The sequence below is a fragment of the Rufibacter sp. JT20002 genome (assembly GCF_056491185.1).
The window spans coordinates 403700-461370 of record NZ_JBSZJY010000004.1 but is presented as its reverse complement, the minus strand read 5'-3'; the positions used below and the strand labels follow the sequence as shown (position 1 = coordinate 461370).

56 protein-coding genes and 2 tRNA genes (2 of these 58 running past the window's edge) are annotated in these 57671 nt (G+C 46.7%); 29 read left to right on the top strand and 29 right to left on the bottom strand.

Annotated elements, in window-relative coordinates:
• The 5 genes in view from ACW9SV_RS18735 to ACW9SV_RS18715 are tightly spaced (at most 25 nt apart) and all read left to right on the top strand, a layout consistent with a single transcriptional unit that may run on beyond the window.
• On the top strand, positions 1-2531 hold the end of the coding sequence (locus tag ACW9SV_RS18735; RefSeq protein ID WP_479558295.1) for a PAS domain S-box protein. 2734 nt of this gene lie to the left of the window's left edge; only the last 2531 of its 5265 coding nucleotides appear in the window; its start codon lies beyond the left edge, outside the window; its stop codon occupies positions 2529-2531.
• Between the two features lie 2 nt (positions 2532-2533).
• Positions 2534-2911, top strand: coding sequence for a response regulator (locus tag ACW9SV_RS18730; protein ID WP_479558294.1), 378 nt, complete (start codon positions 2534-2536; stop codon positions 2909-2911).
• A gap of 25 nt (positions 2912-2936) precedes the next feature.
• A complete protein-coding gene (locus ACW9SV_RS18725) occupies positions 2937-3215 on the top strand; it encodes a hypothetical protein (RefSeq protein WP_479558293.1) in 279 nt (92 codons plus the stop codon).
• Positions 3212-3973 (top strand): MBL fold metallo-hydrolase, encoded by a 762-nt coding sequence (locus ACW9SV_RS18720; RefSeq protein WP_479558292.1) that lies wholly within the window; start codon positions 3212-3214, stop codon positions 3971-3973. Before ACW9SV_RS18725 ends, ACW9SV_RS18720 begins: the two co-directional genes overlap by 4 nt.
• Before the next feature lie 2 nt (positions 3974-3975).
• Complete coding sequence (locus ACW9SV_RS18715; protein WP_479558291.1) at positions 3976-5535, top strand: NFACT RNA binding domain-containing protein; 1560 nt, start codon at positions 3976-3978, stop codon at positions 5533-5535.
• 85 nt (positions 5536-5620) lie between these two features.
• Here the strand turns inward: ACW9SV_RS18715 and ACW9SV_RS18710 are convergent.
• Positions 5621-5703, bottom strand: a tRNA-Leu gene (locus ACW9SV_RS18710).
• Positions 5704-7250: 1547 nt separating this feature from the next.
• Here ACW9SV_RS18710 and ACW9SV_RS18705 point away from each other — a divergent pair.
• From ACW9SV_RS18705 to ACW9SV_RS18695, 3 genes are all read left to right on the top strand, one after another.
• Complete coding sequence (locus tag ACW9SV_RS18705) at positions 7251-8051, top strand: DUF1206 domain-containing protein (protein WP_479558290.1); 801 nt, start codon at positions 7251-7253, stop codon at positions 8049-8051.
• A 170-nt stretch (positions 8052-8221) separates the two neighbouring features.
• Positions 8222-9148 (top strand): PhzF family phenazine biosynthesis protein, encoded by a 927-nt coding sequence (locus tag ACW9SV_RS18700; RefSeq protein WP_479558289.1) that lies wholly within the window; start codon positions 8222-8224, stop codon positions 9146-9148.
• Entirely contained in the window at positions 9141-10448 is a 1308-nt protein-coding gene (locus tag ACW9SV_RS18695; protein WP_479558288.1) for a metal-dependent hydrolase family protein, read from the top strand. Before ACW9SV_RS18700 ends, ACW9SV_RS18695 begins: the two co-directional genes overlap by 8 nt.
• Positions 10449-10541: 93 nt before the next feature.
• On the opposite strand, the gene ACW9SV_RS18690 is transcribed toward ACW9SV_RS18695, so the two are convergent.
• The 5 genes from ACW9SV_RS18690 to ACW9SV_RS18670 all read right to left on the bottom strand — a co-directional run bounded on the left by ACW9SV_RS18690 (position 10542) and on the right by ACW9SV_RS18670 (position 14539).
• Entirely contained in the window at positions 10542-11429 is an 888-nt protein-coding gene (locus tag ACW9SV_RS18690) for a TolB family protein (RefSeq protein WP_479558287.1), read from the bottom strand.
• Positions 11430-11480: 51 nt separating this feature from the next.
• A complete protein-coding gene (locus ACW9SV_RS18685) occupies positions 11481-11930 on the bottom strand; it encodes a peroxiredoxin (protein ID WP_479558286.1) in 450 nt (149 codons plus the stop codon).
• Positions 11931-12172: 242 nt separating this feature from the next.
• Positions 12173-12871 carry a DUF2461 domain-containing protein gene (locus ACW9SV_RS18680; protein ID WP_479558285.1) on the bottom strand — a complete coding sequence of 233 codons (699 nt, stop codon included), beginning with the start codon at positions 12869-12871 and terminating at the stop codon, positions 12173-12175.
• A 280-nt stretch (positions 12872-13151) separates the two neighbouring features.
• Positions 13152-13991, bottom strand: coding sequence for an anti-sigma factor (locus tag ACW9SV_RS18675; protein ID WP_479558284.1), 840 nt, complete (start codon positions 13989-13991; stop codon positions 13152-13154).
• Positions 13992-13993: 2 nt separating this feature from the next.
• A complete protein-coding gene (locus tag ACW9SV_RS18670; protein WP_479558283.1) occupies positions 13994-14539 on the bottom strand; it encodes an RNA polymerase sigma factor in 546 nt (181 codons plus the stop codon).
• Positions 14540-14749: 210 nt separating this feature from the next.
• Here ACW9SV_RS18670 and ACW9SV_RS18665 point away from each other — a divergent pair, with 210 nt between their 5' ends.
• Positions 14750-16129, top strand: coding sequence for an NAD-dependent succinate-semialdehyde dehydrogenase (locus ACW9SV_RS18665; protein ID WP_479558282.1), 1380 nt, complete (start codon positions 14750-14752; stop codon positions 16127-16129).
• On the opposite strand, the gene ACW9SV_RS18660 is transcribed toward ACW9SV_RS18665, so the two are convergent.
• Together ACW9SV_RS18660 and ACW9SV_RS18655 are read right to left on the bottom strand one after the other, a co-directional pair.
• Positions 16120-16884, bottom strand: a complete 765-nt coding sequence (locus ACW9SV_RS18660; RefSeq protein WP_479558281.1) for a YdcF family protein — start codon at positions 16882-16884, stop codon at positions 16120-16122. The genes ACW9SV_RS18665 and ACW9SV_RS18660 overlap by 10 nt on opposite strands.
• A gap of 79 nt (positions 16885-16963) precedes the next feature.
• Positions 16964-17188, bottom strand: a complete 225-nt coding sequence (locus ACW9SV_RS18655; RefSeq protein WP_479558280.1) for a DUF2905 domain-containing protein — start codon at positions 17186-17188, stop codon at positions 16964-16966.
• A 111-nt stretch (positions 17189-17299) separates the two neighbouring features.
• Between ACW9SV_RS18655 and ACW9SV_RS18650 the strand changes: the two genes are divergently transcribed.
• Together ACW9SV_RS18650 and kdsB are read left to right on the top strand one after the other, a co-directional pair.
• The gene (locus ACW9SV_RS18650) at positions 17300-19159 is read left to right on the top strand and encodes a T9SS type A sorting domain-containing protein (protein WP_479558279.1); all 1860 of its coding nucleotides are present in this window, start codon (positions 17300-17302) and stop codon (positions 19157-19159) included.
• A 218-nt stretch (positions 19160-19377) separates the two neighbouring features.
• Complete coding sequence (kdsB, locus tag ACW9SV_RS18645) at positions 19378-20124, top strand: 3-deoxy-manno-octulosonate cytidylyltransferase (RefSeq protein WP_479558278.1); 747 nt, start codon at positions 19378-19380, stop codon at positions 20122-20124.
• Between the two features lie 63 nt (positions 20125-20187).
• Here kdsB and ACW9SV_RS18640 read toward each other — a convergent pair whose 3' ends face one another.
• The 3 genes from ACW9SV_RS18640 to gap all read right to left on the bottom strand — a co-directional run bounded on the left by ACW9SV_RS18640 (position 20188) and on the right by gap (position 22613).
• Positions 20188-20532 carry a translation initiation factor gene (locus ACW9SV_RS18640; protein WP_479558277.1) on the bottom strand — a complete coding sequence of 115 codons (345 nt, stop codon included), beginning with the start codon at positions 20530-20532 and terminating at the stop codon, positions 20188-20190.
• A gap of 4 nt (positions 20533-20536) precedes the next feature.
• Positions 20537-21442, bottom strand: coding sequence for a diacylglycerol/lipid kinase family protein (locus ACW9SV_RS18635; RefSeq protein ID WP_479558276.1), 906 nt, complete (start codon positions 21440-21442; stop codon positions 20537-20539).
• A 175-nt stretch (positions 21443-21617) separates the two neighbouring features.
• Positions 21618-22613, bottom strand: coding sequence for a type I glyceraldehyde-3-phosphate dehydrogenase (gene gap, locus ACW9SV_RS18630; RefSeq protein ID WP_479558275.1), 996 nt, complete (start codon positions 22611-22613; stop codon positions 21618-21620).
• Positions 22614-22792: 179 nt separating this feature from the next.
• Between gap and ACW9SV_RS18625 the strand changes: the two genes are divergently transcribed.
• A tRNA-Glu gene (locus ACW9SV_RS18625) sits at positions 22793-22864 on the top strand.
• Between the two features lie 894 nt (positions 22865-23758).
• Here the strand turns inward: ACW9SV_RS18625 and ACW9SV_RS18620 are convergent.
• Complete coding sequence (locus ACW9SV_RS18620; RefSeq protein WP_479558274.1) at positions 23759-24337, bottom strand: Crp/Fnr family transcriptional regulator; 579 nt, start codon at positions 24335-24337, stop codon at positions 23759-23761.
• Between the two features lie 248 nt (positions 24338-24585).
• Here ACW9SV_RS18620 and ACW9SV_RS18615 point away from each other — a divergent pair, with 248 nt between their 5' ends.
• From ACW9SV_RS18615 to ACW9SV_RS18560, 12 genes are all read left to right on the top strand, one after another.
• Positions 24586-25014, top strand: coding sequence for a DoxX family protein (locus ACW9SV_RS18615; RefSeq protein ID WP_479558273.1), 429 nt, complete (start codon positions 24586-24588; stop codon positions 25012-25014).
• A gap of 52 nt (positions 25015-25066) precedes the next feature.
• Positions 25067-25786: a siderophore-interacting protein gene (locus tag ACW9SV_RS18610; protein WP_479558272.1), complete on the top strand. Its 720-nt coding sequence runs from the start codon at positions 25067-25069 to the stop codon at positions 25784-25786.
• Between the two features lie 49 nt (positions 25787-25835).
• Positions 25836-26087: an acyl carrier protein gene (locus ACW9SV_RS18605; protein ID WP_479558271.1), complete on the top strand. Its 252-nt coding sequence runs from the start codon at positions 25836-25838 to the stop codon at positions 26085-26087.
• A 212-nt stretch (positions 26088-26299) separates the two neighbouring features.
• Positions 26300-27235 (top strand): NADP-dependent oxidoreductase, encoded by a 936-nt coding sequence (locus tag ACW9SV_RS18600; protein WP_479558270.1) that lies wholly within the window; start codon positions 26300-26302, stop codon positions 27233-27235.
• Positions 27236-27473: 238 nt separating this feature from the next.
• Positions 27474-27902, top strand: a complete 429-nt coding sequence (locus ACW9SV_RS18595) for a DoxX family protein (protein ID WP_479558269.1) — start codon at positions 27474-27476, stop codon at positions 27900-27902.
• 24 nt (positions 27903-27926) lie between these two features.
• Entirely contained in the window at positions 27927-29294 is a 1368-nt protein-coding gene (locus ACW9SV_RS18590) for a DUF5686 family protein (protein WP_479558268.1), read from the top strand.
• A gap of 375 nt (positions 29295-29669) precedes the next feature.
• The gene (locus ACW9SV_RS18585) at positions 29670-30491 is read left to right on the top strand and encodes a dioxygenase family protein (protein WP_479558267.1); all 822 of its coding nucleotides are present in this window, start codon (positions 29670-29672) and stop codon (positions 30489-30491) included.
• A 465-nt stretch (positions 30492-30956) separates the two neighbouring features.
• Positions 30957-31340, top strand: a complete 384-nt coding sequence (locus ACW9SV_RS18580; protein ID WP_479558266.1) for a DoxX family protein — start codon at positions 30957-30959, stop codon at positions 31338-31340.
• Positions 31341-31482: 142 nt separating this feature from the next.
• Positions 31483-32337 carry an SDR family oxidoreductase gene (locus tag ACW9SV_RS18575; RefSeq protein WP_479558265.1) on the top strand — a complete coding sequence of 285 codons (855 nt, stop codon included), beginning with the start codon at positions 31483-31485 and terminating at the stop codon, positions 32335-32337.
• 245 nt (positions 32338-32582) lie between these two features.
• Complete coding sequence (locus ACW9SV_RS18570) at positions 32583-32999, top strand: VOC family protein (RefSeq protein ID WP_479558264.1); 417 nt, start codon at positions 32583-32585, stop codon at positions 32997-32999.
• A 41-nt stretch (positions 33000-33040) separates the two neighbouring features.
• Positions 33041-33553: a VOC family protein gene (locus ACW9SV_RS18565; RefSeq protein ID WP_479558263.1), complete on the top strand. Its 513-nt coding sequence runs from the start codon at positions 33041-33043 to the stop codon at positions 33551-33553.
• A gap of 156 nt (positions 33554-33709) precedes the next feature.
• Positions 33710-34540: an alpha/beta hydrolase gene (locus tag ACW9SV_RS18560; RefSeq protein WP_479558262.1), complete on the top strand. Its 831-nt coding sequence runs from the start codon at positions 33710-33712 to the stop codon at positions 34538-34540.
• A gap of 68 nt (positions 34541-34608) precedes the next feature.
• Here the strand turns inward: ACW9SV_RS18560 and ACW9SV_RS18555 are convergent, their stop codons facing one another.
• Complete coding sequence (locus tag ACW9SV_RS18555; protein ID WP_479558261.1) at positions 34609-35469, bottom strand: VOC family protein; 861 nt, start codon at positions 35467-35469, stop codon at positions 34609-34611.
• A 505-nt stretch (positions 35470-35974) separates the two neighbouring features.
• Between ACW9SV_RS18555 and ACW9SV_RS18550 the strand changes: the two genes are divergently transcribed.
• A complete protein-coding gene (locus ACW9SV_RS18550; RefSeq protein WP_479558260.1) occupies positions 35975-36883 on the top strand; it encodes a bestrophin family protein in 909 nt (302 codons plus the stop codon).
• Between the two features lie 96 nt (positions 36884-36979).
• Entirely contained in the window at positions 36980-38041 is a 1062-nt protein-coding gene (locus tag ACW9SV_RS18545; protein WP_479558459.1) for an AI-2E family transporter, read from the top strand.
• A gap of 97 nt (positions 38042-38138) precedes the next feature.
• Here the strand turns inward: ACW9SV_RS18545 and ACW9SV_RS18540 are convergent, their stop codons facing one another.
• From ACW9SV_RS18540 to ACW9SV_RS18480, 13 genes are all read right to left on the bottom strand, one after another.
• Positions 38139-38744, bottom strand: a complete 606-nt coding sequence (locus ACW9SV_RS18540; protein WP_479558259.1) for a hypothetical protein — start codon at positions 38742-38744, stop codon at positions 38139-38141.
• A 1-nt stretch (position 38745) separates the two neighbouring features.
• Positions 38746-39555, bottom strand: coding sequence for a metallophosphoesterase family protein (locus tag ACW9SV_RS18535; protein ID WP_479558258.1), 810 nt, complete (start codon positions 39553-39555; stop codon positions 38746-38748).
• A 150-nt stretch (positions 39556-39705) separates the two neighbouring features.
• Positions 39706-40608 carry a phosphatase PAP2 family protein gene (locus tag ACW9SV_RS18530; protein WP_479558257.1) on the bottom strand — a complete coding sequence of 301 codons (903 nt, stop codon included), beginning with the start codon at positions 40606-40608 and terminating at the stop codon, positions 39706-39708.
• 208 nt (positions 40609-40816) lie between these two features.
• Positions 40817-41383 (bottom strand): DUF4833 domain-containing protein, encoded by a 567-nt coding sequence (locus tag ACW9SV_RS18525; RefSeq protein ID WP_479558256.1) that lies wholly within the window; start codon positions 41381-41383, stop codon positions 40817-40819.
• An 11-nt stretch (positions 41384-41394) separates the two neighbouring features.
• Positions 41395-42129 (bottom strand): CDP-alcohol phosphatidyltransferase family protein, encoded by a 735-nt coding sequence (locus ACW9SV_RS18520; RefSeq protein WP_479558255.1) that lies wholly within the window; start codon positions 42127-42129, stop codon positions 41395-41397.
• Positions 42130-42140: 11 nt separating this feature from the next.
• Positions 42141-44708, bottom strand: coding sequence for a DUF5686 and carboxypeptidase-like regulatory domain-containing protein (locus ACW9SV_RS18515; RefSeq protein ID WP_479558254.1), 2568 nt, complete (start codon positions 44706-44708; stop codon positions 42141-42143).
• A 19-nt stretch (positions 44709-44727) separates the two neighbouring features.
• Positions 44728-45099, bottom strand: a complete 372-nt coding sequence (locus ACW9SV_RS18510) for a GtrA family protein (RefSeq protein ID WP_479558253.1) — start codon at positions 45097-45099, stop codon at positions 44728-44730.
• A complete protein-coding gene (locus ACW9SV_RS18505) occupies positions 45100-45558 on the bottom strand; it encodes a phosphatidylglycerophosphatase A family protein (protein WP_479558252.1) in 459 nt (152 codons plus the stop codon).
• A 7-nt stretch (positions 45559-45565) separates the two neighbouring features.
• Positions 45566-46891: an inositol-3-phosphate synthase gene (locus ACW9SV_RS18500; RefSeq protein ID WP_479558251.1), complete on the bottom strand. Its 1326-nt coding sequence runs from the start codon at positions 46889-46891 to the stop codon at positions 45566-45568.
• A gap of 27 nt (positions 46892-46918) precedes the next feature.
• Complete coding sequence (locus ACW9SV_RS18495; RefSeq protein WP_479558250.1) at positions 46919-47905, bottom strand: NAD-dependent epimerase/dehydratase family protein; 987 nt, start codon at positions 47903-47905, stop codon at positions 46919-46921.
• Positions 47902-49020 (bottom strand): GNAT family N-acetyltransferase, encoded by a 1119-nt coding sequence (locus ACW9SV_RS18490; RefSeq protein WP_479558249.1) that lies wholly within the window; start codon positions 49018-49020, stop codon positions 47902-47904. The genes ACW9SV_RS18495 and ACW9SV_RS18490 overlap by 4 nt, the downstream gene beginning before the upstream one ends.
• The gene (gene spt, locus ACW9SV_RS18485) at positions 48998-50239 is read right to left on the bottom strand and encodes a serine palmitoyltransferase (protein ID WP_479558248.1); all 1242 of its coding nucleotides are present in this window, start codon (positions 50237-50239) and stop codon (positions 48998-49000) included. Before spt ends, ACW9SV_RS18490 begins: the two co-directional genes overlap by 23 nt.
• A 171-nt stretch (positions 50240-50410) precedes the next feature.
• Positions 50411-50833 carry a MarR family winged helix-turn-helix transcriptional regulator gene (locus tag ACW9SV_RS18480; RefSeq protein WP_479558247.1) on the bottom strand — a complete coding sequence of 141 codons (423 nt, stop codon included), beginning with the start codon at positions 50831-50833 and terminating at the stop codon, positions 50411-50413.
• Between the two features lie 547 nt (positions 50834-51380).
• Between ACW9SV_RS18480 and ACW9SV_RS18475 the strand changes: the two genes are divergently transcribed.
• The 3 genes from ACW9SV_RS18475 (at position 51381) to ACW9SV_RS18465 (ending at position 54574) form a co-directional block, all read left to right on the top strand.
• Complete coding sequence (locus ACW9SV_RS18475) at positions 51381-52283, top strand: sensor histidine kinase (protein ID WP_479558246.1); 903 nt, start codon at positions 51381-51383, stop codon at positions 52281-52283.
• Positions 52258-53028 (top strand): LytR/AlgR family response regulator transcription factor, encoded by a 771-nt coding sequence (locus ACW9SV_RS18470; RefSeq protein ID WP_479558245.1) that lies wholly within the window; start codon positions 52258-52260, stop codon positions 53026-53028. The genes ACW9SV_RS18475 and ACW9SV_RS18470 overlap by 26 nt, the downstream gene beginning before the upstream one ends.
• A gap of 544 nt (positions 53029-53572) precedes the next feature.
• Positions 53573-54574, top strand: coding sequence for a hypothetical protein (locus ACW9SV_RS18465; RefSeq protein WP_479558244.1), 1002 nt, complete (start codon positions 53573-53575; stop codon positions 54572-54574).
• Positions 54575-55092: 518 nt separating this feature from the next.
• Here ACW9SV_RS18465 and ACW9SV_RS18460 read toward each other — a convergent pair.
• The 3 genes from ACW9SV_RS18460 to ACW9SV_RS18450 all read right to left on the bottom strand — a co-directional run.
• A complete protein-coding gene (locus ACW9SV_RS18460; protein ID WP_479558243.1) occupies positions 55093-55914 on the bottom strand; it encodes a CE1 family esterase in 822 nt (273 codons plus the stop codon).
• A 138-nt stretch (positions 55915-56052) separates the two neighbouring features.
• The gene (locus ACW9SV_RS18455; protein ID WP_479558242.1) at positions 56053-56952 is read right to left on the bottom strand and encodes an alpha/beta hydrolase; all 900 of its coding nucleotides are present in this window, start codon (positions 56950-56952) and stop codon (positions 56053-56055) included.
• 184 nt (positions 56953-57136) lie between these two features.
• Positions 57137-57671, bottom strand: partial view of an SDR family NAD(P)-dependent oxidoreductase gene (locus ACW9SV_RS18450; RefSeq protein WP_479558241.1) — the 3' portion only. It continues 272 nt past the right edge of the window; the window shows 535 of its 807 coding nt (coding positions 273-807); its start codon lies beyond the right edge, outside the window; its stop codon occupies positions 57137-57139.

Below are 57671 nucleotides of genomic sequence, written 5' to 3'. Positions count from 1 at the left end.
TGGAGGTAAACGGGGTAGTGCCGGAGGTAATGCTCTCCTCCCCCCTCTCCATTGGCGAGCGCATCATTGGGGTGATTGCCGTACGGGACTACAAAAACCCAGAGGCCTACGTACAAACCGACATAGAGATCCTACACTTTATCTCAAACCAGGTAGCCTTGGCGATTGAGCGGAAAAGGAACGAGGAGCAGATCAATATCCAGAATGCCCGCCTCAAAGCCATCTTTGAAAGCGGAAACCACTTAATGTGGTCTATTAACCGGCAGTACCAACTCACTTCTTTCAACCAGAATTTCCAAAACGAAATCCAGTCCTGGACTGAAATCTCGCCGGCGTTAGGATTGAAACTGAGCCATTTGGTAGGTGCCTTGGTGTCTGAAGACTACTTCCAAGTGATTAAGGAAAAATATGAGTCAGCCTTTGCGGGTCAACTCCAACAGTTTGAGGTAGAACTGCGCCATCCTAATGGCACCAGCGCCTGGCGTGAGGTTCTGCTCAACCCTATTTACCTGGAAGATGGCAGCTTTGAAGATGTATCAGCTATTGCCTTAGATATAACTGAGAAGAAGATTTCCCAGCTTTCCTTGGCTGTCAACGAAGAAAAATTCCGTCAGATCTTTGAGTCTTTCCAGGACCTGTACTACAAAACAGACATGGAAGGAGACTTCCAACTAATTAGTCCTTCGGTGCAGGAAGTGTTAGGGTATACCCCGGATGAAGCCATGAGCTTAAAGGTGAACGACCTATATGCGCAGCCAAAAGACAGAGATGAATTGCTGAGAATGCTTTTTGAACAGAAAAGCGTGCGCAACTTTGAAACATCTCTGCTCACCCGGCAGAAACAGGAAATTGAGGTACTCATCAACTCCCGCCTTATTCTGAACGAGGAGCAGCAGCCTGTTGCCATAGAAGGTGTTTGCCGCGACATCACCGAACTCAAAGACACCCAACGCGAGCTGATCCGGGCGAAAGAACTGGCTGAAAACTCCCTTCAGGTGAAAAACCAGTTCCTCGCCAACATGAGCCATGAGCTCAGGACCCCAATGAACGGGATCATAGGGATGATTGACGTACTGCACCATTCCGCCGAGAACGAGGAACAGGTAGACTATATCAATACCCTGCGTACCTCTTCAGACGCCCTGCTAGATATCCTCAATGATATACTAGACCTTTCCAAAATTCAGGCAGGAAAACTGCAATTGAACGAGTCTGGCATAGACCTTTTCAATTCATTAGAGAAGATACATGCGCTTTTTGCGAACCGTGCGGTGCAGAAAGACCTTACCTTCACTTACACTATTTCTGAGGATACGCCACGGTATATTGTAATAGATGAGACCCGCCTATTACAGATTCTTTCCAACTTAACTTCCAATGCCATCAAGTTCACGAATGAGGGCAGTGTGAGCGTGGAGGTAAGCAGAGTGGGCGGAGAAGCAGATGAGCACCTGTTGATGTTCCGGGTAAAAGATTCAGGAATAGGCATAAATGAAGAGGATATCAGCCTGCTGTTTACCAACTTCACCCAATTAGATAATTCTTCCTCCAAAACCTTTGGCGGAACCGGATTGGGCTTGGCTATCTCCAAACAGCTAAGCGAGTTGCTGGGTGGTGAGATTGGGGTAGAGTCTGAGGCCGGAAAAGGAAGTACTTTCTGGTTCACCATTCGGTGCCACGAGGCAGAAAACATTTCCCAGATCCATGAACAGCTACAGCTATTTAAGGAACTGGAAGAGGTGGGCACCTTTGATCCTGAACCTGTTTTGTTGTTGGTGGATGACAACCAGATAAACCAAAAGGTGGCCATAAAGCTGCTGGAGCGGATGGGGTGCCACGCTGATGTGGCCTCCAACGGATATGAAGCCATTGACCGTGCCCTGCAAAAACGGTATGACCTTATCTTTATGGACATCCAAATGCCCGAGATGGATGGCGTGACCGCTACCCATGAGCTTAAAAAGCTGATGGGACCAGCCTGTCCGCCTATTGTGGCTATGACGGCTTACTCCATGAAAGATGACGCAGAGAAATTCATCAATGAAGGATTGGATGATTATATCTCAAAGCCGGTGAAAATCTCTGACCTTCATGACCGGATTCTCAAATGGTACGGGAACGGAGTGCAGCCTGAAGCCCCTGTTGGCGAAAAAATTTCAGAACAAACTCCAGTCCAGTCTGAGGGAGACTTAGCCTTGGATATGAGTGTGGTTGAGCAGCTTAGGAGCATTGGGGGTGATGATTTTGCCCTTCAATTGTACGTTGACTTTGAGGAAGAAACCTCAGAATTATTAGAAGAAGCCAAAAAAGAAGTGGACGCACAACATTATGAGGGTATTTTAAGTACACTGCATCAAATCAAAGGTACAGCTTCCACCTTAGGTCTTGATTCCGTTTCTTCCCTGGCGCAGGAACTGGAGCACGACATCAAAAAAGGGAAATTCACATTTGTTACAACAACCTTCTCTGATTTAGAGTCAAGTTTTACTAATTTTAGAGCGAACTATCGAAATAAAATCTTATCAAACTAACCATGGCCGAGTCTAAAACTATTTTGATTGCAGAGGATAGCTCTGTAATTCTGAATCTTACCAAGAAAATCTTAGAACTACAGAACTACACAGTAGTGTCGGCCAAAAACGGCGGGGAAGTTCTGAAGAAGGTGCAAGACCAGAAAATTGACGCTATCCTGATGGATTTAAACATTCCGGTAAAAAACGGGATGGAATGCACTAAGGAGATTCGCGCCAACGAAGATCCACAGATCTCTAAAATTCCGATTATTGCCGTAACCGGAAACGCGAACAACTATACATTAGAACAATTCAAAGAAGCGGGTATTAATGCGTACTTGCCAAAGCCTTTGGATTTTGACATGTTAGTGCAAACAGTGAAAGAATACGTGCACTAAAACGCGTTCACCTTTAGTTTAACGTATGCAGCTGAAGTATACCCGGCCTTTTTTAAACCGGTTAGAAGATATATTTGCAGAGTCTGAGTACATGCTGCGGTATGAGAAGGGTACTTTCAAATCTGGCTTTTGCATTTTGAAGGATACCAAAGTAGCGGTAGTTAATAAATATTTCCCTTTGGAAGGGAAAATCAATTGCCTTGTGGAGATTCTCCGGGCTGTGGACCTAAGCCCGGAGAGCCTTCGCCCTGAAAGCCAGGAATTGTACCTGGCCATCAAACAACAAACCATAACCTCTGCGTGAAAATAACCTTCTTAGGATCTGGTACCTCACAAGGCGTTCCCGTCATCGGGTGCGAATGCGAGGTTTGCCGTTCCTTAGATTACAGAGACAAGCGCCTGCGTGTCTCTATTCTGGTAGAGGTACAAGGGAAATCCTTGATCATTGACGCCGGCCCCGATTTTAGGCAACAGATGCTGCGTGAGCGGGTGAAACGGTTGGATGCCGTGCTTTTCACCCACGAACACAAAGACCACACCGCCGGGCTGGACGACATCAGGGCCTTCAACTTCATGCAGCACATAGACATGCCGCTGTATGCAGACCAACGGGTACTAAACCAACTGCAGCAGGAGTTTAGCTACATCTTCACAAACAAAACCTATCCCGGGGTGCCCAGGGTTGAATTAAACCCCATCCATAATGAGCCTTTCCACGTTCATGGCATCACTATCACCCCTATTAATGTGCTGCACCACCGCTTGCCGGTGTTTGGCTTCAGGATAGGTGATTTCACGTACATCACAGACGCTAACTACATCTCTGATGCCGAAAAAGAGAAAATCAGGGGTTCTAAGATTGTGGTGTTGAACGCGCTCCGGAAAGAGCCACACATTTCCCACTACTCCCTTTCAGAAGCCTTGGCGGTATTGGAGGAACTGGAACCAGAGCAAGCGTATCTTACTCATATCAGCCATTTGTTGGGCTTACACCGAGTGGTGGAAAAGGAATTACCTCCTTTTGCAAAGCTGGCCTATGACGGACTGGCCCTTACCTTATAACCGTGCACCAGAATTACTTCTTTTTACGGAAACTAGCTCAAAAGCTGGACGCTGAGCTGTGTGGCTATACTTTGCAAGCCGCCTTCAGCCAGGAGAAAGATGAGCTTATGCTAGCCTTGTACAAGGGGGAGCAGGAGTTTTACATCAAAGCAATCCAAACCTCCACCTTCTCCAGCCTTCAATTTCCCCAGACCTTCAACCGGGCCCGGCAGAACTCGGTTGATCTTTTTCCTGACCTGCTTGGCGAAGAAGTTCTGGAGGTACGGGCACACCAACAGGAACGAAGCTTTTACATCAGGTTCACCAACCAACGGGTATTACTGTTTAAGTTGTTCGGGAACCGATCTAACGTGGTGCTTTTTGTGGAGGATCAGGCGTTGGAGCTTTTCCATAAAAAGCTTTCCAAGGACTTTGAATTAGATTACCGTCAGATGGACCAACAGTGGAGGTTAGAGAAAGAAACGTTTCTACAAGCCCCTCAGAACCTGAAAAAGATGCTGCCCACCTTGGGCGATGTTCCCTGGCTTTACCTTCAGGAAAAAGGCTTTTTGGATAAAGGCCCTGAGGAGCAATGGAAGTTAGTACAGGAAATGCTTGCACTTCTGGAGAACCCCTCCGCATACTACCTGCTTACCCACAAGAAGCTTTTCCGGTTATCGCTGTTGCCCATTGGAGATGTTCAGGAGACCTTTTCTGATCCAATTGCGGCTCTAAACGCCTTTGTTCCTCAATATCGGTCCCAGGAGTACTTCCAGAAGAACTATGCCGCTACCCACAAACAAATTAGCAAGCAATTAGACGGCGCACAGAAAATATGGTGGCAGATACAGGAGCAGCTTGAAAAGTGGCACCACGGGACTCCCTATGCCCAAACCGCCGATGTAATTATGGCGAACCTGACTAACATACCTGCGGGTAGCAAGGAAGTAGAATTATACGACTTTTATCATGACACCCACAGGGCAGTAAAGCTCCATGCCACAGAAACCCCTCAGAAAACCGCCGAACGCCTTTACAAAAAAGCAAAGAACCAGAAAATTGAATTAAGGTTACTAGAAGAGCGGGCAGCCCGCAAAGAAGAGGAAGTAGAGCGCCTTACTCGCCAATTGCAGGAGCTGGAAAGCCTAGGGGATGCCCAGCAATTGCGCCAATTTCTAAAACAATATACCCCAGCACAAACAGTTTCACAGGTAGACCTTCCCTATTATTCGTTTGAGATAATGGGCTTCAAGATATGGGTGGGTAGAAACGCAAAAGCGAACGACAAACTCACTTTAAAGCACACCCACAAGGATGACCTCTGGCTCCATGCCAAAGATGTGCCGGGCTCCCATGTGGTGGTTAAGTTCCAATCAGGAAAAACCTTTCCTATGCCCGTTATAGAAACAGCTGCCCAATTGGCTGCTTATTACTCCAAAAGAAAAAACGACAGCCTGTGCCCGGTTCTCTACACCCCAAAAAAGTACGTACGGAAGCCAAAAGGTGCCACTCCCGGGTCAGTAGTGGTAGAGCGGGAAAAGGTGCTCCTTGTAAAGCCGGAGAACCCTTTCAAGCAGAATTAAGGTTTCGTCCTTCTGCCCTTATTTTCAAAAACCAGGTTAAAAAAGAAGAGCCCATTGGTTTTCCAATGGGCTCTTCTTTTTTCAGTGCGCGCGGGGAGATTCGAACTCCCACACCCGTAGGGCACCACCCCCTCAAGATGGCGTGTCTACCAGTTTCACCACGTGCGCAAAGCACAAACAAGGTCGTTTCCTTATTTGGTGGTACAAATGTATTGTTTCCTTCTTTTTCCTGCAAGTGGTTTTCAAAAACTTTTAACCACCTCTAGTTAGGTAAGGCTTCCTAAATTTTCTATGTGTCACCGGTAATGACAAAGAATCTCTCATTAGCTTACAAATTGTTCAAAGTAGATTTTAAACCATTAATTAAACTTTTTATTAGTAAACTCAAACCAAAAAAATACCTAACAAACAAACTATGTATTTGTAATAAATATTAATTAAGCCAAATACAAAGTCTTATTTAGATATAAAATAAACCATTAATTAACATAAAGTATACACAATCAATGAATACATTACTACTCACCATTATATAACTAATAAAAAAACATTTGCTTGAATTTTATAAGCACAACAACTCAATACCATTACTCAACCAATTGAGAATAAATTGTTATTTAAATCTCAATAAATTAAACTAATAATTAAAGATTATAAACTTCATCTATCAACAAAATTAAACTTACTATCATATTAATAAAATAGAAAATAAAACACTACTCAAAACTTGTAAATTAATTAGTTAATTACCACAAAACAAAGCACCATTCTAATTATTTAATTTAAATATAATAACTAAACTACAAACTAAAATATATTTAAACTTTAATCAACATAAGACACAAATTTTTCAATTAGCAACTTTATACCATTATGGCTATTCCTTCAAATATATTAAAATCAACTTTTATCTAAAAACCTTAGACCATAGATCCAACGATTAACCATATTTATAACAGTTAGATGTTCAAGGCTTGAAACCACAAAACCAAAAAATCTTAATCTTGATTAGTAAATCAATCTTTTAAGACTATATAGTTATTTATTAAACTTAAACACCTTAATTATATAAAAAAAGCAATTCTACATGAATGCTATTTAATACATTCAAAATAGAAACTGGCTTATCAAAAAATTTACTAAGCAAAGCGCTTACTAAGCAATAACTAACTAGATTACCAGAAGTATCTAACCCAGAACAAACAATCGGGTTTCCCTTACGTAAAATAAATATCTGGAAGATTCAGAGGTTCCCCTACTCTGAGTTTATGGTTTTCTATCCTAAACTGTTTTAAGGTGATCATCTTAGAACAGTAGTTTAGCTGATCAGGCACAACTTAAACCATAATAAAAGCTAACTCATCTTACCTTTATCATAGCCAGACACTTATAGCGTATCACTTCAAAACATAGTTCATCTTAAACTAAGCAAGTCAAACTTCAGTTCAAGTACCTTAACCAGGAAAACCAACAGTTTGAAACAACTTTTGCTAAAATCTTTATCAAAACGTAAAAGAAGAAAATTAACGAATGACTCTTCTGATTCAATTTATTTTTAATTTAAAATAAATAGCTCAAATAGATACTTAAATTTAATACTTAAACATTCTTAATAGAAGTGAAGTAAAACGAATTCTAACAACAAAACCATACATAGTCAAAACAATTATCAACCGATATCAACTAACAGAACGATATACTAAACGTCTAAACTTATGAACCAACAAAGGAAACACTGGATTAAGTCATTGGCAAAAGCCGGCTATGTTGCCAAAGGCATGGTGTACATCCTGGTGGGTGCTTTAACAGCCATGACTGCCTTTGGAATTGGAGGCAAAAAAGCTTCTAATACAGATGCATTGCTTCAAGTTAAGAACTTTCCGGGAGGCGGTTTCCTACTGGGCCTATTAGCCATTGGTTTATTAGGCTATTGTGTCTGGAGGATCGTTCAGGCCTACAATGACACGGAGCACAAGGGTTCTGATGCAAAAGGAATGGTTACTCGTATAGGATACGCAATAAGCGGTTTATTATATGGTTCTTTAGCTTTTATCGCCTTCAAAATGATGACTGGTGGATCAGGAAATACAGGTGGTGGAAACCGAGAGCAAAACTTAGTATCTGGCTTATTGGACAAACCTTTTGGCAAATACCTGGCGATAGCGATTGGGTTAATTGTTATTATAAAAGGGATCAGCCAATTATATAAAGGGGCAACCGCCTCCTTTTTAAAGGATGTAACCGGTATGCCTAGGGACAGATATAATGTCTTGAAAAAAGCAGGTCAAGCTGGTTTTTCAGCGAGAGGAGTTGTCTTCAGTATTATTGGCTTTTTGTTTGCGAGGGCGGCCTGGCATCAACAACCTTCAGAGGCTGGGGGTACCACCAATGCCTTCTCTTTTCTTCAGACCTCCCCTTTCGGAAATATGCTTTTGGCTATCGTTGCTTTAGGTTTAATTGGCTACGGAATTTTCATGTTTGTGCAAGCCAAATACAGCAACTTTTCTATTAGGTAAACAAAAAATTTCTCAAACTTCCAGAACCGGTGCCTTCAATTCCTGAAAGGGAGTAGCAGGCACCGGTTCTGTTTGGAGGCTGTTTTCAGAAAAGACTGTTCAAACTTGGCTTCCCGAGAGTCAAAATACAGATTCTATTTCTTCTGCCAGATACTTGCTAACTTCCGGCCATGCAAAAAATACCTTACTACATTGTAGATGTATTCGCCAATGCTCGGTATAAGGGCAACCAATTGGCAGTATTTCTGCAAGCCCAGGATCTGACTACCCAACAAATGCAACAGATAGCCCAGGAAATTGGCTTCGCAGAATCTTCCTTTATCTTATCAGAGACAGCGGGTGAATCCGGGTTTCCTACCAGGATTTTCACTGTTGAATACGAAGTTCCTTTCGCTGGTCATCCCACCTTGGGCACCACTTATGTCATTCAGCAGTTCTTGCTTCAGGAACAGGTTCCAGAACTAAGCCTGCACGTCAAGGTGGGACAGATTCCCGTCTCAATCTCTTACCAAGACACCATGCCTGACTTCCTGATGATGCGGCAAATTAACCCTAGCTTTGGCAGCCCTTTGCCCAAGGAGGATATTTCAGATCTACTTGGGGTTTCTTTAGATGTGCTTCATCCGACTTTTCCGGTGCAGGAAGTTTCAACGGGCTTGCCCTTCTTAATAATACCCTTGCAGCGGTTAGCCGATATGCAGAAACTAAAGGTTCAGCCCGATAAGCTTCTCTCCTTTTTGCAGAAAAACAACCTTTATAAGTCTCAGCGCCTTGACGGGCTTTCGGTGGCCCTTTACTTCTTCTGCCCCGAGACCTACTCCCCAGACCATCAGCTAAACGCCCGCATGCTGGCTTTAGAGAATGGCCAAGTCATAGAAGATGCCGCTACTGGTAGCGCCAATGGTTGCCTTTTAGGCTATCTTCTAAAACACAGGTATTACTCTACCACACAACTGGACCTACTGGTGGAGCAAGGCTACGAGATAAAACGGAATGCCACCATCAAATTGCAGGGCATACAAACAGGTGAAGACCAGTACGACCTACGGGTAGGTGGCCAGGTGCAACTTGTCGCGAAAGGAGAATGGTATGTGTAACAAAGCAAAGCAGAAGTTTATCTCAGGGGCTTTCGCAGCTTTACTAGTACTGGTGACGTTTTCTACCAGCTTTGCCCAAAACAAGCCCAAAGCTGATTCTGTATTCGTGCTGAAACCTGCCCAGGTGTTTGATGGCCGTGACGTACAGAAAGATTGGGTGGTAGTAGTCCAGGGCGAGCGAATTCAATCTGCCGGTCCGGCAAAATCAGTTACCGTGCCCCAGAACGCTCGGGTTATAAAGTTGCCGGGGCAGACTTTGCTGCCGGGATTTATTGAGGGGCATTCCCACTTGCTTTTGCATCCTTACAATGAAACCTCTTGGAACGATCAGGTGCTGAAAGAGGCCGATGCTCTGAGAGTTGCCCGGGCCACGGTGCACGCCCGCAACACCCTTTTTGCTGGCTTTACCACGGTTAGGGACTTGGGCTCGGAAGGCGCAGAGTACGCCGATGTAGGGCTGAAACAAGCCATTGACCAAGGCATCATCCCGGGACCACGTATGTTGGTGGCCGGAAAAGCCATGATCGCAACGGGCAGCTACGGTCCTAAAGGTTTTGATCCGGCGTTTGAGGTGCCTCAAGGTGCCGAGGCAGCAGATGGCATTGACAACATCACCCGGGTGGTGCGGGACCAGATTGGCAAAGGCGCCGACCTGGTGAAAGTGTACGCCGATTACCGCTGGGGACCAAACGGGGAAGCCATGCCTACTTTTACCTTAGCCGAACTGAAGCTGATTGTTGAAATTGCCGCAAGCAGCGGGCGCCCAGTCGTGGCCCATGCCAGCACGCCAGAAGGAATGCGCCGTGCCGCCGAAGCTGGAGTAGAAACCATTGAACACGGCGACGGAGCCACTTCTGATGTGTTTAGGTTGATGGCCAAAAAAGACGTGGCCCTCTGCCCTACCCTGGCCGCCGGAGATGCCATTCTCCAGTACAATGGCTGGCGCAAAGGACAAGACCCTGAGCCAGCCCGCATCATGCAGAAGCGAGCCAACTTCAAAGCTGCCTTAGCCGCTAAGGTACCTATGGTCATGGGTGGAGACGTAGGCGTTTTCCCGCACGGTGATAATGCCCGCGAGATGGAGATGATGGTTGAATACGGCATGCCCCTCCTGGAGGTGCTCCGGGCTTCCACTTCTGGCAATGCCAAGCGCTTTCACCTAGACAACCGTTTGGGCATGGTAAAAGCCGGCCTCCTGGCTGACTTGATTTCGGTAACCGGTGACCCTACCCAGGATTACTCCGCCATCCGGAAGGTACAACTGGTCATGAAAGGCGGTCAGATCTACCGCCAGCCGTAACTCTAATTTCTCTAAAACTAAGAATCCGCTTTAGGCCTGTTTTTCTACAAACAGCTTTAAAGCGGATTCTTGGTTTAAAGGAAGAAGGGACTTCTACTGATTGGAAACAAACGAGAGGTAATTGCCTTTTGGACTTACCGCCAACCTAGTGATATTCTTAACGCCGTGTTTACTTAGATCTGCAGCCTCTTGCCAACGACGATCTGCGCCGGGGCGATACACAAACAGTTTAGCACCTTGAGCCATGAGCAGCCGTCCGTCTGGCAACCACGCGAAATCCTGGCTTCCCGGCAAGGCTTGAATGAGCGTTTCCCTTTCTCCTGTTTTCAGGCTCCACTGCTTTATCTCGGCGACAGAGTCAGAGACCGGAACCAAGTATGAAACCACAGATAGGTTTGACACTTTGTGCAGGCTTCTCCCTACTGTTTCTTCCTGTTTAGTGGTCGTACCGGTAGAAGGCATCGCCAGGTACAAACCCATAGGAGGTTGATCGGGAAAAGCGGCTACAAGAAGTGTATCTTGGCTATACCACACATGATAACCAATCAATTGGGGCATCTGCAAAAGCAAGGCAGGCTGTCCTGTACCAGGGGATAACGGGAATTGCCAAAGATGCTGCTCTTTCCCTCTTACCACCGAAAACGACTTTCCACCAGGCATCACCAAGGGAGAATACTCTGCTTCAGGCGTTTGGGTAAGTTGGTTTGTCTTCCTGGACGCAAGAGAATACTGGTAAATATCAGTCTGCTGCCCGTCTTGTTGGGAAGTAAACAAAATGGACTTTCCGTCTGGGGTAAAACTAGGCTGATTGTCGTACCCGGGCCGCTGGGTGATGTTGACCGGAGTGCCTACCTGCAGCCCTGCCTTCTGATTTTTAAGCGAGACCAAAAAGATATCAGTATCAGGAACACTTTGGGCCATTGCTCCCACAGAGCCTACTCCAAGGGAAAAGGCTAATAAGCCTCTTTTAAGAAAGTCCATAAACGAAGTTCTTTACTTAACATATTTTAACATCTAAAGACACCAGAATTCTTACAAGCTTTTTAAAACCCGAAGCGTGTTCTGGACATGCTCTAGTGGCTTGGTCATAGAGTTAAAAGAATAGCGCACCTGGCCCTGCCGGTCTATGACAAAGGTGGCACGGCCCGGAATGAAGCCCAACGTCTTTCCCACCTTGAATTGTTTGCGCACCTGTCCCCCTTCGTCTGCTAAGAGAATAAAAGGCAGGTTGTGTTTCTGGGCAAACTTCCCGTGCGAAGCGGCATCGTCTGAACTAACGCCCACCACTTCGGCACCCAGGTCTTTGAAGTCTTCGTACTGGTCCCTGAAAAAGCAGGCTTCTTTGGTGCAGCCGGGTGTGTCATCTTTAGGATAGAAGTACAACACCACGTTTTTCCTGGCCAGAATATCTGACAAACGCACAAGTTCACCGTTTTGGTTGGGCAACTCAAAGTCTGGGGCTTTATCTCCTTCTTTTAACATGAATCATTTAGCTAAGGGTGACCGCACGTGCGGGAAAGCAAATTAAGCGAATCAGGCGAGTTTCCTTCTTTATGGAATCTAAGTTTTAGCAAGTTCCTCTTATTTGTTTTCGCTGGGTTTGGAAAACAGTTGAATGACGGATAATAGATCCCCATAAACGAAAGCGCCTCTCCTTTTTAAGAGAGGCGCTTTCGTTTATGGGGTTTCAAAGCAGGTTTAAGAGAAAAAAGCTTAAAACACCCTTATACTTCTTCGGCTTTCAGTTCTTTTAGTTCCTTCATGGGGCGAAGGAAGAAATCATTAAGTGGCTTCACGGCTTTCATGGCTGCCAGGCACTCGTCAAATAGTTTCTCACTGGTTACCACTTCATCGGTGAGCATGTAGGTGGTGTTCCAGCTCTTGTGCCGTAGCAAGTCAATAGCAGGATTATCACTGTCATATCCTTTTGGGATGGTTTTTAGTTTTTCACCGGTTAAACCCGCATAGTATTTCTTGAAAGCAGGGGCGTTAATTATCCCTTTCAGTTCATCATAGTTGTAATCAATTTCCTGTCGAATGGCCTTCAATTCTGGGGCGGGAGGCATCCAAACACCGGCGGCCAGGAAAGAGGCATCGTTGGGGCTGATGTGCAGGTAAAACCCGGGATAGATGGTTTTACGGCCGCCCTCGGCCATGTAAGCGCAGATATGGTCTTTGTAGGGGCGTTTGTCATTGGAGAACCGCACATCGCGGTAGATCCGGAACATGAGGTCTTTCGGTTCTTGTCCTTCCAGAGCGGGCTCAAACTGAGCGGCGGCTGGCAGAAGGGTTTTTAGGAAAGAAATAAAGTCCTGTCGGGCGGCTTCATACCGGGTTCGGTTTTGCTCAAACCAATCGCGCTGATTGTTCAGGCGCAGGTCACGGATAAAATCTAAGGTAGAGGGGTCTAAGTGTTTTTTCATGGATCTCTTAAGAAAGGCTGGTGCCTTGGCCAGAACAAGTGCGTAGCAAAGTAAGTTCTGCTAGGTTTTCTTCCAAACCAACTGCCAAGCCAAACCACCGAGCTTCTAAAAAGATAAACGAAAACAGCGTTACCTTCTTGCAGACTTTTCAGATAAAAGTAGCAAAAGCACTCAAGCGTAGCCTAGACACGCATGATGTGTAAAGCCCTGCACACCTAAGAAACTATGAATGGGTTATAAACTGAGGTAAAAAAAGGAACGATGATAATTACAGGGGAAGTTACTTGGAACTGCTATTCCCCATCACGTACATTTCCTCAAGCGTTGGATTCACGCTACCGCCTTCAGGCTCCAAGGTCACTGCAAAGGCCTGGGCTTCCTCAATAGATTTCATCCGGTGCAGCGTACTGTCAGTGGTCTTGACTACCCCGGCATCAATGGGTTTCCCTTGGGCCAAGGCCCAAAGTTGGTATTGTTTACCCGTGGGAGCGGCCGGAAGGCTGGCGGCATCAAAGTACACTTCTTTCGTAGCCTGGTTCCAGAACACAGTGGCTTTGGCTTCGGGGTGCTGGGTAACGCCAGCCAGTTTTACCATGACGGTTTGGGGGTTGCGCAACACGCCCAGCATGTTCTCAGACTGCAAGCTCCGGTTCTCCAGCTGATTTACCTGTAAGGCATATTGCCGGGTGGTCTGCTGGGCACTTACCAACTCCTCACGTGTTTCGCGTAAGTTACTGTACAAGTACACGTTGGTAGCGGCACTGATAAGTAAAAGCACCACGGCGGCTATCTGCCACCAGCGGCTACTTCCGGTGCCTGGTTCTTGATGCTGCTCAAATGAATTCAGCGGAATCACCTTTGCCGCCGGTGCCCTTTGGGTTCCAGAAGCAGTGGTGCTAGCCTTTAATTGACGTAAGATTTGATCTTCTAATTCAGGGCGAGGGGCTCTGGCATGGGTCAGCGCGTAGGCTTCCATGGTCCGCAGGCATTCCTCCAGGGCGGCGTGCACTTCTGGGTGCTGGGCGGCCATGCGCTCCACCTCCACACTTTCTAAGGAAGTGAGCCCACCGGCTGCGTACAGCTCCAGTACTCCTGAATCTATGTACTCCTGTGTATTCAACGCTATTTGATTAATTTGCTCAAAAATTTGATGGCCATCCGGGCCCGGGTCTTCACGGTTCCAAGCGGAATGTTCAGCTCTTCAGCCACCTCACTTTGGGTGAAACCGTTAAAGTACATCAAATCTATGATTACTTTCTGATCTGGGTTCAATTGCTCTGTCATTTCTTGCAACCCAATGTGGTCTGGTTTAATGCCATCGCTGCTCACCATGTGAGACGTGACGGTGTTTTCCATGGGTTGCGTTTTTGAACCTACGCGATATTGCTTTGAGCGGATTTTATCAATAGCCAGATTTCGGGAAATGTTTAGCATCCAGGTGAAAAGCCTTCCTTTCTGCTCATCGTAGGTTGGAAACGCGGTCCAGATCTTCACAAAGCTTTCCTGCAACACGTCTTCGGCCACCTCTTCCTGCTTTACAATGCGAAGGATCACCCCGTAAAGCGCGGCCGAGTAGTTACGGTATAGAAGAGTGACAGCTCGTTGGTCTTGTGCTCGCAGTTGCGCAACCAACTCCTCTTCAGAAGTAATATTCAATGTTGAGTCCAACAAGTAAATTTTTAGGCCTATAGGCAGTTGTGACTGAAGCAGGAAGGGGGAAAGTTCCCTCCTTTACGTAACTCTTTTAACACGGTTAGGTAGAATATGTTTTAAAGAGACAGATCATCAGTAAATGTTAAGAACGTATTTTTACGGATAACAGGAAGGCAAGTTATTCATCCTTATGTTTAATTACTGCCATTCATAAAAAATAAAATCATGCCTATTCAAACGGTCAATCCATATACCAACACAATAGAGAAAACATTTGAGGCGGCCACTCCGCAGCAAATAGAAGAAACCCTGCAAACGGCAGACGCCGCGTTCCAAGCCTGGCGCAAGACCTCTTTTCTGCAGCGCTCTACCCTCATGCAACGCGCCGGCGATGAACTGGCCGGCAACACAGATTATTACGCCAAAATTATTTCTCTGGAAATGGGTAAGCCCCTGGCCCAGTCAAGGGCCGAGATAAACAAATGCGCCATGGTCTGTCACTACTATGCCCAGCACGCCGAGGTATTTCTACAGGACGAAAACATCAGAACCAGTGCGGTTCATAGTTTTATCTCTTACGAACCGCTAGGAACGGTGCTGGCCGTCATGCCCTGGAACTTCCCCTTCTGGCAGGTGTTCCGGTTTGCCGCCCCGGCGCTCATGGCCGGCAATGTGGGCTTACTCAAGCACGCCTCCAACGTACCCCAATGCGCGCTGGCCATTCAGGAGGTGTTTGACAAAGTAGGCTTCCCCAAAGGGTGTTTCCAATCCATCCTCATCGGGTCCAAGGAGGTGGAGCAGCTCATCAAAGACAACCGCGTGAAAGCGGTGACTCTCACCGGTAGCGAGGGCGCCGGGGCCAAGGTGGCCTCGGTGGCCGGAAACGAGATCAAGAAAACGGTGTTGGAACTAGGGGGCTCCGATGCCTTTGTGGTCCTAGCGGATGCCGAGGTGGAAGCAGTTGCCAAGAAAGCGGCCAATGCACGCCTCATCAACACGGGTCAGAGCTGTATTGCCGCTAAACGCTTCATTATAGAGAAACCCATTGCCGAGGAGTTTTTAGCGGCTTTTGCGAAAAACCTGCAGAAAAAGAAAACAGGAAACCCTCTGGAGGACGAAGACATTGACTACGGCCCTTTGGCTCGCGTAGACCTGGCCCAGGAACTCACCGATCAGGTGGAGCGCTCTGTCGCCGCCGGAGCTAAGCTGTACCTGGAAGGCGGACAACCCGACCCAGAGAAAGCCCTCTTCCACCCTGCCATCCTTACTGATATCAAACCGGGGAACCCGGCCTATGAAGAAGAGTTCTTTGGCCCGGTAGCCTTGGTGTTCATTGCCGAAGATGCAGAAGACGCCATCCGGATCGCCAACGACTCTCCTTTCGGGTTGGGTGGTTCCATCTGGACGAGCGACATCAAACGGGGGCAGGAACTAGCCAGGCAGATTGAAGCAGGCGCTGTTTTTGTAAACGCCATTGTGGCTTCTGACCCGGCTTTACCTTTTGGGGGCGTAAAAAAATCAGGTTACGGGCGTGAGTTGTCTTATCTGGGTATAAGGGAGTTTGTAAACCAGAAAACCATCTGGGTAGACGCTCCTCAGGAGTAACCTAACAGTTTGTAGGTGACATACCCCACCCACTCATGGATCAGCTGCGACCATTGGGTCAACGCCTCTGGATTGGGGATGAGCAGGTCATCCAGATGGAAGCTACGATCGTGGGTCTGGAAGTCGGCAGGGAACGTGTCGGGTTTCAGGCCCACTTTTTCAAAACAGCCTTGCGCGCGGCGCATGTGAAACGCCGAGGTAATGAGCAGTAACCTTTCTAGTTGTGGTTGGGTTTGCAAGAGCTCTTTGGTGAATTGGGCATTCTCGCGGGTGTTGCGGCTCCGCTCTTCTAAAAGAATGTCTTGGGCGGGCACTCCGGCATACAGGGCTGTTTGCTGCAGGTTGCTGGCCTCAGTTTTCGCCACCTCTTTGATGGCCCCGGAGCCTCCTGAGATGATGATTTTCTTTAGCTTGCCCATTTTATAGAGTTGGATGGCATCCAGAATCCGCTCGGCTCCCTCTCCATAATGCACCCGGTCATGAGGAGCTTTGTTCACCTCGGTCACGCCTGTGAGCACAATACCGGCATCATACTGGGGCACGTCTTTCATCAACACCGCCTGGGGCTCCCAGGCCAGCCACACCTCATTGCTCAGGAAGGGATTGGTAAAGAATAGCAAAAGGAAGAAAGCCAACCGGAAGAAAAGCTTCTTTTTAGCCTGGTTTCTGAAAAACAGCCCTAAAAGAAAAAGAGCGACAATCCAAAGGATGGGAGAGGCAAGATACTGGAGCAGCTTGGACAGCAGAAAGAACATGTCTGATTGAAAATAGCCACAAAACCCGTTGGGCCTTATTAGGAGCCACTAGTTTGTGTGGAAAGGGTACTTTGAAAAACTACCCAAAGAAACGCCTGATCACCCAAAGCACCAAACTCAGCACCAGGCTAAGCAGGAGCATGGTGGTGAACGGAGCGAACACCTTGAAGCCGGGCCTTTCCACCCGCACATCGCCGGGCAGGCGCCCAAACCAATCCATGCGGGGGCCTACCAACCAAACCACCAGCCCTATCCCTACAATGATAAGACCAACTAATACCAAAAATTTTCCAATTGGCTGCATCTTTTCTTAGCTTTAGTGACTCTATATAGGCGAGGATAAATAAATCATTATAAGGTGTTCCCCCTGCGTTGTTCTTTTACGGAAAGTAGCCTAATTCGCTTTCGGTTATGCATGTTGGTGCTACTAGTATGGGTTATCGGAGCTCAGAAGGCTCTTGCCCAGTTCAATTTCCAAGTTTCCCAAGTACCCGTTACGGGTCCTCAAAGGGTGAGTCTTGCCACTACTCGCCCAGATTACAACGTCTCACTCAAAACCAAAACTATTCCGCCGCCACAACCCAGCGTTTCGCAGGCAAGGTTCAAGGTTTTGAAAGACAGTTTGCAGCAGCTGCAACAAGCTTCGGGTGCTTTTTCCAGAAAAGATGGTGAAACCAAGACCTTAGGAACAGCAAGGCCACCGCACGTAGAGATGGGTTTCTTAGGGCATCATCTTCCCGGAGTCCCTAATGATGATGATTTAGCCATTTCCACCTCAGGGATTATTGTAAGCGTGATGAACGGCCGAATGGCTATCCATTCTGAGACCGGGGAACTGCTTAGATCGCAACCGCTTTCTTACCTTACCGATGCACCAGCTGCGATAGGGTTTGACCCGCACGTCTTGTATGATCCAAAGCAGGATAGATTTATTATCGTCTTCCTGACCGGGCACGTAGCTGAGGCCAGCCAGATTCATATTGCCATATCAGCCACTCCTGACCCGGCAGGCTCCTGGTTTTCTTACCGGCTCAGCGGCAATCCTCTTCAGGATGGCACCTGGGTTGATTTCCCAGCATTGGCCCTCACCGAAGATGATCTTTTTATCACCGGCAACACCTTCACCAATGGCTCTTCCCAGAATTCGGGTTTTAAACAATCTGTGATTTGGCAAGTAAACAAACGCAAGCTGGTTTCCGGGCAGTCCTTGACTACGAGTGACGCCCGCTTGTACCATGGCATATCCCAAAACGGGCAAGCCCTTTTCAACCTTACTCCGGTTAAAAGCAGCAGTGGCCTGGCCAGTTTACCTCTCCATTTTCTTTCCAATGACGCCATAACCGCCCGCCATTCTACTAAATTATGGCTGTTGCAGCTTACCTCTGCTTTAAGCGATCCTTCCCCCGAGTTAACCTTGAAAGAATGCCTCGGTCTTGGACCTTATACCCTACCTCCAAATTTGCGGCAAAAGAACTTCTCTTCTGGTATTGACCGGAACGATGCTCGGGTGTTACAGGCCTTTCAGCACCAAGACAAGATCCAATTCGTCTTTAATGCCCTCAACACCTCTGATAACAACCCCCGAGCCGGCATTCTGTACGGGCAAATCACCGAACTCTCCTCCGCCCAGCCAAGGGTCCAAGCCCAGCTACTTCCAGAAATAAAAGATGCCGCTTTTCCAACGCTCGTGTACATGGGCACGAAGGAGGAAGACCATTCCGCTTTAGTAGTATATGGCTACACCTCTCCAATGGATTTCCCGGGTCTTTCCGCTGTCTTCGTGGATTCTGAGGGAGCATTTTCTGATCCGGTGCGGGTAAAAGAAGGCGAGGATTTTGCCGCCATTTTAGGAGACTACACGGGAATCTGCCGTCAGTTCAACAAGCCTGGGGTGGCTTGGGTCCAAGGCTGCATTACAGTCAGTACGGGTTTAGGGGGAGGAGGAGACAGACAGCCTTACCTTTCCAAATTGGTGAACCCCACCATTTTGAATACTCCAACGCCAGAACCACTTTCTAGAGCCAAGGTCTATCCCAACCCCTCCGTCCATCAGGTGACACTTACCTTTAACTTAGAAAAAGCGACTCCACTCACCATTTCGCTGCATACGCTGCAAGGCAAAACAGTTTCCATCTTGTTAGTTGAGCCAGTAAGGGCGGGTGAAAGCACCTTTCGCTTCAACACAGCCTCACTTCCAAACGGCGTGTACCATTTATCTGGTACAACAAACCAGAAAACCATCATCTTTCAAAAACGAATAGTTGTCCAGCATTGATTTAAAGTGCTTGGTTGAAAGAACTGTTTAAGTAGTGATTTTTGAAAAACGAAGCCAAAAACAAAAAACTGCCGCTACTTTCTCCACCTTCAAAACAGGCATTTGCTTTACCAATCTGTCTTTCTTACTCATTGAAATTGGTAACTAAAACAAGGAAGGGCTATCTTGATGACCTGAACTCCTGTATTAGTTAACTATCAATTTTTAATCCTCCTCCTATGAAAGCTGTTGGAATTATCCCTGCTCGTTATGCCTCTACCCGTTTCCCCGGCAAACCTTTAGTGATGCTAGACGGCAAATCCATGATCCAACGGGTGTACGAACAAGCGCGGAAAGCCGAATTACAGGAAGTGTTGGTAGCCACAGATGATGAGCGCATCAGGGAGCATGTGCTGGGTTTTGGCGGAAAGGTCATCATGACTTCATCCCATCACCAAAGCGGTACAGATCGGTGTTACGATGCCTATACCCAGTTGGAGGAAGCCTTTGATGTGGTAGTCAATATTCAGGGAGATGAGCCTTTTATCCAGCCTGAGCAGATAAACAAAGTGCTGGGTTGCTTTTCTCAGGCAGAAGCCCAGATCGCGACCCTGATCAAACCAGTGGTGTCACAGGAAGAACTTCTGAACCCGAACAGCCCTAAAGTAGTGGTAGGTGCCCAGCAGCAAGCCCTGTATTTCAGCCGCCATCCAATTCCTTACCTTAGAGGAGCAGAGCAGCAGGAGTGGCTCTCCAAGCAGGCGTACTTCAAACACATTGGTATTTACGGCTACCGGAGCACCGTGCTGGCCCAACTTACCCAATTGCAGCCTTCCAACCTTGAAAAAGCAGAATCACTGGAGCAACTGCGGTGGCTGGAACACGGGTTCAACATCATCACTGCCGTTACTGAGTTGGAGACCATTGGCATTGATACTCCTGAAGACGTAGACAAAGCCTTACTGCATCTCCGGGAGGAAAAGTAAGAGCGACTGGTGCCACCTTCCCCCTTCCTTTAAAGAGAAGGTGACGCCAAGAGGTGGCATGAATCAGCCGCCCGATTTTTTGGCTTTGTACCCCTGCTCTATCAATAATTGTAGGACCTTGTCTCTAAAATCGCCTTGGATGGTGATTTCACCGTCTTTGGCGCTTCCGCCCACGCCGCACTTGGTCTTCAAGGTTTTGCCTAAGGTTTGAAGATCGGCATCTTGCCCTACAAACCCGGTCACCAACGTAACCTGTTTGCCGCCGCGGCTCTTTTTGTCTAGCTGTACCCGCAGGTTCTGCTGTTGCGGAGGAAGGGTTTGGGTTTCTTCTTCCTGCTGGTACTCGTATTCAAAATCTGGATTGGTGGAGAAGACCACCCCATCCCGGTTCTTTTTGTTTTTGCTCATGTTTCTATGATTTAGCCCCTAAAGAGGCAACTACTTCTAACGATTTCGGGAACATCTGAACTTCAAATTCCTGTGCCTGCCCTATATACTCGCCATCGGCATGGAAATACTGGGGTGCCTCGCTTTGCACATATACGGTAGAACAGGTATGAAACTCCGCTAAATCAGAATGGGCAATTTGCTTCGTCATTAAGCCGTAGCCTAATTGAATGGCTTCCGCCACGCCCACGTGCCGGATGAGGCAAATATCCATCAGGCCGTCCTGTATGTCGGCCATGGGGGCAATGTAAGCGTTGTTCCCGTACTGGGAGGCATTGGCAAACGCCACCACAAAGAAGTCTGAGGTGAGCTCCCGTCCGTTGATGGTAACGGTAGCAGCACTGGCTTTAAAGGTCCGGAACTCCCGTATCACCAATTGAATGTAGCTGCTCAAACCGCGTTTGGTGCTCTTGGCAAACACTGAACTGACCAGCCCATCAAACCCAATACCCGCCGTGCAGAAAAATGGGTGTCCGTTGATAGAGCAGGAATCAATCTGGTGAAAGGAAGGCGTATTCAATAAAGCCAACGCCTGAGGCAAAGCCAAAGGGATACCCAGATGGCGGGCCAAGCCGTTTCCTGAACCCTTTGGCAAAATACCCAAGGCCGTGGATGTATTCCTTAGTCCCCGGGCCACTTCGTTGACCGTCCCGTCCCCTCCTACTGCCACTACTAGCCGGGCTCCGTTGGCGGCCGCCTGTTTCGCCAGATCGGTGGCGTGCCCTGCACACTCCGTGAACACAACTTCGGGTACCCAGCGGGAAGTATCCAGGTGTTCCGAGATCAAATCAGGCACGGAGACGTTGCTTTTCACCCCTGACTTGGGGTTAAGGATAAAACAAGCTTTCTCCGGGGCAGTTGTTTGTTCCATTGTATCGGGTTCTTTGAAGCACAGCCCATCCTTTTGCTGAGTAGTCTGTGGACGATGAAAGGGTGAACCACCCTTTAAGGCGGGTTCTTTTTTTAGGCCATTTTGGCAAAATTAAACAAAAAAAGTGGTGCCACCGGAAGGCAGCACCACTTCAATATCTCTGGTTTGGCAGGAATTAACCGATACGGGAAATCAAATCTGCAGCACGGTTTGAGTAACCAAACTCGTTGTCATACCAGCCTACTACTTTTACCAAAGTACCGTTAGCAGCCGTCTGCTGGGCATCAAAGATGCAAGAGTGCGGGTTACCTACGATATCAATAGAAACGATTGGATCCTCAGTATACTCCAGGATGCCTTTCATTTCGTTCTGAGCAGCTTTCTGCATGGCAGCGTTGATCTCAGCTTTGGTTACTTCTCTTTTCAGGATGACCGTTAAGTCAGTCAAAGAACCATCCGGAATAGGAACGCGCATGGCCACGCCGTCTAACTTACCGTTCAGGTGCGGCAATACCAACCCTACGGCCTTGGCAGCACCGGTTGAGGTTGGGATGATGGAAACCGCAGCGGCACGGGCTCTACGCAAATCGGCGTGAGGGGCATCCTGCAGGTTCTGGTCAGCGGTGTAGGCGTGAATGGTGGTGATGTAGCCTTTCTCAATCCCGAAAGCTTCGTCCAACACCTTGGCCATTGGCGCAAGGCAGTTGGTGGTACAAGAAGCATTGGAAACGATTGTTTCTTCACCGGTTAAGATTTCTTCGTTCACCCCTAATACTACCGTAGGGATGTTTCCTTTGGCTGGAGCAGAAATTACTACTTTCTTGGCACCAGCCTCTAAGTGCCCACCGGCACCTTTTTCATCCACAAAACGTCCGGTAGACTCTAATACAACGTCAACCTCTAATTTACCCCAAGGCAAGTTCTTTGGCTCACGCTCTGCGAAAACCTCAATGCGGTTTCCGTTTACGGTAATGCTTTGTTCATCAGCAGAAACGGTTCCGTTGAAACGACCGTGAACTGAATCATATTTTAATAAATGAGCAAGGGTGGCATTATCGGTCAGGTCATTGATCCCTACCACTTCTACATTTTCGTGCTCTATCAGAGTCCTAAAGGTAAGACGGCCGATACGGCCAAAGCCATTGATGGCTACTCTTATTTTCTTAGACATTTTACTTAAGGTTTTGTTCTTGTTTAACGGTGGCAAGTTACATGTTCCGACAGGCAAAACAAACTAAAAATTTACCGGCTCATTTTGAGCTAATTACCGTTTAAACGCATTTTTTTTAACAAGGATGCTTGTCAGAAATAAAACCGCCCTCTATATTTGCATCATCAAAACGGAATAATGGTCCGTTCGTCTAGGGGTTAGGACACCAGATTTTCATTCTGGTAACAGGGGTTCGATTCCCCTACGGACTACATAGTTAAAACATAAATGCCAGTAAGACAGTGTCTTTCTGGCATTTATGTTTCTGGTGCGTACGTATATACGTACAACTTCTTCTTTCCTCCTCTGCTTAATTAGCTTTTATAAACTTATTTAAGGCGGCATAATTCATTACGTCGCCTTTCCCCTTTACACAGAGTCAGTCAACTTGAAAAGGATATCTTACCATTGATTCAATTCCAAAGAGAACTCTGACCTATTTAATACCCTACAGAAGTCACACCTTCTAGACACATTATTCCCGCTACAGTCTCTTCATATGGAAAAGTAGGATCAGGCAATCAAACGAGGAAAGTGGTATTAGCAAGTGATCAACTTCTGGGCCTCCCGGAAGCTATGGAATAGTTAAGCAGTTTTCCCGCTGTTACATTTGGTAGGGTCATAAGGAGGGGGAGGCTTTTAATCCAAAGGGTAAGGCAAGTGGCTATAAGATTTACAGCAGCTTGAAGGGGGTATGCCAGCTACACTGTGAGGGTGTAAGTACTATTTACCTGATGTAAGACTGCATTATTTTGTACTTCCAAATGGAGCAAGGCTTGATGGATCTCGGAAGAAATGAGCAAATTGAATTAGATGAAGTTTCGAGGTCCTGATCCTCCAAGCTATAGAGCCTTTCCTAACTTATTAAGGAGTAGAGCTGGTTTGAAGAACTTCAACGGACTTAACAATTCTCCCACATAGAGGCGGCGGAAAAGCTGAACATTCCCCTGGGCACCCTTAAAACAAGGGTTCGCCAGGCCTTGAAAACCCTTCGCAGGGCCATGGTGGGGCAAGAGGCGAGGCTGCGTAAGCAAGTGGTGGGAACGGCTCCCGATGCCATTGGCTCCCTGAGCCGCTCCCCACTTAGCACTTTTAATTGTTCGCCTTTACTTATCAACCAGTTCTTTGCGAATACGGCTCAGCGATTCGGGAGTGAGCCCCAGGTAGGAGGCGATCATCCAGAGTGGCAGACGCAGGGAAAGAGACGGATAGGTCTCTATGAAACCCACATAGCGCTGCTCGCCGGTTTCGCTCAGGTGACTGATTAGCCGCCTTTGAAAGGTGCGGAGGCTATTCACCTGCAGACTGCTCAGCAACTGTGGTATATTAGGGACAACCCGGTTCAGCTCCTCAAAGAAAGAAGTGTCAATGGTTACCAAATCAGTAGGCTCTATGGCATCTATGTAAAAGATAGCTGGCTCTTTTCTAAATAAACTGACCTGTTCGGCAATCCACCAGTTCTCAGGCGCAAATTGGATGATGTGTTCCTTGCCCTTGGCGTCAATAACATAACTTCGCAAACACCCCTTCAACACAAAGCCCCCGTACAGACAGACCTCCCCCATCCGGAGCATCATCTGCCCTTTCTCCAGGTGCCGGATTTTCAGGAAGGGCTTAAGCTGGGATAGCTGCTGCTCATTAATGGGCAGCTTAGAACGCAAATAATCAAAGAAAGCCTCTGCCATTTTTTAGGAAGGTTTATATAGTGGGTTACTCGCCAAAGCTCCTACGGGAATTCCATGTTTTGGGCAGGTATTACCCTAGGCTTATGTGGCCAATTGCAAAGGAGAAACGCTTTGCTCAAGCAGGCTACCTATTTCCCATCTAAAGCCAGGCTCCCGATTTCTTAACATACATCAAGGCACACGCCTCAGAATCTCCCCAACTTTGTAGCACAAGATAAGAAAAAACTAAAACCCAAAATTTTAACCCTATGGAAACGCAAACCATCACCCCTACAAGAAGTTCTTCCAAAGCATTGAACATTACCCTTTGGATCGCCCAAGTGCTATTGGCCGGCATGTTCCTGATGTCAGGCTTTATGAAAGTAGCACAACCTATAGATCAACTCTCGCAAATGCTGCCTTGGGCCAGTCAGGTGCCTGCCGGACTGGTTCGGTTCATCGGGGTAAGTGAGGTATTGGGAGGCTTGGGATTGATACTTCCGGCCCTGCTCCGCATCAAGCCCCAGCTTACCGTGTGGGCAGCCCTTGGCCTGGTGGCCGTGATGGTTTTAGCCTCTATCTTCCATGCCTCAAGAGGCGAGTTCTCCGCCATCGGGATGAACGTTATCCTTGCCCTGATCGCAGCCTTCATTGCTTGGGGAAGGTCTAAGAAAGCCCCTATCCACCCAAAAGCCTAACCTATCAGCAAGGGTAAGGAAATTCAATTCACAAAAGTCAAGTACAAAAATCATGTTAGATGCACTGGTAAAGCGTTTGCTAAATAAGGCAACCATCGTTTACAAAGCTTCCTTAACCCCTTCCGTTTATCATATCAGAATACAAAGCGACAGCATCAGGAAAGCGGACTTTGTGCCAGGGTACTTTCTAAGGATTGCAGTGGGTCTGGACAACGAAGAGCTATCCCGCAAAGATAAAATCAGAAGCTACACGGTCTGGGACATGGACCGTGCGAAGGGTACCATAGATCTGGCCATTGCAACGGATAGCAACGGACCGGGTGCGCAATGGGCAGCCCAATGCAAAGAAGGTGACCAACTGTATTTTGCCTGGCACAAAGGCAAGTTCCTGGTGGACGATACCGCAGACAGCTATCTGATGATTGGCGATTTATCTGCACTGGCGCACTTATATGAAATAAGGCGAAATCTTCCTGCGGATAAGACCGTCAAAAGCATCATTTACAATGACAGTATCCAGGATCTGTATCCAGATATAGATGGGGCCAAACCCTTTGCATTTACCCGGTTATCCCTTAATCCTACTTCTACCCTTATCCAACAGGTGGACGAGTTGCTCCCAGGAATGGAAGGTAAGAAAATGATTTACATCGCCGGGGACAGCAGGGTCTGTGTCGCCCTTACCCAATATTTCAGAAAAGAACTGCAATGGCCCAGCGCCCAGCTGAAGGTAAAGCCTTTCTGGAACCCTGAGAAAAAAGGGTTGGAATAAAGACTTTTCAGCCAATCACAATTAACCCAAACAATTGAAATTCCCTTATATGAAACGTAAGCAGCACCAGACAATCAAGCAAGAATTAGTGCGCTTGATATACACCAATAAAAAGATTACGCCAACTAAGCTATTATCCCAAAGCTTTGAGGAAATAGGTTTTGACACTGTTGATCTGGTAGACATTATTCTAGAGGTGGAAAAAGCCTATCATATCCATATTCCCGATGAGGTATCTTTAAACAAGGTAGATGATTTCGTCGCGTTCCTTTCTGCGCATACGCAAAGGACAGCTGCCTGAGTAGGTTTGACAGAACACTGGGGTGAGGATGATAGTTATCCAAAGCAAGAAAGCGAACACCCTTTTATTCCGGCTTTTAGTACAAACTTTCTATTTAATTAAACCTCCTTGTTCATTTTATATCCTACCCGGTTGTTTTCTTAACATACATCAAGGCACCCGGGTCAGGATTCCCCTAACTTTGCATCACTTACTCAAATACTAAAATCACCATGAAAGCAGCATACATTGAACAATACGGAGGCACTGAGGAAATCAAAGTAGTTACCGACTATACAAAGCCTGAGCCAGGTCCTGGCAAGGTGTTAGTGGAAGTAAAGGCGGTAAGCCTTAACCGGATTGACTCCATTTTACGCGCCGGTTATTTGCACCAGATGATGCCGATTACTTTTCCTTTCATCATTGCGGGAGACTTTGCCGGTGTCGTGTCGCAGGTGGGCGAAGGGGTTACCGGCCTGAACATAGGCGATGAAGTGTATGGACAGGCTGGTGCATTGCTAGGTGGCAGCGGCGCATTTGCAGAGTTCACCATAGCCCCAAGCGGTAACCTGGCAAAGAAACCTTCCTCTATCACCATGGCAGAGGCGGCTTCGCTTCCGCTGACCGCGGCCAGTGCGCTGCAGGCTATTGAAGAACACATTGCGCTACAGAGAGGGCAGAAGATACTTATTCACGGGGGGACGGGTGGTATTGGCTCCTTCGCCCTGCAACTGGCAAAGCATCATGGTGCGTATGTGGCCACAACCGTAGACGGCAAGTTCGCCTCACTGGCACAAGCGCTGGGGGCCGATGAAGTGATTGACTATAAAACACAGGATTTCACGACTATCATTAAAGAGTATGATGCCGTGCTGGTCACTTCTGCCGAGGCGGCGGCTGGCTCTTATGGCGTATTGAAGCAGGACGGCGTGCTGGTTTTGCTGGCGGGTACGGTAGACGAGAACATGGCAAAAGAGCAGGGTGTAACGGCTATCCAGCAAATGACCCAGGCAAACTCATTGCAACTGCAGCGAATAGCGCATTTAGTGGATAGCGGAGTCATGAAACCCTTGGTAGATAAAACATTCTCATTTAATGAAGCCCGGGAAGCTTATGATTACTTCGAGCAGGGTAATCCAAAAGGCAAGGTGGTGGTAACAATCGATTAAGGCATATTTTAACTTAAATGAAGACAGCGAACAGGAATATCTGTTCGCTGTCTTCATTTAGAAGGTTTACTAAGTAAAAACACCTGCAAACAGCTATCGCTTCTCTTAACAGCCTACCCAGTACATCTCTTTAGCCCGTTCGCCTTATCTCTTAACATACATCAAGGCGTAGGCTCCTCCACCACGGTACCTTTGTAGCACTAGAACGGTAAAAACAAACCTTTAAACCTCTACTAACATGTCAACGCACAGTGTAACCACCCAGAAGAATCCTTCAAAGGCATTAAACATCACTCTTTGGATTGCGCAGGTACTCTTGGCCGGCATGTTCCTGATGTCGGGCTTCATGAAAGTAGCCCAGCCAATTGACCAACTCTCACAGATGCTTCCTTGGGCCAGTCAGGTGCCTGCCGGACTGGTTCGGTTCATCGGGATAAGCGAAGTGTTGGGAGGCTTGGGTTTGATACTGCCTGCATTGCTTCGCATCAAACCTATCCTTACGGCCTGGGCCGCTTTGGGACTTGTGGTAGTGATGGTGCTTGCCTCTCTCTTCCACGCCTCAAGGGGCGAGTTCTCCGCCATCGGGATGAACGTAGTCCTGATCCTGTTGGCTGGTTTTGTTGCCTGGGGAAGGTTTAAGAAAGCCCCTATTCAACCAAGAGCTTAATCAAGGCTTTTCAAAAATACTAACTTGAAAACCTTACTTTTTCTAATCCTCTTTTTGCCGGCAGTTGTAGCGCAGGCACAAACCCACAAGGCGGAAAGCTATCCGGAAATGAACCGGCCGGATACGCTTTCGTCCACCTGTAATCGGGTGAATGCGGCCCTTGATACCTTAAAGTCAAGTCCCCAGGCAGAACGCTTAAACCTCTTCTTTACAGATCTGGCGGGTGGCTATAAGAAGGTTGGTAAAGTTAGTTTGGGCCCTCTGCCAAATGTGTATGCTAATAATGACATAGAAGGCCATCGGTTCAGGGTAGGGTTAAAAACCAACATAGACTTTAGCGATAAATGGGAACTGAGCGGCTACGGTGCCTACGGAACTAAGGATAAGGAACTGAAATACAGCGGTACGGTGCGGTATGTGTTTTCCCGTAAGAAGTGGAGCGAGATCGCCCTTACGCACAGCAGCGATATTCATAGAGGGGGTATTGTGTCGGAAAAATTCGGGAACATTCCGTTTTCGGCGGGGTACTCGTGGTTTCAAGATTTAAGCCTTCCCTTCTCCACCAAAGCTACCGGTGTCTATTTGCGGCGCGATGTTTTACCGGGCGTTACGCAGAGCGTAGGGGTAAGCAGCCGCCTGTTTAAGCCCTTGTACGATTTCGGGTATTACAGCGGAACTGGTGAGAACGCTAAACTGGTAGACAAGTTTAAGACGACGGAGATTTCCCTCACTACCCGCTATTCCAAAAAACAAACAGACGCCCAATCTGAAAACCACGCACCGGGCAACAGTACCTCTCCCGTTTATAATTTAAAATATACTTTAGGTTTATACAAAAGCTTAGCCGGGGGGGCTAACTACCAACGCATAGACATAGGCATAAGCCAACAGTTTGCAGCAGGCAGTTTGGGCAAAACTTTCTATCGCTTAGAGGCGGGCAAAATTATTTCTCCAGTGCCGTACCCGTTGCTGGAAATGCACAGCGGTAACGAAACGTTCTTTTACTATCAGCAAACCTTTAACCTGATGGATGTTTTTGAGTTTGCTAGTGACTCGTACGCTTCCCTGCATGTTGAACAACATTTTGAAGGGTTGCTTACTAACCGCTTGTCATTGATCCGAAAATTAGGTTGGCGGCTGCTGGCCACGGCCAATGTTTTATACGGGACTCTAAGTTCCGAAAACCGTGCTTTGTTGTCACCGGTTGGGGTAAATGGTACCCTGCAGCCTACTTACCGCACCCTGGAAAAGAAGCCCTATGTAGAGATGGGCTATGGCATCGAGAATATATTTGGCTTCCTGCGCGTGGATGCCATTCACCGCTTGACCTATCTGGACCAGCCCGGCACCAGCAAATTTGGAATAAAGTTTTCAGCTTCCATTGCGCATTAAGGATGTACTCTGAACTAGAACCTGCTTAGCATTTTTGCTTTTTTTAGTTTACGGATATGCTACACGTTTAAAGCCAGAAAATGTAGCACGAGTCAGTGCTGCGCCTTGGTTTCAAAGCGAATGAGCAAAGCCTTGAAGCTGTCGAGCCAGATTTTTCCCTGCTTGATGACATTCCTTCTTTTGAAGAGCTCCTGGCCAAAGTAAACGTACAGCTCTGCAGGTGTGCCGTTTCTGGGGTTAGATATAACTGCAGAATGGAGTCATGGACTCCAGTTGAGAAATCAACAAATAGAAACAGCGTGATATATCGGCAACGGTTTACTTTCTACAGGAATTCTGTAAAATGTAAGTACAAGCAAAGAAAACAATCTAACCATGCATAGAGCAGAATTTCTTAAGCTGATAAGTGTTCTTCCGCTGCTGAAAAAAGCGAAGGGAATAGAATTTTTGCTACAGCAACCTGGTATATTAAAACATACCCAAAGGATGCCGGTATTTTTTACTGGCCATATAGATACTGATTCTGAAAAGTTTCAACCGCTCTTGGAAAGTCTTAAATCATTAGGGTCTTCAGTTCAGCCCTCGGTGATCCTCGTAATCTCGGCGCATTGGCTTACCCTAGGAGAGACCTATGTTACCATCAATAAGCAGTTTAACGTTGCGGATTACCCATCTATTGGCTCTCCACAAACAGCTAAATATCTAGTTGAGAACACCCAGATCAAACCTTATGAATGGGAGCTTGATCATGGGGCTTGGATGGTACTTAAACACATAGCGCCTAATCGGGATATACCTGTTTTACAGTTGAGCATTGATATGGATCAACCCTTAGACTACCACTATAGGTTGGCAAGGCAACTCGCGCCTTTAAGGGATATGGGCGTCTTAATTATTGGCAGCGGAAATATAGTTCATAATTTAGAATTGTCAGCATTGAAGTTCTGGAGCGATAAACCTTACCAATGGGCGGTTGATTTTGACAAATGGGTAAAGGGGAAAATTGACGACCGTGATCTAAACAGTTTATTCAGGTACAATAACTTCGGGAAAGGAGTTAATCTAGCGGTACCCACTGCAGATCATTATCTGCCTTTATTGTATGTGCTAACATTGGCTAACAAGGGTGAAAATATAGAACATACGTATGAGGGTTTATTCAGAGGAATGAGTTTTAGATGCCTGCGGGTGGGTTAATATAATAAGAGATATAAGTAGATAATGCCAAACTAAGCGTTGGCCGCTCTCTGATAGGAAGCTAGCCATCAGCCACTTCATCAATCGGACCCCTCGCATAAGACAGCTCCAAGACTATCTGTTTATAAGAGTCATCAATTAAGAGTCATTAATGATACGCTTGCTCATAGTCTCTCCAATATAACAGTTTAGTCAAAACTGCCCTTCATCTTATCCTCCAATCCAAGGTAGCAACTCCAATATTACATAGCTTTCAAGTTAAGAGGGAAGCCTGCAACTAACGACATCCTATTCGATAACAAACTCCTGCTTTTTAGCCTAGACGCCTCTTTTCTTAACATACATCAAGGCGTACCCCTCAGAATCTCCCCAACTTTGTATCACAATACAAGAAAAACGAAACCTTAAAAATTAACTAAGATGTCAACTAACAGCATCACCCCAGCAAAAAATTCTTCAAAAGCATTGAACATCACTCTTTGGATCGCGCAGGTACTCTTGGCCGGCATGTTCCTGATGTCGGGCTTCATGAAAGTAGCCCAGCCTATTGACCAACTCTCACAGATGCTTCCTTGGGCCAGTCAGGTGCCTGCCGGACTGGTTCGGTTCATCGGGATAAGCGAAGTATTGGCTGGTGTAGGCCTAATATTGCCTGCCTTGCTTCGCATTAAACCCATCCTTACCGCCTGGGCGGCCCTGGGCCTTGTGGCGGTGATGGTGCTTGCCTCTCTTTTCCACGCCTCAAGGGGTGAGTTCTCCGCCATCGGGATGAACGTTGTCCTGATCCTGTTGGCTGGTTTCGTTGCCTGGGGAAGGTTTAAGAAAGCCCCTATTCAACCAAGAGCTTAATCAAGGGGTACAAAATAAGTTGAAGCATTTTTACGAAGAATTAGTATCCATACCTGCCTTTAGCGAGCGCAGTTTTATCCTGGAGAATAACACGTAAGGAATAAACCTTACATCATCAAAAATCAAAAAAGAATAAAATACTATGAAAATTGCCATCACAGGAGCGACCGGACAATTGGGTCGTTTAGTAGTAAACAAACTGAAAGAAAAAGTAGCCGCAGATACCATTATAGCCTTAGTTCGCACGCCGGAGAAAGCTGCAGACTTAGGCGTTGAAGCCCGCGAAGCAGATTATAGCAAACCTGAAACCCTTGAACCTGCACTAGCTGGGGTAGATACCCTGTTACTGATTTCAGGGAGTGAAATAGGTCAGCGTGAACAGCAGCACAAAAACGTGATCAATGCCGCAAAACAGGCTGGTGTGAAGAAGATCGTGTATACTAGCTTGCTGCACGCAGATACTACTTCCTTGAGCATTGCCAGTGAGCACGTAGCTACAGAAGCCGCCTTGAAAGAGTCCGGAATTTACTATACCATTCTTCGCAACGGTTGGTACAACGAAAACTACGCCATGTCTATTCCGGGTGCAGTTGCCGGTGGTGCCTTGATTGGGAGCGCAGGCGAAGGCAAAATTGCCTCCGCCACCCGTGCTGACTATGCCGAGGCCGCTGTTGTTGTTTTGACGAGCGAAGGACACGAAGGAAAAACCTATGAACTTGCCGGAGATGAGGCGTACACGCTGACTGACCTGGCCGCTGAAGTTTCAAAGCAGACCGGGAAAAACATCCCTTATAACAACATGCCGGAAGCGGAGTATGCAGGCGTATTGACCAGTTTCGGTATTGCGGAAGGTATGGCCCAGGCAATTGCCAGCTGGGACGTAGCCACCTCAAAAGGAGATTTGTTTAATGACAGCCGTCAGCTTTCCAGATTGATAGGCAGACCAACCACTCCGCTCTCTACCACTGTGGGTGAAATTCTTGAAGGAGTAGCCTAAGTTTATTATATCCCTTTACAGCATAGGCTACCCTAATAGCTTTTGTTGTAAAGGGATATGCTTTTTTTAGGATTTAGGATTGGACTGGGCCTTTGGTGTTCATGTGCATGCATTTGAAAGTTGCCCGCAAGGATGGCCTGAAACATTTTAGGAAGGAGCCTGTATTACAAAAGGTTCTTCAAGGCAGGCAGTTATATTCTTGAAAAGAAATAAATAATTCTGTTTAACATTCAAATTCAAAAATCATGGAAGAAAACAAAGCAAATGCTGGCCTGAATGAGACGTTGAAGCCCTTCACTGTAGAAGGTATCACCTGGCACGCCGTTACGCTGGAGGAGCCTCAGTTTACAGCTTACAAAAAAATGGCGTCTGACGTGATGGGCCTGTCGATCCTTTTTGAACAGGAAGGTGTGACTGTATACCAGTTTCCAAACGGAACATTACTGGAGTTGTACCTGCCAACTACTGTACCTGCCTATGGATATAACGGTTCGGTCGCCTTTGGCTTTCGGGTAAATGATATCGAGGCGGTTTCCGAAGCATTGGAAAAAGCTGGTTACAAAATGCTGGCAGACATTGTTCGGGTGCCAGAGATGAAATATGCTTACCGGCACTTCCAAGGCCCGGATGGCTTGGTGTATGGTTTGAACGAACAGAAATAGTTTGGGAACCTTTCCCAAACTAAACAAAGAACCCAATCTTTATGGACGCCGGTGAATCAACTTACCACGCGCCTACGAACCTGCGCATTGGGCATATCCATTTGAAGGTTTCTGACCTGGAGCGCGCTATTGCTTTTTACCGCGATGTAATGGGTTTTGACCTTTTGGTCAATCTGGGCAAGGCTGCTTTTCTTTCGGTGGGCGGCTACCATCATCATATTGCGCTGAACACCTGGCACAGCAAAGGCGCTGCCCCGGCTCCTAAAGATTCAGTGGGCTTGTTTCATTTTGCCTTAAACTACCCTACCCGTAAAGATCTTGCCAAAGCAGTGAAGCGGTTGGTGGAGAAGGATTATCCCATCACCGTTGCCTACGACCACACCACCCACCAAGCTGTTTACATCTCAGACCCTGACGGCAATGGCATTGAAATGGCCTGGGACAGAGACCCGAGTTACTGGACGGTTATGACAGATGGTAAACTCACTGCCATCAAAGCACAGGCATTAGACAGCAAGCTTGACCTGGATGCATTGCTACAGGAAGCCGAGTAGATTCTATTACAGAACATGATTTCTTCTGGTTATAGATGTACGCTCCTTACCTCTTTACCCTAAAGTTATACTAATGCCTACAGGCAAAAGCTGGAGGTAAAGTGATTAGTAATTCCTAACAAAGAACAATCATATCTATCAATGAAGTAAACTCCTATGGCAAGACAAGAAATCATTAGGTTATATCAGGGCAAAGCACCCGGGTCAGAGAATTGGGAATACCCAGAGAAAGAAGTGCAAGGCATGATTGGTGGCAATGTAACTACGGTTGTGATCAATGTGACCGATCCAACCCTTACGGCATTTATACCTGAGCAGGCCAACGGCACAGCCGTTATACTGGTGCCTGGTGGCGCATTTCACATGATTAGTTTTGAGGATGAAGGCACGGCAGTGGCAGAGCAGTTGCTGGCAAAAGGGATCACGGTTTTCATTCTGAAATACCGCCTGGTACAGTTTGACCCCGAAAATATGGCCAACGTACTGGGTCCTTTGCTGGGGACCGGCAACTTTGACCAACTAAAAGCTGTCAGTGCGCCTGTTTTGCCGCTTATGGCCCAAGACGGACTAACCGCAGTGAAGTATATTCGGGAGAATGCCGCTACTTATGGCCTTGATCCCCAGAAAATTGGCCTTATGGGATTTTCAGCGGGTGGGGCAGTTGCCATGTCGGTAATTTACCAAGCTATTGACGAGAACCGCCCTAACTTCATGGGTCCTATTTATTCGGCCCCCTGGTGGATTGGTTCTGACGTGCCTGCAGTGCAAACCCCTATCTTCATCATGGTTGCCAGTGATGACACCTATGGTTTCGCCCCAGTTAGTGTTGAACTGTACCTAAAATGGCTACAGGCAAAACAACCCGCTGAATTGCATGTGTATGAAAAAGGCGGGCATGGGTTTGGTGGCAAAAAACAGAACCTGCCGGTAGATACCTGGATTGAGCGTTTCGCAGAGTGGCTTACCTCCCATGGTTATTTGAATTAAGTTCTGCCTTCAAAAGCCTGTTCGTTGCTAATGATCGAATGGTTATTAGCAATGAACAGGCTTTCACTTTAAGCTTTCAGCAGGATCTTATTGCCTGATGGGTCAGAGACGAAGAACCCTTCTTCTTGCTTCTGCGCGGTTGGCAAGAATTGAAGGGCGGTTTTCAAGCGCTCAGGAGTATCAAATACAATGGTATAATAGCGCATTCCGGCGGTGCCTTCAGGTGCTTGCGGTTTATTTCTGCTGTTCCAGGCATTCACCGCAATGCGGTGACCGAAAGCGCCACCTGCGCTTAAGTCCATGATCCCCATCTCTGGAAGATACATGTTCTGCAGGAAGCCCAGGTTCTTGTAGAATTGATTTGCCGCCTCTGGATCAGATACGTACAGGTGCATGTGCCCAACCTTTGTATCATCTGGTAATGGCCGCTCTATATTCTGGTCTGGTAACGCTTTCAGAACAGCATCAACATCCAGCGGGGCCGATGGGCTACGTACGGTGCCGTCTCTATCAATTGCCCTGGCTCCGGTGTTGTTAATCTCCAATCTATCCAGCCGCTCAGGTGTCTCCAACGTGATTTCTACGGTAATACCATCCGGGTCTTCCATGTAAATGGCTTTAGACATGGTATGGTCTGTAGGCGCAATAGGATAGCGCTTTGCTATTAACCTTGCCAGCACCCTGGCAAATTCGCCCTCATTTGATGGATGAATCGCCAGGTGATAGATACCACTGTAGCCATTTTTAAATGGTGTTTTTGCAGATGGGTAAAGAACCACAAGCGTATTCTTATCTGTGCCCATTTCTGTATACTCCGCCGTCGTATTCCGCACCTTCATACCAATATTCTCTTTCCAGAAGGAAACGGAACGTTCAAGGTTGGTGACATTGAGATGGACGGCGCCAAAGGTTGCTAATTCCTGTGCCATGGTTTTCGTTTGAGGTGATAACGGTAAAGCAGAAGTGTTTGTTGACCAACGGCCCAATGCTCCCAGCGCTACCGTTGCTATCAGGCCTTTGAGAAATTCTTTTCGTTGCATTGCTTGTATGCTATTGCAGGGAGGGACCCTTTCTAGTGGTATCCCTGCCTTCTAAGACCAATTTATATTCTATGCAAATATGGGGGCTTAGTGAAAGTTCTCCCTTGATGTATGTTAAGAAAATTGAACCTATCTTTTTTGTGGAGAAACTATTAACAGAAACACTAGCAAACAATATTTACAGCAGACGTTGGGGAAGTGGTCTTACAGGTGATTTGGAAAACAGTTTTAGATTAAAGAAGTAATTTCACATACTTTGACAAGGTATATATGGTACTCAGCAGCTTATTTAAGATTATCTACATGATGATTGTCGAATAATCTTGTCTTTATATTTAACTAAAAGCCAATTAGGTAAAGTTTTATCTTAAAATTAGAAGCTAATCAATCTTAAATGTTAATAGCAGAAAAAGTAAGCATTGAAAGAATAGTGTCTGGCACCTGGAAGCACTTCGTCTTCAACCTGACTACCTGTATCATTACTTATTTAGTTTATCGGTATTTCTTCCATGTAGACATAGAACTTCCTTCTTTGATTCCTTCCGTTTTAGGTACTGCACTGGCCTTTTTCATTGGTTTTAACAACAACCAGGCCTATGACAGGTGGTGGGAAGGCCGGAAAATCTGGGGTACACTGATCAACAGTTCCCGAACCTGGGCCAGACAGATAGTTTATTTCCCTACTCACATGTCTGATACAGTAGGTAATGATTCTAAAATTAGAACGGCTGTGTACCGTCATCTAGCTTTTGTTTATGCTTTGAAACAATCTTTGAGAAAATCAACCTCAGATGAATACAAGAAATATCTCTCTCAAGAGGATATAACTGTAGTAGCATCTGAGTCAAACAAGGCGAATGCCATCTTAAACCTGCAAACAAGAGATTTAATTGAGCTTTACAGGACGAGTGTCATAGATGGGTTTCAGTTTTCTGAACTGAACAAAGTACTGATTAGCCTCTGCGATGAGATGGGAAAATCTGAAAGGATAGCCAATACCGTCTTCCCAACAACTTACAACTATTATACCCGTGTCTTTATCTGGATTTTCATTGTTCTTGTCACGCTGGTCACCGCCCAAACAATGGATTTTTGGTCTATTCTGGTAGGAACACTCATTGGCTATGTTTTCTTAACAACCCACAAGATCGGGCAGTTGCTCTTGAATCCTTTTCAGGAGACTCCTACCGGCATACCGCTGAACCACATTGCCAGAACAATTGAAATCAATCTGCTGCAAACCCTGCAGGAAAACGAGATTCCCAAGCCGGTAGAAAGCACCAATGGAGAGTATTTACTGTAAATACAGGCTTCTAAAGTATAAAAGCTCAAGCAAGACAAACCTGTTACTATATGATTTATGACGGAATCAGACCCTTTTTATAAATAGAGCACACTTATCTTACTTGGGATCATTCTCCTGGTTTATGTGCTTTATATGCTGGCGGATATTCTGGTGCCTATTGCCTTTTCGTTGCTCTTGGCTATGTTGCTGAATCCTTTAAACAAGCGCTTCCAGCGGAGGGGGATACCGAGTATACCATCCATTCTGCTCACCCTTTTTATTGCTAACGTGGTTCTGGGAGTAATCCTTTATCTGCTTTCGTCCCAGATTCTGCAGTTTGGGGAAATGTTACCAGCCCTCAGGCTGAAGTTCTCACAGATACTTACTGATGTCCAGGATTTTGCCGAAACCACGTTTGGGATTAGTATCCAGAAGCAAACGGAATTTTTGAAAGACGCGGCCAACAGCGGCAAGGCGTTGCTAGGAAGAACAGTGACCAGCGTTCTGGGTACTTTCAGCCTGCTGTTCCTGATTCCTGTGTACATTTTCCTTTTCCTGCTGTACAAGCCCTTAATCTTGAACTTCCTTTTTGAGGTTTTCTCTTCCCGCAATACCCGCCACGTGGCCGAGATCTTGCACGAGACGAAGTCGGCCATTCAAAGCTATATCATAGGTTTGCTCATTGAAGCCTCTATTGTGGCGTTCCTGAACTCAGTGGCTCTCATTATTATAGGGGTTCCTTATGCTATTCTTCTGGGCAGTATAGGTGCCATCCTGAACATGATCCCCTATGTGGGTGGAGTTGTCGCGATTGCCTTGCCTGTTCTTATGGCGACTGTGACCTTGGATGGGTATACCACCCAGTTAGCTATTGTGGGGGCTTATCTCCTCATCCAGTTTATAGACAACAATGTGTTGGTACCCAAAGTGGTATCCTCTAAGGTACAATTGAATGCTTTGGTTTCTGTATTGGGGGTTCTTCTGGGAAATGCCCTTTGGGGCGTCTCAGGCATGTTCCTGTCCATCCCTTTTATGGCTGTAATCAAAATTATCTTTGACCGAATTGATACCCTTAAGCCCTGGGGCAAGCTGCTTGGTGACCAGATCCCTGACAGCTACCCTGGGCAGGGAAGACCCGCTCCACAGCCTACTACCCCTGACGCTCCATTAGAGTAAACATCTTCCTGTCCTACTGCTCGTTTGCCAGTTGTTTAGGATAGTAATGTTTGATCATAGGTTTATCAGTAATTCTCGTATGTTGGCAGAAGCTCGGCTACAGGTACATCTTCAGCCCTAATGCCAGGTTGAAGATCTTCCCCGGGCTCAGGTATTTGGGATTGGTGATGTAAGAGATCAGATATTCCCCCATGGTACCTACTTCATAGTACCCGGCAAACTTTCTGGCCTTCTCTATCCCGTTTAACTTGACTTGGCCCCCAGCAAATAAATAGATGTTCAAAGCGGTAGAGAAGCGGTAATAAGAATTTGGGTAGCGGCTCAGGTACCGCTCAGACGCAAAATACTCGTCGCCGAACGTGTACCCTACCTGGGCTCCAAAGGTGAGGGGTTTCCAGTCTATGGCTTTCCACTTTACAGACCGGTAAGGCAAAAACGTGGACTTAATAGCTACGGTGAAAATATCATCACCCCCTACTTTTTTGGGCAAGTAGCCCAGAGATATATCGGTATCTAACCTGCTGTTAAACGATTGCCGCCCCACCCCTACGGATAGCAAGCCGATGCTTCCTGCAAACTGGGTCTTGAGGTAGTAAGGTGAACTACTGGTAACTGAGTCTTTGGGAGCTTCCTGACCGTAGACCTCTCCGGTGGCAAAACTTCCCGCTAAGGACAGGGCTAAGTAAAGGATTATCTTTTTCATGTTAATACTCTACCCTTTCCAATGCATAACCACCTTGCCACAATTTAAGGTACGTAAAGCCCCTGTTCTTCACGGTGGTGGTTACATGGTATAAAATAGGGTCATTATATTTTTTCTCGGTTTCCCACCCGTGGCGGTGGCCATGGAGGCTCAAGGACACCAGCTGGCTTTTGGCCAGTGTTTCGTGGTAGGGTTTCTCCAGTTTGGTGTCAAAGTCTCCGTCAAAGGGTGGAACATGCGAAAGGACTACTGCCTGTTGCCAGGTAGCGTCTGGGGTGCGCACCAGTTCTGCTTCCAGCCACTCGAGGTTTGGTACATTTCCACTAAAGCCTTCTTCCCGACCATTGGTGTCCAGTAAAACAAACTTGGTGTGCCCGTACACAAAAGAATAGTTGAACTCCCCAAACATCTGCCGGTACACCTTCCGTCCGTTGCCCAGCATGTCGTGGTTTCCTATCACGGTGAGATAGGGCCATTTCAATTCCTGCATGATGTCGTGCACCCACCGGTACTCCTGTGACATGCCAAAATCAGAGATATCCCCTAAATGCAGCACGAAGTCTATGTCTTTAAAGGAATTTGCCTTGTCCACAAAATCCTGCGTGGCATCATAGAACCGCTGGGTATCGCCCATCAAAAGAAGTCGCAACGTGTCTTTAGAAGATTGCTGCCGGATGCGAGCCAGGTTCTTTTCGGTCAGGTCTTGTTCGCTTTCCTTCAGGATGATCTGGTTGGGATGGTACTCAAAAACGCCGTCGCAGGAGTACAAGAATTGAGTAAGGAGGAAGAGAAAAAGTAGATTTTTACCCATGATCTATTTGAGTGAAAGTAAAGTAAAAGCAAGAATCATCAATTTATCTCCGCAAAGCGTTTTGAGGGTACCTTTTGAAAAAGCACCTTAAAATGTCACGGAGTTTGCCTTATAAAACAGATGGTAATGCACCCGAGACAAATGCAGTTTCTATTCTAATGCTTTTATGAACCTGTTCACCAACCGGTAAATGCGGCCTTTTCTAGCCATTAAAAAATGAAACAAAGCAATGCCGGTAGAGGCACACAGGATCCCGAAGAGTACATCTAGGATATAATGGTGCGACGTGTAGACGGCTGCAAACCAGATCCCCAACATGATGGTAGCAAATAACAGGTTCACCCATTTCAATCGGTTTTTGATACCATAGTAAAACACGATTAAGGGGTACGCAGAGTGCAAAGACGGCATGGCCGCAAACACGTTGGAAGCCTTAGCATACATGCCCCGGAACAGCTCAATCCCGAAGAATGCATCAAAGCGGCTCAGTCCGGCGGTGTTGCCCGGCGTACCGGCAAGAAAGTCAAACCCGTACTGTTGCACGTACCAAGGTGGCGCGGCAGGGTATAGATAGTAGATGACAAACCCCAGGATGTTCACCAGCAAAAAGGTGAGGGAGAAGTACGTAAACTGCGTGCGGTTCTTAAAGAAAAGATACGCCGCAAAACCCATGGGTACCGGTACCCAGGAAAGGTAGAAAAGCCCAGATGCTATATCCAGAGACGTAAGCGGGTGCCGGCGCCAGTATTCATTGGGCGTTACTAGAACCCCGTCAGAAACTACCCCAAAAAGCGCTTTTTCTGCCTCGTACAGATCTTTGATGTGCACGGCATTAAACCAGTAATTGGGGAATGCCCGCATGTAATCAAACAACACCCAGAACACAATGAAAATGGTGAACCCCAGCGCAAACTTTCTGGTAATTGGTGACAGGTAATACAAACTATTGAACAGGCCCACCAACAACAGTTGCTCCGGCTTAAACCCGATCAAGACAAACGAGAGCAGCAAATATCCCAGGGAGATGGCTGTCACCCAGAGGGCCGCTTTCATTGAAGCTGCAGCTTTTCTTTCAGCTACGGTAGAGGTAGTACTCATTCTAGTTATTCTATTTACTGCGCCAAAGCTTTTATTCATCTTCGAAGATGAACTGCATCGCTACAGTAGATTTAGCTGTTGTTGTATTTGCTGAGGATTGAGTTTCTGAGGTGTTTTTGAAAAAAGAGAATAAAAACAAAAAAGATGCTTACGCCTTTAAGAATTAAGGCTTAAACCGTTCCAGAACAACCTTCCCGGTGGCTGGCTCTATCCCGTTGAACTCAGCGAAGACCACATTGGGCACCCAGAAAGAGCCGCCTTCAATGCGCACGAAAACACGGGTTAGAATGGCCTGCTTGTTGTGGATGGGGGCGTACACGTGGTATTTGCCATCAACACCTTTCTGAAGATAAAGGGTGCGCTTGCCGTAGGAGACAAACTTCAGCTCGTATTTCTCCGCACTGATTTTCTTCACGTGGAGCCCGTAGGCAAACTTCCGCTGGATGTAATTCAAGCTCTTTTTCCCTTCGCCGTCTGCGTAGCGGAGCCAGTATATCTTCATTGGCTCTTCTGCGTCCAAGACTCCCTTGCTGTTTAGGTTCAGCTCATACACAACGGTGTTAATGTTAGGGTCGCGCTGCACATAAAACAGCAGGTTGGCAATGCCTTTGGGCACGGGCAACACCTGCTGGGTATTGGTTTTCACCGTTTCCTGCGCCTGCACCGGAGTAATCCCGGCTCCTAGCCAAGTGGCAACCGCTAAAAGAAGTATGAAGAGAGACTGTTGCATACCGTAACTGCTTATTTCTTAAGTACGGCGTCTTTTTGCTCCAAGGCATTCTTAGCCTCCAATAACCGGTTAAAAGCAGTGATGTTTGTTAAGACTGCCAGTACGGCTAATGGGAACGTGAACACCGACATGGTCTCAAACACCAGAATGTGGGTACCCGGGAAAAATAATTTGAAATCACCGCCAATCCAAGCGGCAAGTATTCCGCACAGCATAGAGGACAGGCCAATCAGTACCACCCGTTCCGGGCGTTGCATCAGGCCACCCTTGCACTCCACCCCTAATCCCTCAGCGCGGGCGCGGGTATAACTCACCATCATAGAGCCAATCAAGGCAATAAAGGCCAGCAAAGAACTGAGGAAGTAATGATGCGCAATGAGGTAATAGCAGATGCCCAGGAACATAAGCAACTCGCTGTACCGGTCCACCACAGAGTCAAACAATGCCCCGTAGGAGGAACTCATCTTCCCGATGCGGGCTACCTGGCCGTCCAGCATATCAAACAAACCGGCAAACAGAATCAGAAAACCAGCCCAACCCACATAACTTAAATCGCCACGGTTGCCTTGCTCTCCGCCTAATATGAAAATCACCGCCACTCCCAGGTTCAACAGAAAACCAGTAATGGTTACCGTGTTGGGCGTGAACCCCACTGAGATGATAAATCTTACAAAGGGGTCAATAATCTTGTAGATACCTTGTTGCAAGGTGTCTCTGAGGGTGTTTTTACCCAGGGTACTCTCCATATTACTGCTCCTTAAAAATCAAATTTGAACCTGCCTCTTATGCCTACTTTGGATACCCCGGGATTGTCCAGGTAGGTAAGTCGTTTCACCACATCTACCCGGAAGAACTTGAACAGATTCCCCACGCCTACACTGGCTTCTACGTATGGCATTTTATCCAGAGAATACGTGGTAGGCAAACCGGTGGAATAAGCCGGGAAAGCCAGCAACTCAGGGTTATTAGCAGGGTTGTTCTCTTCCCGCACCTTGCCATAAAGTACTTTCACCGTGGCGAACTCACGCAATTTGGTATGCTTGATTAAGGGCAGCTTGTTGAAGATGAACCCGTTGAAGTTATGGTCAATGTTGATGCTGGCATACTGGTCACTCACAAACTCCAGGAAGTTCATAAGGTTGTACCCCTGAATCTGGTAGGAGTAACTCTGGTTGGCCCGATGGATGGACAGCAACGGGAAAGGTACCTGCCCAAAGATGTAGCCACCCTCGGCGATCACTTCGGAGAACCCGAACTGGGACAGGTAAAAGCGCTTGGAGGCGTTCAAGGTAAGGCTTTGGTAATCATACTCTCCACCAAAAAGGCCTTTTACCCCGGCTGCTGCCCTAAGCGTAAATACCGGATATTTGTTCACAATAGGGAAACGATACAGCTTGCCCTGCACAAACTCTTCCTTAGGTGCCCAACGCAGCTCTAACCGCACCTCAGAGGTGGTGATGTCCTCCACCCTTTCCGGGGCTGTTGCCGGCGTACCCTCAATCGGGAACGGGTCACCTACCTTGAGGTACTCCAAGCTTCCAGCCGGGGTTTGTTTCCAATTTTTGAACCCAACCCTGAAAGAAAAATGGTTTTGGAACTCGTGCAGGTAGTCAATGTTGTACGTCTCGTTGTAAAGCCACTTATCATTCGTGCCCCGCTTGAACGACAGCAGGAAGTTGTCTTCCTGCACGAACTGCAGGTCCTGGCCCGGGATTTTGGTGTCTTTTTGGTAATTCACCCGCAAAGCTCGCACCGGGAACTGAAAGATGGAGCGGTCAGTAAAGGAGTAGGTTCCGCCCAGGTAGTACTTCCACTTCTCGTCCTTAAACCCGTAAGCGGCGTAGGTCTCAAACATCATCTTCTTGCTGAAGGTGGTGGTGGTCCTCCCCCCTGCCCGCAACCGGAACCCTTCCACGGGGTTGAAGCTATAGAAAGTGTTCACTGGTCCAATCTCCACGTATTTGCCGGCGTGCTTGTAGCCCGCAATGAAGAGGGTGGCAATGTCCAGGGTTCTTTTGAAAGACTTGGTGTTTCTCAGGCTGTCAATGCTCTGGTAGGTGTTGGCCTGCGATGCCGAAAGACTGTCATGGCGGTTCACGGCCCAGTACGCCTCATCCTGCTGCACTGCTTCTGGAGCCTTGGCGATGGTTTCTCCCTCGTAGAAACTATCGGGTTGCGGTTGGTTCACGCGGTAGTCTTTGTAAGAGACGGTGCGCTCGCCGTACACGCCGCCTTTGCTATTGTCCACCACTGCAAACTCAGTTTTCATGGTGCTCTTGCTCAGGTTGTAGCGGCCGTTCTCCAGGCGCTCAAAGTCCAGGTTGATGTTCAGGGCCCGCACCCAGTTGATGTTCACTTTCTTGCCTACCTCCATGTCCACCTTCTGCACGGCGTAGTTGCCGTCCGTTGTTACGTAGAGCTTGCCGGTGAACAGGAAGTCGGTCTCGTTTTTGGGGCTGAAGGAAAGCTCCGTCAGTTTCTGGCCATCTACTACCACGGTATCGGTGATGTAGTAGCGGTAAAAGGTAGGCGCCAGGTCCGCAATGGGGCTCAGGAACTGGTTGGTCAAAATGGCGATGTTGTTCTTGTAGATGTCAATGTCCTGGTACATGTGCTTCACGTAGGAATTGATCACCACAAACTCCCCAAAGTCCACCTTCTTTTCGGCCTGCACTAGGGTTCTCTTCTTTTCAGGGTCTTTTCTGTAAAACTGCCCCGAAATAGTCTCCTGCATGTACAAGGGAAGGATAGCGGTACCGGCCAAGGTGGTGGTGTCTATGTTCTTCATGATGAAGTCATATTTCCTGAACAGGATGTTGTTCCGCAATTTCTCCGGGGTGTTGCTCAAGGCCAGTTGCAGTTTGTCGTATTGTTGGTACTGCACGTAGTCGTAGCTCTCTAAGCGGTTATTTTTCTTGTGGTCCACCACCAACCTGATCAAGTCCACCGCCGGATTGTTTTTGTTGCTGTAATTCTTGCTGCGGCCCTTGATGACGACCTCGTTCAGCTTTTTGGCGTCGCTTTCCATGCGCACGTTCAAGACCTTTGTCTCACCGGGGGTAACCTCAACCGTCTTAGATTTATAGCCCAGGTAGGTGAACTGAATCTTTGTGATGGCCTGGGTTGTTCTGAGGGAATAATTCCCCTCTATATCTGAGGTGGCGCCCAAGGTGGTGCCCGGAACAAAAATAGAAACCCCAATCAGCGGCTCGTTGGTTAAGGCGTCTTTGATGGTACCCCTTACGGTGGTGGAACTCTGTGCCTGCACCGGATTGAAATTCATTCCAATGGCGAGAAAGGCCAAGCAGCAAACCAGTATTTGCATAAATGGTGCAAATACCTTTTTAGATGAATACATATCTCTTTTGAAGAATAAAATTGTAGAAAAAGCCTACCAGTAAAGCAACAGCGATTTTGGAATGTAGATAGTTGAGACCCAGGTAATGGGTGAACAGGAACACCCCCGAGGCGTTGAGCAGAAAGCTTCCGCCCCACACCAGGAAGTATTTGGTGGCCTGCGTAGGGATTGCTCTATGAGCGGCATGAAACACCCAGGTTCTGCCTATGGAAAAATGCGTAATTCCCCCGGAAATAGTGCCTGCTACAGTGGCGGCTACATACCATACACCAAGAAACTCTACCGCAAAAATGGTCACCAGAAAGTCAACCCCAGAAGCAATCAGGGAGGCGGCTTGGGACCGTAAGAAGGTAAACATTTAGGATAGATCTATGATTAATATGATTTGCAGGACCACATTGGCGTACACCCCGGAAAGCACATCGTCCAGCATCACGCCCCAACCGCCAGGTAGGCTTTCGGTTTTTCTGATGCCAAAGGGTTTTGCGATATCAAAGAAGCGGAACAAAACCAAGGCAGCCAGCAGCGTAGCACCCGTTACCGGAATGAACAGGAGGCTGATGCACATGCCGGCCACCTCATCAATCACTACTTTCTTGTCGTCTTTGCCCCAGTAAGGTTCCACTTTATAAGCAGACCAGACACCCAGCGCTGTGATCAGCAACGCGGCACCTGTTTGCCAGAGACCAAGCTCATTCCCACCGCCCTGCCACAGGTACCAGACCAGGCAGGTGGCCACGGCCGCAACCGTACCTCCGCCCTTGCCCACGTACCCGATGCCCAGGCTGGTGGAAATGAGTTTGTGTAATTGTATCATGTAGATATTACAGCGTATCTACTAAGTCCTGGTAGTAATCCAGACCTAAGTGCGTGATCAAATCTTCACCCTTCATGTGACGCAGGGTGTTCTGCAGTTTCATCAATTGCTTGAAGATGTCATGCTCAGGTGCCAAACCTTCGGCGGTCTGCGGTGACTTGTAGTAGAAGCTCAGCCACTCCTGGATGCCGCTCATGCCCGCGCGTTGCGCCAAATCCGTGAACAGGGCAAGGTCAAGAACCAACGGCGCGGCTAAGATGGAGTCACGGCACAGGAAGTTGATCTTGATCTGCATCTGGTAGCCCAGCCAACCGAAGATATCGATGTTGTCCCAGCTCTCTTTGTTGTCACCGTGAGGCGGGTAGTAGTTGATGCGCACCTTGTGGTACATGTCGCCGTAGAGCTCAGGGTTGGACTCCGGACGGAAGATCTCATCCAGCACGCTCAGCTTGGACACTTCCTTGGTTTTGAAGTTATCCGGATCATCCAGCACGTAGCCGTCTCTGTTACCCAGGATGTTAGAGGAGAACCAGCCTTTCACGCCCAACGCTCTGGCGTGCAGACCTGGGGCCAGAATGGTCTTCATCAAGGTCTGGCCGGTTTTGAAGTCTTTTCCTGAAATAGCGATGCCGTACTCCTGCGCTAACTCTACAATAGCCGGAATATCTACAGTTAGGTTTGGAGCACCATTGGCAAAAGGCACACCCATTTTGATGGACGCATACGCGTAAATCATGCTTGGTGCAATGGCCGGATCGTTGTTTAACAGACCTTCTTCAAAAGCTTCAATAGATCTATGTACTTCTGACTCCTCGATGTAAATCTCAGTAGATCCGCACCATACCATTACCAGACGCTCGCAGTTGTTTTCCTCTTTGAAGGTACGGATGTCTTCCATCAGCATCTCAGCCAGTTGCATTTTGTTGGCCCCCTCTTTCACGTGGGTACCGTCCAGGTTGCGGGCGAAAGACCGGTCAAACACCGCTTTCATTGGCTTAAGTGCCTCCAGTTCTGGTCTGATGGCGTGCAGCAACATCGGCTCTAACACTTTCGCGTTTGTTGCCGCTTCAAATACGTTGTCTGCATACACATCCCAACCACCAAACACGATGTTGTCCAGACCAGCCAAAGGAACGAAGTCTTTGATAAGCGGGAAACGATCATCGGTGCGTTTGCCCAACCGGATACGGCCCATCTGAGTTAGGGAACCCACTGGCTGTGAAAACCCTTTCTTGATTGATTCAACTCCGGCAATGAGGGTAGTCGCCACCGCTCCTAACCCTGGCATCAAAATCCCTAACCGACCTTCGGCGTTCTTAACTTGATAATCCATTGTTCTTAGATAATGTAAATCACTTATTTATAACCACTTATTTGCTTTATACCACTGCAGCGTATGGGTAAGGCCTTTTTCAAGCTCATACGCCGGGGCATATTGTAAATCTTTTTGAATGCGGGCGATGCTGCAGTTCCAGTTCTCTGCCACCAACTCGCTTATTTTCTCCCGGTTCAAAGCGGGGGTTTTGTCTCCGGCAAACTTTTCAGACAGAACCGCTATGATCTTGACCAACCCCAACGGAAGGTGAACTCTGAGGGCCTGCTTCCCGAGGACTTTCTTAGCCAGATCAGCCAGCGCATACCGTTCGTAGCTTTTGCCATCAGACACGTTGTAACTGGTTCGGGTCACCCCAGACTCTAAGGCCTGCAGCACTGCCTTGACCAAATCTTGCACGTACACAAAGCTTAGCCGCTGGTTTTGTTTGCCTATGTAAGGATCCAGCCCTTTGCTGATGGTGGAGAAAAGGATAAAAATGTCTTTTTCTCTTGGACCATACACCGCTGTAGGGCGCAACACTATCAAGGGAAGTTCCTTTACTTCTGCCAGGTACTTTTCGGCCAGTAGTTTGCTTCTGCCGTAGTTTGTCACGGGATTAGGTTCAGTCTCCTCCGTGATGGTTTTGCCCTCTTTATAGGAAATCGGCCCCAAAGCGGCCAAACTGCTGATGAAAACAAACTTCTTCAGCGGAATGGCAGATTGCACTGCTGCTAAAGCCAGATTCCTTGTGTACTCGGCATTCACTCGGTTGTACTCCTGGGCCTCTTTGGCTTTGGTGATACCAGCAGCATGAATGATGTAGGCGTACTGCTTTTCTTCCAGTTCCTTCTGCAAGGCCGCTACACTGGTAAAGTCAAGGTGTGTGTACTGAATTGGGAATTGCTTCAGATGGTTTACCTCACTGGATGGACGCACCGCCGCAAAGACTTCCAGTCCTGCGTTTACCGCTGCTTCCACCAGATGGTAGCCCACAAAGCCACTGGCTCCCGTGATCAGTACTCTTCCGTTCATATCGCCTTTTCGTAGATGCGGTATTTTTTGTAAGGTTTGGCGTCCATGTTCAGGAGGCCTTGGTTCATAAGGGTGTTGTTTTCCAAAATCCAGGAAGCCTCTGCCACTTTCATTTTCTTCTTTTTGAACTGCTCCATGGCATGGCCGTAGAAGCAGGCTTCAATGCCCAATTTGCGGTAGCCTTCCAGCACGCCCAAGGCAATGATGCGTAAGCCGTTTATCTTCTTCTTTTGGAAAAGCAGCTTAAAAATACCCGTTGGTAAAAGCCGTCCTTTCTTGACGTTGATCAGGATCTGGTTAATGTCTGGCAAGGACAAAGAGAAGCCGATGATCTCCCCGTTATGCTCGGCCACCATGCAGAAATCCGGGTCCAGGATCATTTTCATGTCCTTGGCCATGTGGTCAAATTCCTGGGGAGTCATAGGCACGAAGCCCATGTTTTTATCCCATGCCTGGTTGTACACCTCCCGCAACTTGGCCACTTCTTCCTTGTACTTCTTCAGGTTGATCTTCCGGATGATGATGTCTTTTCGGCTTAATCGCTCCTCTAGCACCTTCGTCATCCGAAAAGGCCGTTCGTTATAGTGTTCGGTGAACTGATACGCAATCAAATCCACCTGCTTGGTCAGCCCTGCCCTATCCAGCAAATCCAGATTATAGGGTTTGTTATAGGTCATCATCACCACGGGCGGAGAGTCAAAGCCTTCCACCAGCATTCCACAGGTCTCATTGGTAGAAGGATTCACTGGCCCTATCATGGTCTCGGCACCTTGCGCCTTCAGCCACTGGGCAGCTACTTTAAACAAGAGATTGGCTACTTCCTGGTTGTTGATGCAATCAAAGAACCCAAAGAACCCGTCTCTCTTGCTGTTGGTTTGATTGTGGTTTCGATTAAGGACGGCAGCAATCCTGCCCACTATCTTTTTCCCTTCATACACCAAGAACGGCTGTACAGATGAGTGCTCATGGAACGGATGCTTGCCCGGCGTAAGCAAATCCCACTGGCCCAGGAATAACTCTGGCACGTAGTTAGGATCACCCTTAAACAGCGCATGCGGAAAGTCAATGAAGGCTTTGAGCAGTTGCTTGGAGTTAACGGGCAGTACTTGCCACATACAGTTCCTGGCTTAGGTTAATCTCTAATTCTTTGAAAGCTTCGGAGAGTTTCTCTACGGCTACTTCAATCTGGGCAAACGTATGCGTAGCCATCACTGACAGACGGATGAGCGTTGAATCTGCCGGTACCGCAGGGCTTACTACCGGGTTCACGAAGATGCCTTTGTCCTGCAGAAGTTTGGTGAGCAGAAAGGTCTTGTAATTGTCCCGCACATAGATGGGAATGATGGGAGACTCCGTGGGCCCTAACTCAAATCCTTCTTCTTGTAAAAGTTGGGTCATATAGAAGGTATTAGCCCACAGCCGCTGCCTCCATTCAGGTTCGTTCTCCATAATATCCAAAGCCGCCAATGTACTGGCTACCGATGCCGGGGACATGCTGGCGCTGAAGATAAGGGAGCGGGCATGGTGCTTCAGGTACTGGATGGTGGCATGATCAGCCGCAATAAACCCTCCCAAAGAAGCCATGGATTTACTGAAGGTACCCATGATCAAATCCACTTCATCGGTCAACCCGAAGTGGGAGGCGGTTCCGGCTCCTTTTTCGCCAATCACCCCTAAACTGTGGGCATCATCTACCATGATGCTGCCGTTATAGCGTTTGGCAATCTCCACCAGTTCGGGCAACTTCACTATGTCACCTTCCATGCTGAAGATACCGTCTACCACAATCATTTTAATGGCATCAGCGGGTAGTTTGCTGATTTTGCGCTCCAAATCTTCCATGTCATTGTGCTTGTACTTGAGCACCTTGGAGAAGGAAAGCCGGCTTCCATCAATGATGGAAGCGTGGTTGAATTCATCTAATAGAATATAATCGTTGCGACCGGTTAAGCTGGAGACTACCCCCAGGTTTACCTGAAACCCAGTGCTGAACACCAAAGCGGCATCTTTGCCCAAAAAGGCAGCCAGCCTTCTTTCCAGTTCCAGGTGGAGATCCAGCGTGCCGTTCAGGAATCTTGATCCCGCGCAGCCTGTGCCGTAGTCATCAATGGCCTGCTTGGCCGCTTCCTTTATCCTTGGATGATTGGTAAGGCCCAAATAGGCATTAGACCCAAACATCAACACTTTCCTGCCATCTATGATGACCTCTGTGTCCTGAGCCGATTCAATCGATCTGAAATAAGGATAAGCGCCTACCTCCTGGGCCTTTTCCGCTGCCATTTCAGGAGCAGATTTCTCCCGGTTTGCCAGCCTCTCGCTTAATTTAATTGCCATCTTTTTAAGTAGACAGTTACAAGTCTCATGATAATCTGCTGGTGCAGATTTCTTACATAATCAGTTTCTCCTCAAGAGCTCCAGAGGAGGGTGGTGGTATCAAGAAATTAGTTGACTAAGTCAACCATTAAGTCATTTAGTTGACTTAATCAACTATTTGTATAAAAAATTTTAATCTTGTTTTCTTAAATGCAGCGCTACACGCACGAAGGTGTCTACTTCTTCTTTGGTTAACCCTTGCTGCAGTTTTGTATTTACCCTATGCTCAATCTGAAGGGCCTGCTTTAGTAAGGTAGTCCCTAAGATAGTTAAGTGTAGGTTCTTCTTTCTCTTGTCACAGGTATCACCGGTCCTTTCCACCAGTTGTTTCTCCTCTAGGGTTGTAATAACTCGTAATACCGCAGACTTATCAATTTTTACAATATCTGCTAAGTCTTGCTGGATAAGTGTATTACCCTTAGAAAGTAGATTAAGGAAAATGAAATGCTGGTATGTGATATCAAGCCCCGCTTTCTCAAACTCCTTCTCCACAGCTTTCCCTAAAATCAAACCAGTTCTGGCTATTAATAAGCCTAGATGTGCCGCATCATTCATATCTTCCCCTGTTACTGTTGCAAAATTGCGGAGAATAGTTGACAACATCAACTAATTAGTGGTATCTAAAAAGATAGTACCTCACCATTAGGCAAAACGTGTGCTTACCCAGCAAGCTAGGTTTTCATTTATAGAGGATTATATACAAAACGAATTGAAAGTATTCCTTTTAAAATTTTTTGGTTTACTATTATGCAATCTTGACGACTAAATTATAAACCTCAACTGATGAATCTAAATGATTTACTATAATTACCTAGGTGTTTGATCTTAAAATGGTTCAATGACTAGTCTTACCTTTGAGGTTTCATGGCAGCTCTAATATTTATTCAATGGGGTATTGTAGTTTCTACAAAACAGGCCAACGTAAGCTCAACTGTCTAGATAAACCTGTCCTTAACTTATGTCTTTGATTTCCCCAAGCAAAAGTCTTTGGCGCCTGAACTTTATAATGGCTATTTTCCTAAGCCTTATTGACTTCTTTTTCCTTTACATTGGCATTGGCAACAAACCGACAACCTATTATTTCTCTGCCCAACTAGCCGTAATGCTGTTTGGAATTGGGGCTTGTCATATTCTTATCTTTAATTATTATTCTTTAAGGGGGCAACTTACCTCTAAGTCTTATAAACTACAGCGTTACCTTCTCAGCCACTTTTATAGCGCCGGCATTCTATTAGTTTCCTGGGCGGCTCTATTTTCAATTAGCAACATAAAGATTCCCTTTGACTTCAAACTAGTGCTGTTTATTATAGCAGGCATTGTTTTAGCGAATTCCCTGATTCTGGTTTTTCAGGATTATATCATTCTCCTACACAGAAAGGCACAAACGGAGATTGAGAACCTGCAATTGAAAGGCGCAGTGAGTGAGGCTTCCTTGCTGGTGTTGAAGCAACAAATCCATCCGCATTTCTTGTTTAACTCTCTTAATACGCTGAAGGTGTTGTATGAAGTGAATCCAGAACAAGGGGAAACTTACCTAGTGCATCTGGCTAACTACCTGCGGGCGGCGATCTCAGAAAACGAGAAAAGCATTTCCACATTAGCAGCTGAACTGCAGCTTTGCCACGACTACATGGAGATGCAGCGAATTCGTTTTGGAGAGGCGTTGCATTACCAGGTAAACATCAACCAAAATAAAGCCTTAAAAGCCCAGCTACCTTTTTTCTCCCTGCAGCCTCTGCTGGAGAATGCCATTAAACACAATGAGTTAACTGAGGCTTCCCCACTTACTATTCATGTGGATCTCCTTGGAGACTGGATAGCCGTCTCCAACAACATTCAACCAAAAAGGCATAAGGAATTCTCAACCGGGCAGGGTTTAATGAATTTGGCCCAACGGTATAAATTGTGGAATGGAGAAGAGATAAAGGTGGAAGAAATGGGCAAAACATTTTCCGTAAGCATTAAATTGCAGCATCAACATGGAGATAGTAATCATAGAGGATGAGCGCCTGATGGCTGACTACCTGGCCAAGACGCTCAAGAAGCTTCAGCCAGACCTGCACATAGCAGGAATAGTACACTCTGTGAAAGATGGCATCTCCTATTTCAGCCAGCACCCCATGCCTGATCTGGTGATTAGCGACATACAGTTAGGAGACGGGTTAAGCTTTGAGATTTTTTCTTCTATACCCGCCACGGTACCGGTTATCTTCTGCACCGCCTATGATTCCTATGCCTTGCAGGCTTTCCGGGCAAACGGGATAGATTACCTGCTGAAACCGTTTACCGCAAGTGCCCTCTTGAAAGCCTTGCAAAAGTATCTCGCCTTCTCCAAAGTTGGAGCAGAGACAAAGCAGACGCAGCTCATGTATGAAAAGGTCATGAAGCTGTTCACCGAGCGGGAAGAACAGAAGGCATCGGCTATTCTGGTGCATCACAAAGACCAGATCCTGCCTATCAGGCTAGAGGATATTGCTTTGTTTTACCTGGAGCAGGAGGTCACCCAAGTAATGACCATGGAGGGGAAAACGTATTTCATTGCCAAGAGCCTGGATGACTTAGGGAAAGAGGCCGGAACTGGATTCTTTAGAGTCAACCGGCAGACGTTGGTAAACCGTATGGCCGTGAAAGCGGCCTCCAATTACTTTTCAAGGAGGCTAGCCCTCGTTCTCTCCATCCCCTTCAAAGATACCGTTACTGTAAGCAAGGAAAGAGTACCGCAGTTCCTGCAGTGGCTGGCTACTGCCTGATAAGCAATTCCCTTACTTAGGTAAAGTATTTTATACAGTACGTAAAATTGCAGTACTGACGGTTTCTGGAAGACACAACATCCTAAATAAACGTTTCGGATCAGCCTCGTTAACCGTCCATTCCCCCTCCATTTTGTCCGCTTGGGGAAAATATTTCCCTCTTGGGCAAAGACTTATCCTCTATTTTAGAACATAAAGGCATTCCACAATGCTTCATGACAATCTATGAACAAAGTGTGTCTTCCTACTCTCATGCTTAGAACCCCAAAAACTCTGCATCACTTGATCTGACAAGAAGATTTAACTTGTTATCCTTGCCATCTGGTGGCAACCTACCTGCTCTCATGTGCAATGTTAATAGTATGCCATAAGAAACATTCAGATTCTACATTTATAATGTGCCTGTGGTTAATCGTGCTCTTAGAAATAGCAATTTAAAGCTAGTTGAAATGCCTTGGTTAAACATATAAACTGAAGTTTTCAAACAGCCATTTTGCTTACACCTTTACATATTAGTGCCTAGATACTGCTTAAAACGTTTTACATGAAAAATTTCCTTCTTCTATTTGCCTTCACTTTTTATGCCGGAACTAGTATTGGGCAATCGTTACAAGATCAGCAAAAAGCCCAGGTACTGGATTCTTTAAGGGCAAGTTATGTAGATAAATTAGCGTGGAAGAATCCACTTGTAAGGCAGGCCGGTATATCAACAGATATGTTTGCTTCAGGAGATATTACATCTGATTTGTACGGCAAACCTTTTTTTGAAGGGAAATACAGAACGGTACGAACCAATGCTTATTTCAACGCCCCTATTTTAATCAAAGGCAAAAACAGACTTTCTGGAAGCGTAGCTATAAGTCACCAGACAATGGAATTAGATAAGATTATAAACTATGAATCTTCTTTTCCTTTGGAAAAAACCCAAGTTCATAATACTCTTCTTAGCGGATCGCTAACCTATACCCGAGTTGACTCACTATTTAACCGCCCCGTTATCTATTCTGTAACAGCCTCTACGTTAGTAGATCCCGTCACTGGACAATACAGGTTCAATGGAACAGGTGTTATGACAATGACCTTACGAAAAACCGAGAAATCTACCTTTTCTGTAGGTATGATTGGTTTACTAGATCCATCTATTCCAATTCCGATTATTCCGTTCATCAGCTATTCATACAGGTTCAAACCCGGACTTGAATTCTCTTTGGATCCGTCGGCAATAGCCTTGCGCAAAGAGTTTGGTTCCCGTAACTCACTCTCACTTTCCAATAACATAGGAGGAAATCTTTCTCTCTACAAACGTGATATCGTGAACTTACCTATTGAACACGCCTTCTCAACGCTTGAAATGAAATCAGGGCTTGTGTTTGAGCATTTGGTAACCAATAAAATGATATTTACGGTTAGTGGAGGTATACGTTCAACGTTCACTTCCAAAGTATTTGAAGGCCAGAAGAATTCGGATGAATTTATCAAAAACACCCAACCCCCTGTTCCTTACCTCCGACTGGGCGTTTCATTTCTTCCATTTTGGTCAAAGTAGGGGGCTAACATAAAATATTAAGGTATATGTGAAGACCTTAGCAGGTATGTACCCCATGATAAATTGCCTGTTTTATTCTTTCTTGATTTATATGTGGGAGGATAAAAATAGTTTCCCATATTATTTGTTGTCATCCAGGAAGGATCTTGTTTGCGGACGGCAGTAGCGAACTATAGGTGCTTTTCTAGTTTGCCCACAAGATCTTTCCAAGATGACAAAATAGGGAAAGGAAATTCTGTCTGCATACTAATCTGTTGGCTTAAGTTCCAAACAGATCAGAGACTTTCTTGTTAACATTTACAGAACATGGATAGCTGTTCTGCGCTTGTGCAACGATTTAGAGCATGTTTACTTTTTGGCTCGATAAGCGAAAAAGTAAACATGCTTTTATCATATTATCATCACCAATGAAACAGATGATATTTGTTCTTACTTACACGAAAGAATTCAAACCCTGAAAATCTATTTAAAGCAATTCCGGTTCAAAGTACTGTTTCGTTATTTCTCTTAGCGCAGCTCTAATCTTCCCTCTTTATTTCTCTTTGGAAGAAAGCCCATGATTCAAGGAAAATATCAATATCTCTGGGGAAAGCATGTGACCCGTTATTCACCCGCAGCAACGTTACTTCCGGTTTTTCTTCTTCCTTATAGGTATACCGGGTAATGGTTTGCCTATTGGAGGTGGTATCTGCATCCGGCAGTTCTTCCATGATGGGTTGTCCTTTGTAACCTGCCACGTCTGCCCAGTACTGAAAGGAACGTTCTGTAGACCGTACCTCTCCCCACGAGGTGCCACTCATGATCATCTTGCCGCCTTTATATGGATTGAGCGGGTCAAGCGTACCGTTGGTGATCAGGACGGCAACGGGCTTTCTTGCTTCGGCACAGTCCATGTTGGTCGTGTCCGGCACGTTGGCTACGATGGCGCTAATCCCTCGGCATTTCCGGGGCATCGTCATCGCTAGTTTATAGGACATATGACCGCCGCCGGATAGACCTATCGCAAAGAACCCTTTCTTGTTTACCTTGTGGTTCTTTTCGAAATACTTGATCATCGCATTGAAAAATGCCTCTTCGTTGATGTCCTCAACGTTTGCTTCTGAAGTCGCCCCTTTTCTACACTCGTTCCAGTACTTCTTGTACCCGTCCGGATACACTAAAAGAATGGCCTCTTTCTCAGCTTTGGCCTGTAGCTTTGCTGCGGGTTTCATCATCGTTTCCCCGTTTCCATTTGAACCGTGAAGAACAAAGAGCAGGTTCCTGCCTTTGACTTTCTCTTTCGGTTTAGAAAAACGGAACGTCCGGTAATGCCCCTCAATCAATACAGAATCTTTGGTCATGGACTGACCCTGTGCCTGCAAAAAGGAAAATACAATTAGAATAAGACCAAAGTAAACTTTCATATCATTGTTGTAGGTGGGTAAAACTTATCATGTTAAGGGCGGGAAATAAAGCGATCTGCTAAACATTTAACTCCCTCATTCTGGCTGAAGCAGGCCATTGGCGTTTAGCCACTCTCCAAAATGATTGATCCAAGGGTCTGATAATTTGTTTTGCTTGTTCATACCAAAACCGTGACCACCATTCTGGTACACCATTAACTGGGCCTTCTGATTAGCCGCTTTCCATTTAGTATAGATTTCAATGCTAACAGGTACCAGCCTTAAGGGGTCATCCGAAGCTACGGCTATAAAGGCAGGCATCTTTTCGGATGGGGTATTGCTGCCTACTATATTTTTATCCCAGGCATAGATGGGTGCAATGAAATTAGGGCGGGTTTCATTTGTGGCATTGTAAGCAACTGACATGGTTACTCCACCTCCCGCCGAAAAGCCCATAAAACCGATACGGTCTGGATTAATCTTATAGGCACCCGCATTCTTTCGTACATGTGCAACCGCAGCCAGGCCATCCTTCATGGCAAGTGGCGTGACTGGCTTAATTAATGAATCAATTTTTCCTGAACCAAAAGCAGCTCCGAAGGCTTTGGAAGGGTCTCCGGTAATATGTACAAGTCGGTATTTCAATACAAAAGCGGTCACTCCTTTTTTGCTAAGCCATTCCGCTACCTCATTCCCTTCTGAGTTGATAGACAACGTATATAACCCTCCACCGGGAGCAATAATGACAGCCGTACCCGTATTGACCGGGCCTTGTGCGGGGTACATGGTCAAGGTAGGTTCTACCACATTGTAGACCAGCTTAGATTTACCTTGATTGGTATCAATGGTTTGCTCTTTCCAATTCCAGGACTCTGACCCAGCAGGCTTGCCTTTGTACAAAGGAATAACCTTCTGCTGCCCAAAGGAAAGGGTTGTTACCAGGAGGAAAAATAAGAACAGAAATGGTTTAACCTGAACTAAGTTTTTGTACTTCATCCTTTTTAATTAGAAGCTGTGTAGTGAATTAAAAAAATGTAGTGCAGACATTATAACATCATTCCTGTTTTCGGCCTGTTTTCATAAAAACAGGCCGAAAACAGAAACTTTGAAACGGCAGACTATCTATAAAGCACATCCATGAAAGCTCTGAACAGCTGCTTAGTTAGAACCTTTCCACTTCTTATTTGGCTAATAAGCTTTTCATTTTCTTACTAATCATAGCCGCTGCTCTTTTGGGGCTCAGCCGATACAGCAAGTCCATTATCTTAGCATCGTTCCCTACAAACACCTGATAGCTGTCTTTCTCCATTCCAGCTACAATAATCTGGGCTGCTTTTACCGGCGAAAGTACCTTGGCAGATTTATTCTCTTCAGATCCCTGTCTTGGGTTATTGATGCCAGAATTTTTGGAAATATTGGTTTTCACCGCCCCAGGAAAGACAACGGTTACCTTTACGTTGGTACCGGACAATTCTGAATTCAACCCTTCAGACAAAAGTTTCACTGCTGCCTTAGAGGCTCCATAGATGGTTTGTCCCGGTACGGGTAAGAACCCGCCCATGCTGGAGATATTTACAATGTGCGCTTCCGGACGGGTAAGAAGGTGCGGCAAGAAAGCTTTCGTCATGTAAAGCTTACCAAAGAAGTTTACATTAAAGACCCGGTCAATGATCTCATAAGAAACGTCAGCAACTTTCATAAAAGGCTGAATAATT

Coding starts and splice junctions, on each gene's coding strand:
- ACW9SV_RS18730 (WP_479558294.1), top strand. CDS start 2,534: ATGGCCGAGTCTAAAACTATTTTGATTGCAGAGGATAGCTCTGTAATT.
- ACW9SV_RS18725 (WP_479558293.1), top strand. CDS start 2,937: ATGCAGCTGAAGTATACCCGGCCTTTTTTAAACCGGTTAGAAGATATA.
- ACW9SV_RS18705 (WP_479558290.1), top strand. CDS start 7,251: ATGAACCAACAAAGGAAACACTGGATTAAGTCATTGGCAAAAGCCGGC.
- ACW9SV_RS18700 (WP_479558289.1), top strand. CDS start 8,222: ATGCAAAAAATACCTTACTACATTGTAGATGTATTCGCCAATGCTCGG.
- ACW9SV_RS18695 (WP_479558288.1), top strand. CDS start 9,141: ATGTGTAACAAAGCAAAGCAGAAGTTTATCTCAGGGGCTTTCGCAGCT.
- ACW9SV_RS18690 (WP_479558287.1), bottom strand. CDS start 11,429: ATGGACTTTCTTAAAAGAGGCTTATTAGCCTTTTCCCTTGGAGTAGGC.
- ACW9SV_RS18685 (WP_479558286.1), bottom strand. CDS start 11,930: ATGTTAAAAGAAGGAGATAAAGCCCCAGACTTTGAGTTGCCCAACCAA.
- ACW9SV_RS18680 (WP_479558285.1), bottom strand. CDS start 12,871: ATGAAAAAACACTTAGACCCCTCTACCTTAGATTTTATCCGTGACCTG.
- ACW9SV_RS18665 (WP_479558282.1), top strand. CDS start 14,750: ATGCCTATTCAAACGGTCAATCCATATACCAACACAATAGAGAAAACA.
- ACW9SV_RS18660 (WP_479558281.1), bottom strand. CDS start 16,884: ATGTTCTTTCTGCTGTCCAAGCTGCTCCAGTATCTTGCCTCTCCCATC.
- ACW9SV_RS18655 (WP_479558280.1), bottom strand. CDS start 17,188: ATGCAGCCAATTGGAAAATTTTTGGTATTAGTTGGTCTTATCATTGTA.
- ACW9SV_RS18650 (WP_479558279.1), top strand. CDS start 17,300: ATGTTGGTGCTACTAGTATGGGTTATCGGAGCTCAGAAGGCTCTTGCC.
- kdsB (WP_479558278.1), top strand. CDS start 19,378: ATGAAAGCTGTTGGAATTATCCCTGCTCGTTATGCCTCTACCCGTTTC.
- ACW9SV_RS18640 (WP_479558277.1), bottom strand. CDS start 20,532: ATGAGCAAAAACAAAAAGAACCGGGATGGGGTGGTCTTCTCCACCAAT.
- ACW9SV_RS18635 (WP_479558276.1), bottom strand. CDS start 21,442: ATGGAACAAACAACTGCCCCGGAGAAAGCTTGTTTTATCCTTAACCCC.
- gap (WP_479558275.1), bottom strand. CDS start 22,613: ATGTCTAAGAAAATAAGAGTAGCCATCAATGGCTTTGGCCGTATCGGC.
- ACW9SV_RS18620 (WP_479558274.1), bottom strand. CDS start 24,337: ATGGCAGAGGCTTTCTTTGATTATTTGCGTTCTAAGCTGCCCATTAAT.
- ACW9SV_RS18615 (WP_479558273.1), top strand. CDS start 24,586: ATGGAAACGCAAACCATCACCCCTACAAGAAGTTCTTCCAAAGCATTG.
- ACW9SV_RS18610 (WP_479558272.1), top strand. CDS start 25,067: ATGTTAGATGCACTGGTAAAGCGTTTGCTAAATAAGGCAACCATCGTT.
- ACW9SV_RS18605 (WP_479558271.1), top strand. CDS start 25,836: ATGAAACGTAAGCAGCACCAGACAATCAAGCAAGAATTAGTGCGCTTG.
- ACW9SV_RS18600 (WP_479558270.1), top strand. CDS start 26,300: ATGAAAGCAGCATACATTGAACAATACGGAGGCACTGAGGAAATCAAA.
- ACW9SV_RS18595 (WP_479558269.1), top strand. CDS start 27,474: ATGTCAACGCACAGTGTAACCACCCAGAAGAATCCTTCAAAGGCATTA.
- ACW9SV_RS18585 (WP_479558267.1), top strand. CDS start 29,670: ATGCATAGAGCAGAATTTCTTAAGCTGATAAGTGTTCTTCCGCTGCTG.
- ACW9SV_RS18575 (WP_479558265.1), top strand. CDS start 31,483: ATGAAAATTGCCATCACAGGAGCGACCGGACAATTGGGTCGTTTAGTA.
- ACW9SV_RS18570 (WP_479558264.1), top strand. CDS start 32,583: ATGGAAGAAAACAAAGCAAATGCTGGCCTGAATGAGACGTTGAAGCCC.
- ACW9SV_RS18565 (WP_479558263.1), top strand. CDS start 33,041: ATGGACGCCGGTGAATCAACTTACCACGCGCCTACGAACCTGCGCATT.
- ACW9SV_RS18560 (WP_479558262.1), top strand. CDS start 33,710: ATGGCAAGACAAGAAATCATTAGGTTATATCAGGGCAAAGCACCCGGG.
- ACW9SV_RS18555 (WP_479558261.1), bottom strand. CDS start 35,469: ATGGCACAGGAATTAGCAACCTTTGGCGCCGTCCATCTCAATGTCACC.
- ACW9SV_RS18550 (WP_479558260.1), top strand. CDS start 35,975: ATGTTAATAGCAGAAAAAGTAAGCATTGAAAGAATAGTGTCTGGCACC.
- ACW9SV_RS18540 (WP_479558259.1), bottom strand. CDS start 38,744: ATGAAAAAGATAATCCTTTACTTAGCCCTGTCCTTAGCGGGAAGTTTT.
- ACW9SV_RS18535 (WP_479558258.1), bottom strand. CDS start 39,555: ATGGGTAAAAATCTACTTTTTCTCTTCCTCCTTACTCAATTCTTGTAC.
- ACW9SV_RS18530 (WP_479558257.1), bottom strand. CDS start 40,608: ATGAAAGCGGCCCTCTGGGTGACAGCCATCTCCCTGGGATATTTGCTG.
- ACW9SV_RS18525 (WP_479558256.1), bottom strand. CDS start 41,383: ATGCAACAGTCTCTCTTCATACTTCTTTTAGCGGTTGCCACTTGGCTA.
- ACW9SV_RS18520 (WP_479558255.1), bottom strand. CDS start 42,129: ATGGAGAGTACCCTGGGTAAAAACACCCTCAGAGACACCTTGCAACAA.
- ACW9SV_RS18515 (WP_479558254.1), bottom strand. CDS start 44,708: ATGCAAATACTGGTTTGCTGCTTGGCCTTTCTCGCCATTGGAATGAAT.
- ACW9SV_RS18510 (WP_479558253.1), bottom strand. CDS start 45,099: ATGTTTACCTTCTTACGGTCCCAAGCCGCCTCCCTGATTGCTTCTGGG.
- ACW9SV_RS18505 (WP_479558252.1), bottom strand. CDS start 45,558: ATGATACAATTACACAAACTCATTTCCACCAGCCTGGGCATCGGGTAC.
- ACW9SV_RS18500 (WP_479558251.1), bottom strand. CDS start 46,891: ATGGATTATCAAGTTAAGAACGCCGAAGGTCGGTTAGGGATTTTGATG.
- ACW9SV_RS18495 (WP_479558250.1), bottom strand. CDS start 47,905: ATGAACGGAAGAGTACTGATCACGGGAGCCAGTGGCTTTGTGGGCTAC.
- ACW9SV_RS18490 (WP_479558249.1), bottom strand. CDS start 49,020: ATGTGGCAAGTACTGCCCGTTAACTCCAAGCAACTGCTCAAAGCCTTC.
- spt (WP_479558248.1), bottom strand. CDS start 50,239: ATGGCAATTAAATTAAGCGAGAGGCTGGCAAACCGGGAGAAATCTGCT.
- ACW9SV_RS18480 (WP_479558247.1), bottom strand. CDS start 50,833: ATGAATGATGCGGCACATCTAGGCTTATTAATAGCCAGAACTGGTTTG.
- ACW9SV_RS18475 (WP_479558246.1), top strand. CDS start 51,381: ATGCTGTTTGGAATTGGGGCTTGTCATATTCTTATCTTTAATTATTAT.
- ACW9SV_RS18470 (WP_479558245.1), top strand. CDS start 52,258: ATGGAGATAGTAATCATAGAGGATGAGCGCCTGATGGCTGACTACCTG.
- ACW9SV_RS18465 (WP_479558244.1), top strand. CDS start 53,573: ATGAAAAATTTCCTTCTTCTATTTGCCTTCACTTTTTATGCCGGAACT.
- ACW9SV_RS18460 (WP_479558243.1), bottom strand. CDS start 55,914: ATGACCAAAGATTCTGTATTGATTGAGGGGCATTACCGGACGTTCCGT.
- ACW9SV_RS18455 (WP_479558242.1), bottom strand. CDS start 56,952: ATGAAGTACAAAAACTTAGTTCAGGTTAAACCATTTCTGTTCTTATTT.